The sequence below is a fragment of the Geomicrobium sp. JCM 19037 genome (assembly GCF_000698105.1).
GTDB lineage: Bacteria > Bacillota > Bacilli > Bacillales > Marinococcaceae > Geomicrobium_A.
The window spans coordinates 172,044-229,714 of record NZ_BAWZ01000001.1; the positions used below are offsets into that span (position 1 = coordinate 172,044).

At 45.1% G+C, this 57,671-nt stretch carries 50 protein-coding genes and 15 pseudogenes (2 of these 65 cut by a window edge); all 65 read right to left on the reverse strand.

From position 1 onward, the window contains the following. Nucleotides 1-380, reverse strand: the 5' portion of a protein-coding gene (locus tag JCM19037_RS00815) for a DNA translocase FtsK (protein ID WP_042396815.1). 1,912 nt of this gene lie to the left of the window's left edge; the window shows 380 of its 2,292 coding nt (coding positions 1-380); the start codon lies at nucleotides 378-380; its stop codon lies beyond the left edge, outside the window. A 136-nt stretch (nucleotides 381-516) separates the two neighbouring features. Further along, nucleotides 517-735 carry a YlzJ-like family protein gene (locus JCM19037_RS00820; protein WP_042396818.1) on the reverse strand — a complete coding sequence of 73 codons (219 nt, stop codon included), beginning with the start codon at nucleotides 733-735 and terminating at the stop codon, nucleotides 517-519. After that, nucleotides 732-1,433, reverse strand: a complete 702-nt coding sequence (locus tag JCM19037_RS00825) for a ClpP family protease (protein ID WP_042396820.1) — start codon at nucleotides 1,431-1,433, stop codon at nucleotides 732-734. The genes JCM19037_RS00820 and JCM19037_RS00825 overlap by 4 nt, the downstream gene beginning before the upstream one ends. Nucleotides 1,434-1,544: 111 nt before the next feature. Continuing rightward, nucleotides 1,545-3,209: pseudogene (locus tag JCM19037_RS00830) on the reverse strand (ribonuclease J). A 283-nt stretch (nucleotides 3,210-3,492) separates the two neighbouring features. Further along, nucleotides 3,493-4,724, reverse strand: a pseudogene (gene dapG, locus JCM19037_RS00835) (aspartate kinase). Next, the gene (gene asd, locus JCM19037_RS00840; RefSeq protein ID WP_042396823.1) at nucleotides 4,721-5,788 is read right to left on the reverse strand and encodes an aspartate-semialdehyde dehydrogenase; all 1,068 of its coding nucleotides are present in this window, start codon (nucleotides 5,786-5,788) and stop codon (nucleotides 4,721-4,723) included. Before asd ends, dapG begins: the two are co-directional and overlap by 4 nt. 151 nt (nucleotides 5,789-5,939) lie before the next feature. Next, complete coding sequence (locus JCM19037_RS00845; protein ID WP_042396825.1) at nucleotides 5,940-6,533, reverse strand: dipicolinate synthase subunit B; 594 nt, start codon at nucleotides 6,531-6,533, stop codon at nucleotides 5,940-5,942. Continuing rightward, a complete protein-coding gene (locus JCM19037_RS00850) occupies nucleotides 6,523-7,389 on the reverse strand; it encodes a dipicolinate synthase subunit DpsA (protein ID WP_042396828.1) in 867 nt (288 codons plus the stop codon). The genes JCM19037_RS00845 and JCM19037_RS00850 overlap by 11 nt, the downstream gene beginning before the upstream one ends. A 218-nt stretch (nucleotides 7,390-7,607) precedes the next feature. Beyond that, entirely contained in the window at nucleotides 7,608-7,847 is a 240-nt protein-coding gene (locus JCM19037_RS00855; RefSeq protein WP_042396830.1) for a YlmC/YmxH family sporulation protein, read from the reverse strand. Between the two features lie 50 nt (nucleotides 7,848-7,897). Then, nucleotides 7,898-9,135 (reverse strand): annotated as a pseudogene (locus JCM19037_RS00860) (M16 family metallopeptidase). Then, nucleotides 9,114-10,139 carry a polysaccharide deacetylase family protein gene (locus JCM19037_RS00865; protein WP_052363404.1) on the reverse strand — a complete coding sequence of 342 codons (1,026 nt, stop codon included), beginning with the start codon at nucleotides 10,137-10,139 and terminating at the stop codon, nucleotides 9,114-9,116. Before JCM19037_RS00865 ends, JCM19037_RS00860 begins: the two are co-directional and overlap by 22 nt. Before the next feature lie 164 nt (nucleotides 10,140-10,303). Beyond that, nucleotides 10,304-12,408, reverse strand: a pseudogene (locus tag JCM19037_RS00870) (polyribonucleotide nucleotidyltransferase). 74 nt (nucleotides 12,409-12,482) lie between these two features. Then, a complete protein-coding gene (gene rpsO / locus JCM19037_RS00875; RefSeq protein WP_042396831.1) occupies nucleotides 12,483-12,752 on the reverse strand; it encodes a 30S ribosomal protein S15 in 270 nt (89 codons plus the stop codon). Between the two features lie 135 nt (nucleotides 12,753-12,887). After that, nucleotides 12,888-13,838 carry a bifunctional riboflavin kinase/FAD synthetase gene (locus JCM19037_RS00880; protein WP_042396833.1) on the reverse strand — a complete coding sequence of 317 codons (951 nt, stop codon included), beginning with the start codon at nucleotides 13,836-13,838 and terminating at the stop codon, nucleotides 12,888-12,890. 59 nt (nucleotides 13,839-13,897) lie between these two features. After that, nucleotides 13,898-14,779, reverse strand: coding sequence for a tRNA pseudouridine(55) synthase TruB (gene truB, locus JCM19037_RS00885; protein ID WP_052363405.1), 882 nt, complete (start codon nucleotides 14,777-14,779; stop codon nucleotides 13,898-13,900). Between the two features lie 17 nt (nucleotides 14,780-14,796). Further along, nucleotides 14,797-15,141, reverse strand: coding sequence for a 30S ribosome-binding factor RbfA (rbfA, locus tag JCM19037_RS00890; protein ID WP_042396835.1), 345 nt, complete (start codon nucleotides 15,139-15,141; stop codon nucleotides 14,797-14,799). Nucleotides 15,142-15,167: 26 nt separating this feature from the next. Then, nucleotides 15,168-15,443 (reverse strand): DUF503 domain-containing protein, encoded by a 276-nt coding sequence (locus JCM19037_RS00895; RefSeq protein WP_042396837.1) that lies wholly within the window; start codon nucleotides 15,441-15,443, stop codon nucleotides 15,168-15,170. Continuing rightward, nucleotides 15,440-17,564 (reverse strand): annotated as a pseudogene (infB, locus tag JCM19037_RS00900) (translation initiation factor IF-2). Before infB ends, JCM19037_RS00895 begins: the two are co-directional and overlap by 4 nt. Nucleotides 17,565-17,582: 18 nt before the next feature. Next, nucleotides 17,583-17,888, reverse strand: a complete 306-nt coding sequence (locus tag JCM19037_RS00905) for a YlxQ family RNA-binding protein (RefSeq protein ID WP_042396840.1) — start codon at nucleotides 17,886-17,888, stop codon at nucleotides 17,583-17,585. Beyond that, nucleotides 17,885-18,157, reverse strand: coding sequence for an RNase P modulator RnpM (rnpM, locus tag JCM19037_RS00910; RefSeq protein WP_042396843.1), 273 nt, complete (start codon nucleotides 18,155-18,157; stop codon nucleotides 17,885-17,887). Before rnpM ends, JCM19037_RS00905 begins: the two co-directional genes overlap by 4 nt. Beyond that, nucleotides 18,154-19,305, reverse strand: coding sequence for a transcription termination factor NusA (nusA, locus tag JCM19037_RS00915; RefSeq protein WP_042396845.1), 1,152 nt, complete (start codon nucleotides 19,303-19,305; stop codon nucleotides 18,154-18,156). The genes rnpM and nusA overlap by 4 nt, the downstream gene beginning before the upstream one ends. A 41-nt stretch (nucleotides 19,306-19,346) precedes the next feature. After that, nucleotides 19,347-19,814 (reverse strand): ribosome maturation factor RimP, encoded by a 468-nt coding sequence (gene rimP / locus JCM19037_RS00920; protein WP_042396847.1) that lies wholly within the window; start codon nucleotides 19,812-19,814, stop codon nucleotides 19,347-19,349. Nucleotides 19,815-19,950: 136 nt separating this feature from the next. Continuing rightward, nucleotides 19,951-24,241, reverse strand: a pseudogene (locus JCM19037_RS00925) (PolC-type DNA polymerase III). A 63-nt stretch (nucleotides 24,242-24,304) separates the two neighbouring features. Then, nucleotides 24,305-25,969, reverse strand: a complete 1,665-nt coding sequence (locus tag JCM19037_RS00930) for a proline--tRNA ligase (RefSeq protein WP_042396849.1) — start codon at nucleotides 25,967-25,969, stop codon at nucleotides 24,305-24,307. A 31-nt stretch (nucleotides 25,970-26,000) separates the two neighbouring features. Further along, on the reverse strand, nucleotides 26,001-27,260 hold the full coding sequence (rseP, locus tag JCM19037_RS00935; RefSeq protein ID WP_042396851.1) for an RIP metalloprotease RseP: 1,260 nt from the start codon (nucleotides 27,258-27,260) through the stop codon (nucleotides 26,001-26,003). Nucleotides 27,261-27,280: 20 nt separating this feature from the next. Continuing rightward, nucleotides 27,281-28,420 carry a 1-deoxy-D-xylulose-5-phosphate reductoisomerase gene (gene dxr, locus JCM19037_RS00940; RefSeq protein WP_042396854.1) on the reverse strand — a complete coding sequence of 380 codons (1,140 nt, stop codon included), beginning with the start codon at nucleotides 28,418-28,420 and terminating at the stop codon, nucleotides 27,281-27,283. Between the two features lie 17 nt (nucleotides 28,421-28,437). Beyond that, nucleotides 28,438-29,234: pseudogene (locus tag JCM19037_RS00945) on the reverse strand (phosphatidate cytidylyltransferase). A gap of 12 nt (nucleotides 29,235-29,246) precedes the next feature. Further along, on the reverse strand, nucleotides 29,247-29,999 hold the full coding sequence (locus tag JCM19037_RS00950) for an isoprenyl transferase (protein ID WP_042396858.1): 753 nt from the start codon (nucleotides 29,997-29,999) through the stop codon (nucleotides 29,247-29,249). Nucleotides 30,000-30,160: 161 nt separating this feature from the next. Next, on the reverse strand, nucleotides 30,161-30,718 hold the full coding sequence (gene frr, locus JCM19037_RS00955) for a ribosome recycling factor (RefSeq protein ID WP_042396861.1): 558 nt from the start codon (nucleotides 30,716-30,718) through the stop codon (nucleotides 30,161-30,163). After that, nucleotides 30,718-31,436, reverse strand: a pseudogene (gene pyrH, locus JCM19037_RS00960) (UMP kinase). Before pyrH ends, frr begins: the two are co-directional and overlap by 1 nt. 75 nt (nucleotides 31,437-31,511) lie before the next feature. Continuing rightward, nucleotides 31,512-32,392 (reverse strand): annotated as a pseudogene (gene tsf / locus JCM19037_RS00965) (translation elongation factor Ts). An 89-nt stretch (nucleotides 32,393-32,481) separates the two neighbouring features. After that, entirely contained in the window at nucleotides 32,482-33,228 is a 747-nt protein-coding gene (rpsB, locus tag JCM19037_RS00970; protein WP_042396864.1) for a 30S ribosomal protein S2, read from the reverse strand. Between the two features lie 259 nt (nucleotides 33,229-33,487). Continuing rightward, nucleotides 33,488-33,913, reverse strand: a complete 426-nt coding sequence (locus JCM19037_RS00975) for a DUF6115 domain-containing protein (protein ID WP_042396866.1) — start codon at nucleotides 33,911-33,913, stop codon at nucleotides 33,488-33,490. Nucleotides 33,914-33,929: 16 nt separating this feature from the next. After that, complete coding sequence (locus JCM19037_RS00980) at nucleotides 33,930-35,321, reverse strand: DUF342 domain-containing protein (protein ID WP_042396870.1); 1,392 nt, start codon at nucleotides 35,319-35,321, stop codon at nucleotides 33,930-33,932. A gap of 20 nt (nucleotides 35,322-35,341) precedes the next feature. Next, a complete protein-coding gene (locus JCM19037_RS00985) occupies nucleotides 35,342-36,112 on the reverse strand; it encodes a FliA/WhiG family RNA polymerase sigma factor (protein WP_042396871.1) in 771 nt (256 codons plus the stop codon). Between the two features lie 27 nt (nucleotides 36,113-36,139). Next, nucleotides 36,140-36,640, reverse strand: a complete 501-nt coding sequence (locus tag JCM19037_RS00990; protein ID WP_042396975.1) for a chemotaxis protein CheD — start codon at nucleotides 36,638-36,640, stop codon at nucleotides 36,140-36,142. Between the two features lie 109 nt (nucleotides 36,641-36,749). Further along, on the reverse strand, nucleotides 36,750-36,884 hold the full coding sequence (locus JCM19037_RS24780) for a chemotaxis protein CheB (RefSeq protein ID WP_193744618.1): 135 nt from the start codon (nucleotides 36,882-36,884) through the stop codon (nucleotides 36,750-36,752). Next, on the reverse strand, nucleotides 36,881-37,792 hold the full coding sequence (gene cheB, locus JCM19037_RS00995) for a chemotaxis-specific protein-glutamate methyltransferase CheB (RefSeq protein WP_052363408.1): 912 nt from the start codon (nucleotides 37,790-37,792) through the stop codon (nucleotides 36,881-36,883). The genes JCM19037_RS24780 and cheB overlap by 4 nt, the downstream gene beginning before the upstream one ends. Next, on the reverse strand, nucleotides 37,773-38,258 hold the full coding sequence (locus JCM19037_RS01000) for a hypothetical protein (protein WP_042396874.1): 486 nt from the start codon (nucleotides 38,256-38,258) through the stop codon (nucleotides 37,773-37,775). The genes cheB and JCM19037_RS01000 overlap by 20 nt, the downstream gene beginning before the upstream one ends. After that, nucleotides 38,212-39,309 (reverse strand): hypothetical protein, encoded by a 1,098-nt coding sequence (locus JCM19037_RS01005; RefSeq protein ID WP_042396876.1) that lies wholly within the window; start codon nucleotides 39,307-39,309, stop codon nucleotides 38,212-38,214. The genes JCM19037_RS01000 and JCM19037_RS01005 overlap by 47 nt, the downstream gene beginning before the upstream one ends. Next, nucleotides 39,306-41,335: pseudogene (flhA, locus tag JCM19037_RS01010) on the reverse strand (flagellar biosynthesis protein FlhA). The gene JCM19037_RS01005 and the pseudogene flhA overlap by 4 nt, the downstream one beginning before the upstream one ends. 23 nt (nucleotides 41,336-41,358) lie before the next feature. Next, nucleotides 41,359-42,438 (reverse strand): annotated as a pseudogene (gene flhB / locus JCM19037_RS29790) (flagellar biosynthesis protein FlhB). Nucleotide 42,439: 1 nt separating this feature from the next. After that, a complete protein-coding gene (fliR, locus tag JCM19037_RS01025; RefSeq protein ID WP_042396881.1) occupies nucleotides 42,440-43,213 on the reverse strand; it encodes a flagellar biosynthetic protein FliR in 774 nt (257 codons plus the stop codon). A gap of 4 nt (nucleotides 43,214-43,217) precedes the next feature. Then, nucleotides 43,218-43,487 carry a flagellar biosynthesis protein FliQ gene (fliQ, locus tag JCM19037_RS01030; RefSeq protein WP_042396883.1) on the reverse strand — a complete coding sequence of 90 codons (270 nt, stop codon included), beginning with the start codon at nucleotides 43,485-43,487 and terminating at the stop codon, nucleotides 43,218-43,220. Nucleotides 43,488-43,505: 18 nt separating this feature from the next. Further along, a pseudogene (fliP, locus tag JCM19037_RS01035) lies at nucleotides 43,506-44,277 on the reverse strand (flagellar type III secretion system pore protein FliP). Further along, on the reverse strand, nucleotides 44,274-44,504 hold the full coding sequence (locus tag JCM19037_RS01040) for a flagellar biosynthetic protein FliO (RefSeq protein WP_052363409.1): 231 nt from the start codon (nucleotides 44,502-44,504) through the stop codon (nucleotides 44,274-44,276). The pseudogene fliP and the gene JCM19037_RS01040 overlap by 4 nt, the downstream one beginning before the upstream one ends. Further along, a complete protein-coding gene (locus JCM19037_RS21745; RefSeq protein WP_052363410.1) occupies nucleotides 44,489-44,797 on the reverse strand; it encodes a hypothetical protein in 309 nt (102 codons plus the stop codon). The genes JCM19037_RS01040 and JCM19037_RS21745 overlap by 16 nt, the downstream gene beginning before the upstream one ends. A gap of 29 nt (nucleotides 44,798-44,826) precedes the next feature. Then, nucleotides 44,827-45,192: a response regulator gene (locus JCM19037_RS01045; RefSeq protein ID WP_042396885.1), complete on the reverse strand. Its 366-nt coding sequence runs from the start codon at nucleotides 45,190-45,192 to the stop codon at nucleotides 44,827-44,829. Nucleotides 45,193-45,212: 20 nt separating this feature from the next. After that, nucleotides 45,213-46,427 (reverse strand): flagellar motor switch phosphatase FliY, encoded by a 1,215-nt coding sequence (fliY, locus tag JCM19037_RS01050; RefSeq protein WP_042396888.1) that lies wholly within the window; start codon nucleotides 46,425-46,427, stop codon nucleotides 45,213-45,215. Beyond that, nucleotides 46,420-47,411: pseudogene (fliM, locus tag JCM19037_RS01055) on the reverse strand (flagellar motor switch protein FliM). The gene fliY and the pseudogene fliM overlap by 8 nt, the downstream one beginning before the upstream one ends. A gap of 14 nt (nucleotides 47,412-47,425) precedes the next feature. Continuing rightward, nucleotides 47,426-47,851, reverse strand: coding sequence for a flagellar basal body-associated protein FliL (gene fliL / locus JCM19037_RS01060; protein WP_052363411.1), 426 nt, complete (start codon nucleotides 47,849-47,851; stop codon nucleotides 47,426-47,428). Continuing rightward, nucleotides 47,848-48,063: a flagellar FlbD family protein gene (locus JCM19037_RS01065; RefSeq protein ID WP_042396891.1), complete on the reverse strand. Its 216-nt coding sequence runs from the start codon at nucleotides 48,061-48,063 to the stop codon at nucleotides 47,848-47,850. Before JCM19037_RS01065 ends, fliL begins: the two co-directional genes overlap by 4 nt. 49 nt (nucleotides 48,064-48,112) lie before the next feature. Continuing rightward, nucleotides 48,113-48,928, reverse strand: coding sequence for a flagellar basal body rod protein FlgG (gene flgG, locus JCM19037_RS01070; protein WP_042396894.1), 816 nt, complete (start codon nucleotides 48,926-48,928; stop codon nucleotides 48,113-48,115). Between the two features lie 74 nt (nucleotides 48,929-49,002). Then, entirely contained in the window at nucleotides 49,003-49,392 is a 390-nt protein-coding gene (locus tag JCM19037_RS01075; protein WP_042396897.1) for a TIGR02530 family flagellar biosynthesis protein, read from the reverse strand. Nucleotides 49,393-49,578: 186 nt separating this feature from the next. Then, the gene (locus JCM19037_RS01080; protein ID WP_052363412.1) at nucleotides 49,579-49,875 is read right to left on the reverse strand and encodes a flagellar hook capping FlgD N-terminal domain-containing protein; all 297 of its coding nucleotides are present in this window, start codon (nucleotides 49,873-49,875) and stop codon (nucleotides 49,579-49,581) included. Continuing rightward, nucleotides 49,872-51,047, reverse strand: coding sequence for a flagellar hook-length control protein FliK (locus JCM19037_RS01085; RefSeq protein WP_152548882.1), 1,176 nt, complete (start codon nucleotides 51,045-51,047; stop codon nucleotides 49,872-49,874). Before JCM19037_RS01085 ends, JCM19037_RS01080 begins: the two co-directional genes overlap by 4 nt. Nucleotides 51,048-51,086: 39 nt before the next feature. After that, on the reverse strand, nucleotides 51,087-51,620 hold the full coding sequence (locus tag JCM19037_RS01090) for a magnesium transporter MgtE N-terminal domain-containing protein (protein ID WP_042396903.1): 534 nt from the start codon (nucleotides 51,618-51,620) through the stop codon (nucleotides 51,087-51,089). Between the two features lie 9 nt (nucleotides 51,621-51,629). Beyond that, nucleotides 51,630-52,070: a flagellar export protein FliJ gene (gene fliJ, locus JCM19037_RS01095; protein ID WP_042396906.1), complete on the reverse strand. Its 441-nt coding sequence runs from the start codon at nucleotides 52,068-52,070 to the stop codon at nucleotides 51,630-51,632. Between the two features lie 7 nt (nucleotides 52,071-52,077). Beyond that, nucleotides 52,078-53,384 (reverse strand): annotated as a pseudogene (fliI, locus tag JCM19037_RS01100) (flagellar protein export ATPase FliI). After that, a complete protein-coding gene (gene fliH / locus JCM19037_RS01105; RefSeq protein WP_042396909.1) occupies nucleotides 53,371-54,168 on the reverse strand; it encodes a flagellar assembly protein FliH in 798 nt (265 codons plus the stop codon). The pseudogene fliI and the gene fliH overlap by 14 nt, the downstream one beginning before the upstream one ends. Further along, nucleotides 54,161-55,173 (reverse strand): annotated as a pseudogene (gene fliG / locus JCM19037_RS01110) (flagellar motor switch protein FliG). Before fliG ends, fliH begins: the two are co-directional and overlap by 8 nt. Nucleotides 55,174-55,185: 12 nt before the next feature. Beyond that, the gene (gene fliF, locus JCM19037_RS01115; RefSeq protein WP_152548883.1) at nucleotides 55,186-56,682 is read right to left on the reverse strand and encodes a flagellar basal-body MS-ring/collar protein FliF; all 1,497 of its coding nucleotides are present in this window, start codon (nucleotides 56,680-56,682) and stop codon (nucleotides 55,186-55,188) included. A gap of 110 nt (nucleotides 56,683-56,792) precedes the next feature. Beyond that, complete coding sequence (gene fliE / locus JCM19037_RS01120; protein WP_042396981.1) at nucleotides 56,793-57,077, reverse strand: flagellar hook-basal body complex protein FliE; 285 nt, start codon at nucleotides 57,075-57,077, stop codon at nucleotides 56,793-56,795. 47 nt (nucleotides 57,078-57,124) lie between these two features. Continuing rightward, complete coding sequence (gene flgC / locus JCM19037_RS01125) at nucleotides 57,125-57,571, reverse strand: flagellar basal body rod protein FlgC (protein ID WP_042396912.1); 447 nt, start codon at nucleotides 57,569-57,571, stop codon at nucleotides 57,125-57,127. Beyond that, nucleotides 57,572-57,671, reverse strand: the 3' portion of a protein-coding gene (gene flgB / locus JCM19037_RS01130; protein ID WP_042396913.1) for a flagellar basal body rod protein FlgB. 290 nt of this gene lie beyond the right edge of the window; only the last 100 of its 390 coding nucleotides appear in the window; its start codon lies off the right edge, out of view; its stop codon occupies nucleotides 57,572-57,574. It lies immediately after the preceding gene.

Genomic DNA, 57,671 nt, shown 5'->3' on the forward strand with positions numbered 1-57,671 from the left:
CGATACAATTCCAGCGTATTCATGAGCACCGAACCATTTTGGAACGGTCCAACGCTTTGTAAGTTCTGAAATAGTTCAAGATGGCTGTATAAGAGTACTGTAAACATCGCAATGTATAAGCCTGCAAACCGTCTAGACCACATTGTCGGCAACACTCGTTTAAAAATGAGCATGAAGGCAAACATGTAAAGCAACAATGTGAGAAAGTGATACCACTCACCTGCGAAAAACCGAAACAGCTGAATAATGATAATGCCGAGCGGATCAAATTGAAAAGAAGTAAACAGTGCAATCGCAAGGAGAATTAAACCAGCCATTTCAAATTTAAGCTGGGTTGTCCACTCTTGTTGCTTTTTTTTCTTTTTCTTTTTCTTCCCCATCTACTCCTCCCCCCCTTGTTTTCCTGTATAAAAAATCCATCGATTACGTAAAGTTGGTAGCTGAACCATTATAACACACTACAACTTCACAAAAAGCGCTGAAAAAGACCGAGATTCATGAAAAAAGATGAACAACTCATTGTTGATCATCTTTGAGATCCCAAGGCATTCCTGGCTGATACTTCGGTTGTAAAAAGTCATTGGGTTCCGTGCTTAATAAACGTCCAACCACCCATTGCCCGTCACCTGATTTCTCAAGCATAACAACGCCATTATCAGTTTCTACATAGTGACAGTCAATTCCTTCTGTTTGTGGAAATACCTCGTCCATTGATAACGGTGTGTAAATAATCATTGCAAAAGTTCCCCTTGCCTTGATATTAATTCTCTTAACTTTTCTATAGCTGGACCGACCCCGCCGACTTCATCAATTAAACCGTGATCAACGGCATCTTGACCGACGACGTTCGTTCCAATGTCTCTCGTTAAATTGCCTTTATCAAACATCAATTCTTTAAACACCTCGGTTTTAATGTTGGAATGGCCGGTGACAAATTGAATGACACGCTCTTGCATCTTCTCCATGTATTCAAACGTCTGTGGCACACCAATGACAAGTCCGTTAAGGCGGATGGGGTGAATCGTCATCGTTGCTGTTTCAGCAATAAACGCGTAGTCCCCAGCGACAGCAACCGGTACACCTATGGAATGGCCACCACCTAGTACGAGCGTAACGGTCGGTTTGTTCATACTTGCGACCATTTCTGCAATTGCCAAGCCCGCTTCCACATCACCGCCAACTGTATTTAATACGAGCAGTAGTCCTTTGATTTTTGAATTCTGTTCTGCGGCGACGAGTTGAGGAATGATATGTTCATACTTGGTCGTTTTATTTTGCGGCGGCAACTGCATGTGCCCTTCAATTTGACCAATAATCGTAATGCAATGAATGTCGGATTGCTCACTCGTTGGCACACTCGTTTGCCCGAGGGATGTAATCTTTTGGACAACATCTGAACCTTTCTCTTTTTCTTGGGGTTGTTCTCCTGCCATTGTATTGCCTCCTTTTCATCTAGTATTCGAGTGTGGGACAGACTTATTCCTTCCAGGTTCTCCATATTAAAAAAACCGCGCGCTTACATCGGTTGTAAGCGCACGGTACGTTTATACTTCCATAATAATCGGCAAGATCATCGGCCTGCGTTTTGTTTTGTCGTATAAAAAGCGGCTGAGTACTTCACGCACGTTGCTTTTCAGTGACGACCATTCATTGACATTTTCACTCATGCATTCATTTAGCGTGTCGGTCACTTTCTTCTTTGCTTCTTCGAGCAGCTCTTCAGATTCTCTCACATATACAAACCCTCGAGAAATGATGTCTGGACCTGAAACGAACGCATTCGTTTTCTTGTTTAACGTGACGACAACGACTAGAATGCCATCTTTTGATAATAGGCGTCGGTCACGAAGAACGATATTTCCAACATCCCCAATACCTAAACCGTCAATGAGGACATTTCCAGCAGGAACTTTGGATGCTTTTGTCGCATTCTTCCCTTGAAGTTGCAACACGTCACCGTTATCTAGCATATGAATACGCTCTCGATGCACACCAGTCGTTAGCGCGAGTTCAGCGTGAGCAAATTGCATGCGGAACTCTCCTTGAATCGGGACAAAGTGACGCGGTTTCATGAGATTGAGCATAAACATGAGCTCTTCTTGCTACCATGCCAGATACATTCACCCTTTTATCAGAATGCACGACTTCAGCACCTAATTTGTACAAGTAATCGACGACCCGACCAATAGATTTCTCATTGCCAGGCGATGGGCTTGCGGAAATAATGACGGTATCTTTCGGTAAGATCGATAGCTGTCGGTCGCTTCCTTTAGCCATGCGGTGTAGTGCAGAAACCGGCTCCCCTTGTGTTCCTGAGCATAATACAGCAACATCTTCTCCGTTGTATTTGCTAATCTCTTCAACAGAGATGATCAGCTTTCGGAACACGTAAGTAGTTGAGTCGCTGGGAAATCTCGATGACTTTTTTCATCGAATCACCAACAATCGCGAGCTTGCGATTCGACTCGGCTGCAGAATCAATGACTTGTTGAATGCGGTACACATTCGATGCATACGTACTTACAATAACACGCCCGGGTGCATCACGGAATACATCTTTAATGCCTGCTTCTGTTTCCTTTTCTGATGGCGTCGTGCCTGGAACTTCCGCATTCGTGCTGTCAGATAGCAGACAAAGCACGCCTTTTTTCCCGTAGTCTGTCATGCGACCGACATCAGAGAATTTCCGGTCTGGGGGTGTTTGATCAATTTTGAAATCTCCTGTATACACCACATACCCTTGCGGCGTCTGAATCGCCACGCCAAGACAATCAGGAATGCTATGGTTGACACGGAAAAATTCAATTTTCATTTTTCCGGCTTTAATGTTGCCACCCGGTGATACGACTTTCAGTTTTACTTTGTTCTCGATGTTCTTCATTTTCAAGTCTCTTCGACTAAGCCCATCGTTAACTTTGATCCATATACAGGAGCTTGTAACTTACTAATCACATATGGAATGGCGCCTGTATGGTCTTCATGCCCATGAGAAAGAATGACCGCTTTTACTCGGTCGCGGTTTTGGACGAGATAGCTGATGTCTGGAATAACGACATCAATCCCTAACATATCATCCTCAGGGATCATTTGGCCGGCATCAAGAACGACCATTTCTTCATCTACTTCTACGACGTACATGTTTTTGCCTGTCTCCCGAGTCCGCCCAAGGCAAAAATACGTACTTTACTTGTTGTCTCTTGCTTAGACAATATCTGTTCCTCCCACAATTATATAAATTTTCTCTACTCGCTTTTCCGTCAAAGCGACATTTCACACCGTTACTAAGGTCATCGATCAACAACGAACGTTAACCGACGGCCCATTGGCTTGCAACCGAACGAATGAACTGGTAGTAGTATACCTTATTCTTTTGTACAAAGACAAGTATCACAAGAAGATTACCCTAATGTTCATGCATTTTTGTTGACGTGAGACGTCGAGGTGACCACTGCACAAAAATCGCCCCTCTTCACGAGGGGGCCGATTTTTAGATTAGGCGTTATGCGTCTGTTTATTCGCAAGATCGAACATTTGATGCAACGCATTAACTGCTTGATGCATATAGTTTTCTTTCACGAGTACCCAAATGGTTGTATGAGAATCTGTCGCCTGAAGTATTTCGATTTCTTCTTGAAAAAGGGCTTTTGTAATTTTGGAGACGACCCCGGGAACACCGGTCATGCCCGCCCCTACAGCGGACACCTTCGCACATTGGGGAGTTAGAATAACTGGGTAGCCAATGATCTTAATCGCGTGCTGAACGTCTTCTTGTTTATGCATCGGAACCGTGAACACAATTTCAGTGCGACCGATGTTAATAAAATCTACACTAATGCCTTGCTCAGCCAAATGCGTGAAGATCGTTGAAGCCGCTTCGTGGTCATCTTCCTTCTTCGTTACCGTCACTTGAGCAAGGTCTTTCACGTACGTGATGCCCGTCACGAGTCGCTCTTTAATGTCACTGCCAGGAAGCTGATCTCTTGACATCGTGATTAACGTACCAAACGAATCCGATTCCAAAGAGCGAATGCGCAGAGGAATTTTTGCATACATCGCGATTTCAACGGCCCGTGGGTGAATGACTTTTGCCCTTGATACGCCATGTTGCTAACTTCAGAATACGTGAGTGTCTTCAACGGTTGTGCATCATCAACAATTCTTGGATCAGCCGTCATAATGCCGTCCACATCAGTGAAAATATCTACAAATTCAGCGTTCAAGGCTGCGCCAAGTGCTGTGGCCGACGTATCACTACCCCCACGACCTAGCGTCGTCAGTTCGCCATCGGTGCTCTCCCCTTGAAACCCTGCCACAACGACGACATCGTCGTGCTTCAAACGTTCAAGTAAAGCATCGGTTTTCATTTCTGTAATTCGCGCATTCCCAAACGATCCATTCGTAACAAATTCTGCCTGCTTGCCAGTAAGTGCACTGGCTGCTACGCCTTTTCCAATCAAAAGATTGGTGAATACAACCGATGAAATGATCTCTCCGCACGATTGCAATAGATCTTGTTCTCTTTCGGGGACGTGCGCTTTGACGCCACCAATCAGGCTGAGTAACGTGTCCGTGCTATACGGATCATTTTCTCTTCCCATGGCCGAGACGACAGCAACGACTTTGTACCCTTTCTCAACCGCTTGTTGAACGTGACTCGCTGCTGCCTCTCTTCGTTCTTCGGAGTGAACAGATGTCCCTCCAAACTTTTGAACTACGATGTTCATGAGGCGTCTTCCTCTGGTACAATCAACCCTAATTGGTCTAAGCTTTCAGCGATTTGTACCGAATTGTACGCAGCACCTTTAATGAGGTTGTCAGAAACAATCCACATATGAAAGCCATTTTCTTTATCCAAGTCTTTTCGAACACGACCGACGAATACATCAGGTAGCCCTACACAATGACTGGCTAGCGGATACGTTTGTGTCGCTGGGTCGTCTTGTAATGTCACACCTGCTCCTTTTGCAAGGATTTCGTGGACGTCTTTTACGCTCATGCCGCTTTTTTCTGTTTCGATGTATACAGATTCTGAATGACCCGTTTCAACTGGCAAACGTACACACGTCGCTGCCACTTCTAACTGATCATCGTGCATGATTTTCTTAGTTTCATTGATCATTTTCATTTCTTCAAATGTATATCCGTTTTCTTGGAAAAGGTCGATTTGTGGGACAGCATTAAACGCAATTTGATAATGCTTTTTGTCTCCAGATACTGGTAAAACTTGCGGGTCAATTGATTCGCCATCAAGCAATTGTCTTGACTGTGATTGCATTTCCTGAACAGCGTCTAACCCTGCTCCTGAAACCGCTTGATACGTTGATACAATCACTTTTTTAAGACCAAATGCTTTCTTTAACGGCTCTAAAGCGACAACCATTTGAATGGTTGAACAATTTGGGTTGGCAATGATGCCTTGGTGGTTGCGCAAGTCTTCTTCGTTCACTTCAGGGACAATGAGTGGGACATTCTCATCCATGCGAAAGGCACTCGTATTGTCAATAACGATCGCTCCGCGTTTGACAGCTTCTGGCGCCAACGCTTTAGAGATCGAACCTCCTGCTGAGAACAAGGCAATCTGGATGCCTTCAAATTGCTCTGGAGCCGCTTCTTCAACCGTGTGCTCTTCCCCTTGAAACACAATTTTCTTGCCGGCGGAACGTGAAGATGATAACAGCTTTAAAGAGCGAATCGGGAAATTCTTCTCTTCTAATGTTTTTAACATTTGCTGTCCGACTGCACCTGTTGCTCCAACGATTGCTACATGATAACCTTGATGATTTGCCATTTGTGTAGTTCCTCCTCAAATATTCACTCGCCAATTCTCGGCGTTTAATACAGCAGTTTTTAATTTTTAAGAGCCGGGACAAAACCGAGTCTTATAACCTACCTTACTAACGATATAAGAGAGCGTGAGAATAATCAACTCAGATGATAGACTAATCGTTATACTTATCAATTAAGAGAGGCTGGAATTGCCGACCATCTAACGCATCTTCAATCGTTGACGGGATTGCTTCCATTCTTGCTACTAACGAGGTTGGTTTTTTAATGGGATCGTCCTGACCAAAGGGGACTAGAAATACTTGTTTCATCGTCAAAAGTGTGGCCAGGTTTTTGGCGTTTAAGCCAAGCGCATCATTCGTTGAGATGGCTGCAACGACGGGTGAGCCATTTCTTAGTGTTGCTTTGGCTGCCATAAGCACTGGCGAATCGGTAAGTGCATTCGCAAACTTCGCTAATGAGTTACCGGTCATTGGTGAGATTAACATGCAATCCAGCGGCTTCTTTGGTCCGTATGGTTCTGCCTTGACAATGCTGTTAATAACCTCATGACCTGCCGCCTTCTCGATGGCTTCGATCCAATCAGCTGCCTTACCAAATTTCGAATCGGTTGATTGTACCGTCCAACTAACGAAAGGAACGACTTCTGCACCTTTTTGGATAAGTGATTCAATAAGCGGAATGACTTCTTCTAACGTACAGTGAGAGCCTGTCAAACCGAACCCTATTCTTTTCCCTTTAAGTTTCATGCCCAAACTCCTTTTCAAATATCTTTATCGTTGCTTTTCCGAGTATTTCTCCGGCACTTTTTGGAGCCACTTTTCCCGGGATACCCGGAACATTTAAAATCGTCTGCGGAAACGCTTTTGCCACGTCTGGATCAAATGCCCCTGGCGCACTGCTAATGTCTAATACGAAACACGTCGATTTCATCTTCTGAAAAACCTCAGGCGTCAGCACACGACTTGGGACTGTATTAATACATACATCTGCTTCATAAGCGTCGTCAGTAATATTTAGAAACGAGCGCCATACGAACCCACGCTGTTTTGCTCTTGCTCCCTCTTCATCTTCATTCGTATATACAATGATATTTGCCCCTGAGCCACTGAAAAGATCAGCAATTGTCTTCCCACAACGTCCATAGCCTAAAACAAAAACGGTGGCGCCATGAATCGTATGTGCTGTGTTCTCAATCGCTAATCGCAAACAGCCTTCTGCCGTCGGTATAGAGTTGGCAATCGCAACATCTTCTCTTGACATCCAACTAATGACCTTCCGGGGGACATGTGCTTTTAAGAATGGAGTGAGCACACCTGTAATAAAGAGACACTGCTCACCTGTTCTTTTTATATGACTTCGTTCCAGTTTTAATGGGTCTCCATGAAGTGTTGGAACAGTACCGTCTGTTCCAACACCTTGGACCGGTAGAATGATCGCATTTAGCCGCTCGTACGGCAAGTTTTCGAGTGTACGTTCACAAGCCTTTACGCCCACTTCTTTTTGATTGAATCCGACCGTGTACATTCGACTCGCGTATGATGATAGTGTATTCATTAAGGAGATTGTTCGCAGGTCTCCTCCGAGCACAGCAATTTCGACCATGAGCACCTCGCCTCCTTTATTGTTGCACTATGTTAGATTATGAGCATTTCACACATCGGTGACGGGTTCGCGCTTGGTAGATAAGCCCCTTCTGAATGTTCCCGTCGTTCTTGTATGATTTGCTTTCATGCAAAACAAGAAATGACAACAAAAAACCCCGAGACCGTTCGTCTCGAGGCGACTAGTATGTGGATGTTTCTTTTGTGAGTATCCAGCCGTTATTGTACAGAGCGATTGACGATAATCATGTCCTCCCCAATCGTATGGATATGGCGCCAATGAATCTCAAGCATGTCTTCATTTTTTCGAAAAGGGCTCCAGCGGTTGGTCGGAAACAAAAATGCCTGCACTTCTCCTGTTGATGCATCGATTCTCGCATCTAATCTACCTGGAACACCGAGACGCTCCCCTTGCTCATAATCGACAATTTCTTTTGCGCTCATTTCACTTAACCTCATACGCTCTCCTCCTTCATAAAGGATATGATGAAGAACAACCATTGAGACCATTAGTTGTAAGGCAGTTTTCCGTCTGGGCTAATGAGTGCCATCGCATGCCGATCAGCATGAATATGCTCAGCAATTTCATGAACATCAGGAAGGTGTACACGTTCAATGCGGTGAGAAAGTTCTTCCAATGTTTGATGTTCTTGAAGTGCGACTTCATTTCTACCGTTACGGTTCATGCGGCTACTTGAACTTTCTAATCCAAGAAGCGTACTGCCAATTACATGCGCTTTTGCACTTTCAAGATCTTCTTCTGTAATTGAGTGGCTCTTGGCCAGCTCCTCAATCATTCGCATCGTTGTTGCGTACGTTTCTTCAAGGCGTTCTGTCGCTGTGCCCGCATAGATCGTAAGCATGCCTGTATCTTGATAAGAAGTATGATAAGAATAGACCGAATACGCCAACGCCCGCTGCTCGCGAATTTCTTGGAACAGTCGACTGCTCATACCCCCGCCGAGTAAATGGTTGTAAATGACCATCGCATATAACCGCTCGTCCGTAAGCGATACACCAGGAAGTCCGAGGCAAAGGTGGGCCTGTTCAACCGGCTTTTTCCGGACGAGGTGTTCAAAACCCATCTCTTGTTGTATGGGCGCGTCTTGTTTTGCATCACTCTCTTCAAACTGACTAAAGTCATCACAAATCTGATCAAGTAGCGATGAATCCATGTTTCCTGCAACTGAGACAACAACCCGCTCAGGTCGGTATTGATCTTTGACGAACTGACGAAGCTGGTTTCTGTCAAACGATTGAATCGATTGCTCACTACCTAGTATCGGAAGGCCAAGAGGCGTCGCTCCAAATGCAGCGCGGTCCAAATCGTCATGTACGACGTCATCGGCCGTATCTTCAACCATGCGAATTTCTTCAAGAATCACTTGGCGTTCTCGTTCAATCTCCTCATCTTTAAACGATGAATGAAAAAACATGTCACTCAAGATTCTCGCCGCTTCTTTCGCATGACGACTCATAACTTTTGCATAAAACACGTGTATTCTTTAGAAGTGAATGCGTTCACATGACCACCAATACGATCAAAAGCTGCTGCAATATGTGCGGCGCTCATCGATTCTGTTCCTTTAAACATAAGATGTTCAACAAAGTGTGAAATCCCATTTTCGCTTGGCTGTTCCGTTCTTGAGCCGGTGTGAACCCAAATACCGATGGCAACAGAATGAATATGTTCCATAGGCTCGACGACAAGTCGGACCCCATTCGCTAATTGAATGCGTTGTACCAACGCTCCCCCTCCTCCACTTCATCGGTGCGGGGCAAAGGTGCTCTTTGTTCACTCAAAACTTCAGAAATTGGAGCAATTTCTAATCCTTCAGCTCGAATGCCATCAATCATTGCTTCCATTCCTTCTTTTGTCGGTTTTGTTGGGTGCATAAGCACAGTTGCGCCTGGATGAATTTTACTCGTGACACGCTCCACCATAGCATCTGTGCTCGGGTTTTGCCAGTCAATTGTGTCTACGGTCCATAAAGCCGTATACATATCCATGTCCTTTGCAATTTCCACCACGCGATCATTGAAGCTTCCTGAAGGTGGTGTGAACCAGACGGGTTCTACATTTAGTGTAACAGAAATCATATTATTCGTTCTTTCTAATTGGTCACGAATTTCTTCATCTGATAATGTAGCCATGTCAGGATGGTTATAAGCATGATTGCCAATTTCATGACCTTCTTCTTGAATCATTCGTGCAAGTCGAGGTTGACTTTTCACCCAAGACCCGTCTAGAAAAAAAGTAGCCGTTACATCCTTTTCGTTCAGTGTGTTTATCATATCAGGAAGATGCTCATTTCCCCAAGCAACATTAATGATGAATGCGACCATTGGCTTTTGATCGTTTGCACGATAGAACGGCACTGCGCCGAGATCACTCATCATCACTTCAGGCTCGGCTTCATCAAAAACGAGCAACTCCTCAGCAAATCTTCCTTCTTCCACCATATTATTAAACGAGGCTTCTTCATTGATTAGGCGCCCATTATAACCCGGGATGCCTTTCCAAACTGGATCAACGACCGCATCAATGGGCGGTTCGTCCAGCTCCTCTTTCGCAGAAGCTATACGCGATCGTATTTGCTCGTCAGTTTCTGTCGTTTGTAACAACTCTGCTTCTTCATTCCATGTTTCAACCGTATCGTCAGGTAGATGAGGAACTTGCCAAGCAGTAAATCCGATAAGAATAATTGCGACACCGATGACGATTTGGATGAACCTCGTTCGAAACATCATCTGCTACCCACCTCCTCGTCCTAGTTTATGCAACAATTGGACGAGAAGAACAGACCATTTCAAAAGAACGGCTAAACGAACACCCGCTCGACTAAACGCTCTAACAAAAACTTCCTATGTATTTTTTAAAACAAAAAAACTTGGCGGTGGACCAAGTTTTCCTGTTACTCACTTTTTGATTCTTCTTTTGGCTCATCTTTTAGAAGGACTTTACGAGAGAGGTTGACTCTACCTTGGTTATCAATCTCTGTCACTTTCACATCGACCATGTCACCAATTTTCACAACGTCTTCAACTTTGTTAACTCGTTCTTTAGCTAATTGTGATATGTGAACGAGCCATCTTTGCCTTTGAAAAGCTCAACGAAAGCACCGAATTTCTCAACGCGCTTCACTTTTCCGTGATAGATCTCACCAACTTCAACTTCTCGAACGATATCGGAAATGATCGCTTTTGCCTGCTCATTTAGAGAAGCTTCTGTAGAAGAAATGTAAACCGTACCATCTTGTTCAATATCGATTTTCACACCGGTATCTTCAATAATTTGGTTAATCACTTTTCCACTCGGTCCAATCACATCGCGAATCTTCTCAGGTTTAATGTGCATCGTCATAATCTTAGGGGCATAAGCCGAAAGCTCAGGACGTGACGTGTCAATAACGTCGAGCATGCTATTTAAGATGTGCATCCGTGCTGTTTTTGCTTGCTGGAGTGCCTCTTGTAATACGGCTCGGTTAATCCCTGAAATCTTCATGTCCATTTGTAATGCCGTCACACCTGCTGACGTCCCTGCAACTTTAAAGTCCATGTCTCCGAGTGCATCTTCCATGCCTTGGATATCCGTGAGAACCGTGAGATCGTCGCCCTCTTTTACAAGCCCCATTGCAATGCCTGCGACTGGTGCTTTAATGGGTACACCTGCATCCATCATCGCTAACGTACTGGCACAAATACTTGCTTGAGATGTGGAACCGTTAGACTCTAACACTTCAGAAACGAGACGTATCGTATACGGGAATGACTCTTCATCTGGAATGACGCGCTCAAGCGCTCGTTCCCCTAAAGCCCCGTGTCCAATCTCTCTTCTTCCTGGCGCCCGAATCGGTCCAGTTTCACCAACACTAAATTGCGGGAAGTTGTAATGGTGCATGAATCGTTTCGATTCTTCTTGTCCAAGCCCATCAATCACTTGTACTTCTCCGAGTGCACCTAGTGTACACACGCTTAGCGCTTGTGTTTGACCTCTTGTAAACAAACCTGAGCCGTGGGTTCTTGGCAGCAATTGAACTTCGGAAGCAAGTGGACGAATTTCTTCTGGTCCTCGTCCGTCTGGTCTGATTTTTTCTTTTGTAATGAGACGACGAAACTCTTCTTTCGTGAGCATTTTTAAGATTTCTTTTACATGATCAATCGTTTCTTCATCTTCAAACTGCTCGACAATATCCGTTTCGACATCTTTAAGAGCCACTTCACGCTCGTGCTTTTCTTTAACGAGAACGGCATCTTTAAGTTTACCTTCAGATAAGGCTCGCACTTGATTCGTCAGATCTTCGTCAAGCGTTTTCAGAACAACGTCCATTTTCTCTTTGCCTACTTGAGCTACGATCTCTTCTTGAACCGCAACGATTTCTTTAATCTGATCATGGGCAAACAAAATCGCCTCGAGCATTGTTTCTTCAGAAACTTCATCTGCTCCTGCTTCAACCATGTTGATGGCCTCTTTTGTTCCTGCAACCGTTAGATCCATCTCACTTTGAACGGATTGTTCGTGAGTTGGGTTTACAACGAATTCTCCATCTACGAGACCAACTTGTACACCAGCAATTGGACCTGCAAACGGGATATCGGAAATCGATAACGCAAGTGATGAACCGATCATTGCGGCCATCTCTGATGATGCATCTGGGTCTGCACTCATGACCGTGTTAATGACTTGTACATCGTTACGAAAACCATCTGGGAACAATGGACGAATCGGTCGGTCAATCAAGCGACTCGTAAGAACGGCATGTTCAGATGGACGGCCTTCACGTTTAATAAAGCCACCTGGGATCTTTCCAGCCGCATATAATCTTTCTTCGTAGTTTACAGTAAGTGGGAAAAACGGAAGATCCTTCGGTTCTTTCGAACCTGTGGCGGCAGTAAGTACGACGCTGTCGCCATAACGAACGAGCACAGCTCCACTCGCTTGCTTCGCGAACTTTCCAACTTCAAATGTCATTTCTCTTCCACCGATCATGGTCGAGAACGTACGGGGTTCTACTGACATGCTTTTGCCCCTCCTTTACGATTTCATTTCTTTTAGGATTTGAAAAAAAGCGGGAGATCTCCCGCTTTTCTGCTTTATCGACGTAATCCTAGCTTTTTAATAATCTCACGGTAACGCGTGACATCTTTGTTACGCAAGTACGTGAGTAAGTTACGACGCTTACCAACCATTTTCAAAAGACCTCGACGAGAGTGATGATCCTTCTTATGCGTTCGCAAGTGATCGTTCAACTCATTAATCTGCTCTGTTAGGATAGCGATTTGAACTTCCGGTGAACCGGTGTCCTTATCGTGAGTTTTGTATTGCTCAACGATTTCTTGTTTGCGCTCTAGAGTTAGTGCCATCCTTTCCACCTCCTTTTTCTTTTTCTCCACATTCCTCGCAAATCGCCGGTGGAGCGAATATGCCAAGAATATGGTGATCTGCCCATGGCAGACTACTGTGCTAGAATACCTTTTTTATCGACACAATGCAAGTGTTTATCGTGAACTTGTGAAATAAGCTCTCGCTTTTTTTTCGTCTTCTTTCATTTGGGTAACGAGATCTTCTACACGGTCGAACTTTTCGTCGTCTCTCACCTTGTCAAGAAACTGCACATCCATTTGTTCACCGTACAAGTCACCGTCAAAATCCAATACGTACACTTCGACGCTCACATCTTGGCGATCTTCAAAGAATGTCGGCAAATATCCGATGTTGCAAAGGCCTCGTTTCTCCCCTTGTGCGGTTTTTACCGTCACAAAATACACACCTGTAGCCGGCACGATAAAATTGCTAGTAAGCTCCACATTTGCCGTTGGAAAGCCGAGTTCTCTTCCCCGTTGGTCGCCGCGAATGACGGTGCCACTCAATTCATACGGACGCGTTAGAAGCTCGGTTGCTTCAGCTACATTTCCTTCATCAATCACGCGACGAACACGGGTTGAGCTTACCTTCTCACCCGATTGCTCCCACTTTTCAATGACCGTCGTTGTAATGAGACCACGACTGTATTCAGGCATTGCCTGCATCGTCCCTTTTCCATACTGACCGTATGAAAAATCAAATCCTGCAGTCGCATGTACTACATGAATTGGAATAAGATAAGTATCGACAAATTGCTGCGGAGATAAACTCGACAACTGCTCATCAAACGTGACGAGAAATATATGATCAACGCCTAATGATTCCAGTACGCTTAATTTCTTTTCTATCGGTGTAATTTCGTCATATTGTTGGAGCGGCTCTTTACCGAGGACCGTCTTTGGGTGCGGATGAAAAGTGAGAACCGCACTCTCAACATTTCTCTTCGAAGCATCATCGATGACCGCTTGAATCACTTTTCGGTGACCTTGGTGCACGCCATCAAAATACCCGAGTGCAATCGAGACTGGTGGGTACGTGTGTCGTTCTTCTCCATTCAAGCTTTGTGATAAGTAATGAATACCCATGTTTCGTCACCCAACTTTCAATCACGGCTGTTCTTTTATGACAAGCATCACTTCAGGTTTTATTTTACCTGGTTTGTTTTCGTGTTGTTTATATACGGCAAGCATTTGCCTTGATGTGTAAGCACCATTCGTTTTGCATCAGGAAATAGATCTGCTTGAAATACCGCACCGTTCTTCACTTGGTTGGCAATTGGAAGTGGCACTTCAACGTGCTGAATATCTTGAAGCACATCGTCAACGCGGAGCAGCTTCTCGTCTGCATTCCCTCGTTCACTTGCCATTTCCATATCTTCAACGGTAACGCAATGCGCGTCTGTGATACCTGCACTCATTGTTCTCGTTAACTGGTGAAGGTGAGCAGGGAATCCGAGTGCTTTGCCGAGGTCGACGGCAAGTGTACGCACATAAGTGCCTTTGGAACATGTCACTGAAAATGGAACATGAACGTGACCACTACTCGTCTCTACTACCTCTCCATTACGCTTCATATCATAAATCGTCACCGTTCGCACTGGACGATCTACCGTTTCGCCCGCTCGGGCATATTCATATAATCTTTTCCCTTTTACTTTAACAGCGGAATACATCGGCGGCACTTGCTGGAGCGTACCGTTAAAATTCGCAATCGCTTGATCAATGTCCGCTTGAGACGGCACTCGTTCAATTGAAGCGTGTGCAATAACGTCTCCTTCGCGATCCTCGGTCGTCGTTGCTTCTCCTAACGCTGCCACGCCGTCATAGGCTTTCTTTTGTTCCATTAAAATCGGAACAAGCTTGGTCGCTCGTCCAACACAAATGAGCAGAACACCCGTGACACTAGGGTCAAGAGTGCCTGCATGTCCAATTTCTTTCGTCTTAAACCACCGTCTTGCTTGGACAACAAGATCAAAAGAAGTATATCCAGCAGGTTTATACAATGGCAAAATACCGCTTTGCACCATATACGTTTCCTCCTGGACTAATTGTTATCAAGATCTTTTAGTAATTCTTCAATGCGATTTCCATAAGCAATTGACTCATCCAACGAAAAATCAATTTCTGGTGTCTTTCGCAGTTGAATTCGTTTGCCAATTTCTGAACGAATAAACCCTTTTGCCTTCTTGAGTGCTTTTAGCGTTGCGTCTTTCTCTTCATCTTCACCAAGAACGGTGACATACACCGTCGCTTGTTGCAAATCTCCAGTCACATCAACGCCAGTAACGGTGACAAACTGCACGCGTGGATCTTTCACCTCACGCATAAGAATGTCACTCATCTCTTTTTTCATTTGTTCTCCAACACGCTGTGCTCTCATCTGACTCATCGTAACACCTCAGTTTACAGAGCAGCTTACAGCCACTCATATTCCATATCGTAACAATCGATCCCTTCAGACTGATCAATCAAATCAAGCACGCTTTGCAGCTCCCGCTCAATCACTTTGCGGTCGCTGCTTATGCATACAGCACTAAGAGAAGTACGTTGCCAAGCGTCTTGATGATCCATCTCTGAAATCGATAGGTTTCGTTTTCTAACTCTCGTGAGGATGCTTTGCAGCACCGCTCGCTTCTCTTTTAATGAGTGTGATGAAGGAAGGGAACACGTTACATGAAGGGCACCAATCATGTTCTTGGAACTTCAACCATAACGAACGGCTCAATAATGTCGCCTTCTTTTACATCATTAAAGTTTTCAAGTGTCACGCCACACTCATAATTCTTTGCCACTTCGCGCACGTCATCTTTGAAACGTTTCAACGCCTCAACCCGGCCATCGTAAACGACAACCCCGTCGCGAATCACCCGAACTTGACTGTCACGTGTGATTTTCCCATCGGTCACATAGCTACCGGCAATCGTACCGATCTTGGATACTTTGAAGGTTTGGCGAACTTCTACTTGTCCTAAAACCTTCTCTTCAAATTCAGGGTCAAGCATGCCTTTCATCGCCGATTCAATTTCTTCAATGGCATCATAAATGACGCGGTGTAGACGAATGTCTACTTTTTCTGATTCAGCGGTGCGCTTCGCATTCACATCTGGGCGAACGTTAAAGCCGACGATAATCCCGTTGGAAGCAGAAGCTAGAATAACATCGGATTCAGAAATCGCTCCTACACCGGTATGAATGATATTCACCTTCACACCTGCAACGTCAATCTTCTCAAGTGAGCCACGGACCGCTTCCACCGAACCTTGAACGTCTGCTTTAATGATTACATTAATTTCTTTAAGCTCACCTTCTTGAATCTGATTAAACAGATCATCAAGGCTTACTTTTGATGTTTGCTTACGTTCTGCTTCTTTCGCACGGGCTTGACGTCCTTCACCAATTTGGCGAGCTTCTTCTCGTCTTCAAACACGAGGAACTGGTCACCAGCTAGCGGCACATCGTTAAGTCCTGTAATCTCAACTGGTGTTGATGGATCCGCTTTTTTCACACGACGACCGACGTCATTTACCATTGCACGAATCTTCCGAACGTACTCCCGACAACAATCGGATCTCCGACGTTCATCGTTCCATTTTGTACGAGCAACGTCGCAACCGGACCGCGTCCACGATCAAGCTCAGCTTCAACGACTGTTCCTTGTGCCCTCTTTTCAGGGTTCGCTTTTAGTTCGCCTACTTCAGCGACGAGAAGGATCATTTCGAGAAGCTCATCAATACCTTCCCCTTTTACCGCAGACACATTCACAAAAATGGTTTCCCCGCCCCACGCTTCAGGAACGAGTTGGTACTCGGTAAGTTCTTGCATGACTCGATCTGGATTTGCGTTTTCTTTATCCATCTTGTTGACCGCAACAATAATCGGTACATCTGCGGCTTTTGCATGGTTTAGAGCCTCCACTGTTTGTGGCATAACCCCATCATCTGCTGCAACAACGAGAATGGTAATATCGGTCACTTCTGCACCCCGTGCACGCATTGTTGTAAATGCTGCGTGTCCTGGTGTATCAAGGAACGTCACTTTCTTCCCGTTTTCTTTCACTTGGTACGCACCAATATGCTGTGTAATTCCACCCGCTTCGGTGTCCGTTACTTTCGTTTTACGAATCGCATCGAGAAGGGTCGTTTTACCGTGGTCAACGTGTCCCATAATCGTGACAACTGGTGGGCGAATTTGAAGATCATCTTCTGTGTCCGCTTCTTCGTATAATTCCATATCTAGCACGTCAACGACTTCTTCTTCTTCCACTTCTACACCAAAGTCTTCACATAGCAAATGAATAGTTGTCGCATCCAACTCTTCATTCTTTGTCGCCATTACACCAAGACCCATCAGTTTCTTAATGAGCTCAGCAGGCTCTTTCTTTAGCTTATCGGCAAGTTCAGCAACGCTTAAGCTGCCTGCAAATGTAATCTTTTCCGGCGTCTTTGGTGCTTCTTTTGGCCGGTTTTTCTTGCTTTTTCCACGTTTCCCTGGCCCCCGATTTCCGCGTAGGTGCGGGGGACGTTGATTTTGCTTAGGGGCTTGACGACGATTGCGCGTGGAGTTGTCGTTACTTTGTCCGCCAGCGGCTTTCGTAGGCCTCGCCGCTTGGGTATTTGTTTTTGGTTTATTATCTTTTTGCATACTCCCATCCTTTTTCTCCGCTGATTCACTCTCTAGCTGTTTGATGGCATGATCATCAATCACGGACATATGATTGCTTACTTTTATATTCTTTTCTTTTAAAAGGTTAACAATGTCCTTGCTCGACTTATTTACAGATTTTGCGTATTCATAGACTCTCATTTTCGGCATAAGCATAACCTCCAACTTCTAATCATTGATCATGACTTGTAGTTTTTTTGCGAAACCTTCGTCTGTTATGCCAAGGACAACTCTTTCATGTTTACCGATTGCTCTGCCAAGGTGCTCTCTAGTTCCTGCTGTCTGAATCGGAACGTTGTAAGAATGACACTTCGCATGAAACATCTTGTTTGTATTGCTTGAAGCATCACTAGAGATGAGGACGAGTTTGGCGCGTTGGTCGCGGACGGTTTTCAGAACCGTTTCTTCACCACTTACCACTTTTCCTGCTCGCATTGCCAAACCAAGGAATTTGTAGAAAGCCTCCTCGGTCATCGGCTTGCCTCTTTGCTCTCGTCTATGAGGCGTTCATAATCCTCAGCGGTCAGCTTCACTTTAAGATGCCGGGACAATAAATCTTTTTCCCGCATCGTTTGGAAACTCTCAGGTGAATGAGTCACATAAGCCCCGCGTCCGTTTTTTTTACCAGACGGGTCAACGCTCACATAACCATCTGCATCCCGCACTAAACGAATGAGCTCTTTTTTAGGCTTCATTTCATTCGTAACAATGCATTTGCGAAGAGGGGTGTTCTGCTTTCTCATTCCTCTTCATGCTCCTTTGTCATTTCCCAAGAATCATCCGTCCAATCCTCACCTTCTATGGAAGCGGACTCTTCACCGGGAACTCGTGCTGTTTCTGGGTTGTAAATGCCAAGCTCTTCAGCTTCTGATTGGCTTTTAATGTCAATCTTCCAGCCGGTTAACTTTGCCGCTAATCGTGCATTTTGACCGCGCTTTCCGATCGCAAGAGATAGTTGGTAATCGGGAACGACGACGAGTGTGCTCTTTTCCTCTTCGTTCACTTGCACATCCAACACTTTTGACGGACTGAGCGCATTTCCTACATAGTCAACAGGGTTTGAAGAATACTGCACAATGTCAATCTTTTCGCCTTTTAGTTCATTGACAATCGTTTGAACCCTTTGTCCTCTAGGGCCAACACACGAACCGACTGGATCGACCTCAGGGTCCTCAGCGTGAACCGAGATCTTTGAACGATCTCCTGCTTCTCTCGCTACGGACTGAATTTCTACAGTTCCATCATAAATCTCTGGAACTTCTAATTCAAACAATCGTTTTAATAAACCTGGGTGGGTTCTTGAAATCATAATCTGTGGACCTTTTGTCGTCTTTTCCACTTTCGTGATGTATGACTTGATCCGGTCATTATGACGATACGTTTCATTTTGCATCTGTTCACTTTGTGGAAGAATGGCTTCCACTTTTCCTAGATCCACATAGATGAAACGATGATCTTGCCTTTGTACAATCCCAGTCATAATATCTTCTTCGCGATCGATAAACTCTGAATAAATAATGCTGCGTTCTGCTTCGCGCACTCGTTGAGTAACGACTTGCTTGGCAGTTTGTGCCGCAATTCTTCCAAAGTCTTTCGGTGTCACTTCAATTTCTACAACATCATCAAGCTCGAAGCGCACGCTCATCTCTTTGGCAGCTTCAACCGAAATTTCCAAGCGAGGGTCGAAAACCTCTTCCACCACTTGCTTTCTAGCAAACACTTTAATTTCACCATTGTCACGATTAATGTCAACGCGAACGTTTGGTGCTTGGCTGAAGTTTCGCTTATATGCAGAAATTAATGCGGCTTCAATCGCTTCGAGCACGATTTCCTTTTCGATGCCTTTATCTTCCTCAAGCGTCGTTAAAGCATCTAGAAAGTCGCTGTTCATGACAGTACATTCTCTCCCTTCAATATCAGGCTACGCTTCATTTATAAGACAGATAAGCGTGCCTTCGCTACTTTCGACTCAGGGACAGCAATCAAACTTTTTCTCGTTTTATCGATTACTTCCACTGTCAATTCACCTTCTTCATACTCGGTGAGTGTGCCTTGAATTTCTTTTCTACCTTCGATTGGTTCATACGTCTTCACGTACACTTTCTTACCGACGGCATTTTCGAAATCGGCAGGTTTTTTCAATGGACGTTCAGCACCCGGGGAGCTAACCTCCAAATAATAAAAACCTTCAATCGGATCTTCTTTATCTAACACTTCACTCACGCGTTCACTTACGAGGCTGCATTCATCCAGCCCCATTCCATTTGGATGATCAATGAACAACCGTAAAAACCAGTTGCTACCTTCTTTTTTATACTCGACATCGACCAATTCCATCTCGAGTTCATCAAGGATGGGTGTGGCGAGTCTTTCAACGGCTTGTGTAATCTCTTGAGACATTTCTCTACCTCCAATCGATGCCTCTTATAAAAGCACATTAAACGTACAAGAAAGAGTGGGGAAGCCCCACTCTTTCCTAAAACTTATCCGTTTGTCACCAAAAATTAGTATAAACCAAAATGGCAAACAATGCAAATTAGAACAAAGAAAGCTGATTGGAATCTGGCAACCCTTCCAACGCTCCACTTTGGTCGAGATGCTCGATGACGGTTTTTGTCGCTTTGCTACGTTGCTGCAAATCTTCTTTCGACAAAACTCTCCACCTTGCCTCGCATCCACAATGTTCTTAGCAGCATTTGACCCAACACCTTCAAGGGCACCGAATGGCGGGATCAAACCATCCTCATCCACTAGAAATTGGGTCGCTTCCGAGCGGTATAAATCAACGTCGCGGAACGCAAAGCCTCGCTCACACATTTCCAATGCGAGTTCAAGAACGGTGACGAGATTTTTTTCTTTCGGAGACGCATCAAAACCTTTTTGCTGAATATCTTCAATGCGCGCCCGGATTGCCGTTCCGCCTTTTTGCATCGTGTCCAATTCAAAGTCGCTCGCCCTTACACTAAAGTACGCCGCATAAAAAAGAATCGGATGATGCACTTTGAAGTAGGCAATTCTCACAGCCATGAGAACATAAGCTGCAGCGTGGGCCTTCGGGAACATGTATTTGATCTTCAAACAAGAATTAATGTACCACTCCGGCACATTGTGCTTTCTCATCTCTTCAATCCACTCGTCTTGTAACCCTTTCCCTTTACGCACAAACTCCGTAATCTTAAAAGCAAGGCCTGGTTCTAACCCTTTATAAATAAGGTTTACCATAATATTATCTCGTAAACCAATCACATCTTTTAATTCGCAAATCCCGTCACGAATCAGTTCTTCTGCATTACCGAGCCACACATCGCGCCGTGGGATAGACCGGAGATTTGCAGAAGCTCAGAAAAGGTTTGTGGTTTCGTTTCTTCTAACATTTGTCGCACGAAACGAGTCCCAAACTCAGGGATACCAAACGTTCCCGTTTTGCACATAATCTGATCTGACGTTACCCCTAAGATTTCTGGCCCTTCAAAGATTTTCATTACGTCAGGATCGTCAATTGGGATGTCCTTGGGATCCATGCCGCTTAAGTCTTGAAGCATGCGAATAACCGTCGGATCATCGTGGCCGAGTATATCCAATTTGAGCAAGTTATCATGAATGGAATGAAAGTCAAAGTGGGTCGTTTTCCACGTCGCATTTTTATCATCAGCTGGATATTGAACTGGGGAGAAGTCATGAATATCATAATCATCGGGGACGACGATAATCCTCCAGGGTGCTGTCCAGTTGTCCGCTTCACACCTGTACATCCGCTCACCAATCGATCAACTTCTGCCCCTCGGTAGTGCAAACCATGATCATTTTGATAGCCACGTACATAGCCATACGCTGTTTTTTCGGCAACGGTCCCAATCGTTCCCGCACGGTACACATTTTCTTCCCCAAATAAATCTCTCGTATATGCATGGCCCGTGGCTGATATTCACCTGAGAAGTTCAAGTCAATATCGGGGACTTTGTCTCCTTTGAACCCGAGAAACGTTTCAAATGGAATGTCTTGGCCGTCACGCGCATACATTTCTCCACACTGCTCACACGCTTTCTTCGGCAAGTCATAGCCCGATGCTACACTACCATCGTCGAAAAAGATGGAGTGAGTGCAACTTGGGCAGACGTAATGTGGCGGCAGCGGATTCACTTCGGTAATCTCTGACATTGTGGCAACAAATGAAGAGCCGACCGACCCTCTTGAACCAACGAGATAGCCGTCCTCTAGTGATCGTTTTACGAGCTTTTGTGAAATCAAATAGATGACCGCAAACCCGTGACCGATGATGCTATCCAATTCTTTATTCAGCCGTGCTTCCACGATTTCTGGCAAATCTTCACCATATATTTCTTTCGCTCTGCCGTACGTAATGTCGCGCATCTCATCTTCTGCGCCCTCAATGTTTGGCGTATACAAGTCGTCAGGCACGGGTTGAATGTCTTCAGCATGTTGGACGAGCGCTTTCGGTTGCTCGATGACGGCTTGTCTTGCCGCTTCTTCACCTAGAAAAGATAATGCGTCGAGCATTTCAGAAGTGGTGCGAAAGTGGGCTTTCGGTAACGTTTGATTGTTCAGTGGGTTTGCTCCACCTTGCGACCCAATGAGAATCTTGCGATATACCCGGTCTCTTGGCTCTAAATAATGCACATTACCCGTAGCAATTACAGGTTTATCAAGTTTCTTCCCTAAATCATTTAATTTGCGTAGCACATCGTACAGCTGCGCTTCTGTGCGAATGATTTCTTTTTCGATCAGATGCATATAAAGGTCAGGCGGTTGAATCTCGATATAATCATAAAACTTTGCGGCTTTTTCTGCTTCTTCCGGTGACTTCTGCATGACCGCCTCAAACACTTCCCCTTTTTCACAACCCGATCCAATGTACAACCCTTCGCGGTGTTGTTTCAATTTGGATCTAGGAATTCGAGGTGTCCGGTGGAAATAGTGGAGGTGTGATAACGAAACGAGCGTATACAAGTTTTTCAACCCGGTTTGATTTAACACATGAATGGTGCAATGTGACGGCCGGTTTTTATAAAAATCTCCTTGGCCTAAGTTATCATTTAACTGACGGTGAATCGTCATGTTTTGCTCTTCTGCGTCTTTGGATAATCGGTAAAACAAATAAGCAGTAGCCTCTGTATCATAGATGGCACGGTGGTGACTTACAAGCTCAATATCAAACATTTTACAAAGCGTGTTGAGTCGGTGGTTTCTTAAATTCGGATACAAAAAGCGGGCGAGCTCCAGCGTATCAACGACCGGATTTGTAATCTCTGGAAGGTTCACCTTTTTATTGCCTGCGTTAATAAAGCCGATATCAAAACTCGCATTATGAGCAACAAGACCGCTATCCCCAACAAAACGATGGAATTCTTCAAGCACTTGACTTACTTCAGGGGCATCCTCAAGCATTTTGTCAGTAATTCCGGTAAGTTCGGTAATTTTTGCGGTCAATGGCACGTGGGGGTTGGCAAACGATTCATACCGCTCCACAATTTCACCGTTCACGATTTTGACGGCTGCAAGTTCGATAATTGTATCGTACACCGCCGATAGTCCTGTCGTCTCCACGTCAAAAACGACAAATTCATCATCTAACAAGTGGCGGTCACTCTCGTTGTACGCAATCGGCACTCCGTCATCAACAATGTTTGCTTCCATCCCATACAACAGCTTAATGTCGTGCTTTTTCGCAGCTGCATGAGCTTCAGGAAACGCTTGAACGACACCGTGGTCAGTGATGCCAATCGCTTCATGCCCCCACTTAGCCGCTTGAGCGACAAGTTCAGAAGCACTCACTGTTGCATCCATTTGACTCATAAGCGTATGCGTATGCAGTTCGACACGCCGCTCCCCTTCTGGCGATTCGTCCATCCGCTCACTCACTTTAATCTCAAGCATATCGTTGGCGATCATGACTAAATCTCGAACGAATGTATCGTTTTGAATGCTACCTCTTGCTTTAATCCACATGCCTTTTTTTAGTTGTTGCATCATCGGAATGTCCTCTTTGTCTCTTGAGAACATCTTGACGAGCAGTGAATCACTATAGTCGGTCAGTTTCGCAGTAAGCAATAAGCGTCCGCTTCTAAGCTCCCGTGTTTCTACGTCAAACACATACCCTTCAATCGTCACACGTCGTTCTTCATCTTGAATTGATGTAAGTTGGACGGCTTCGTCCTTAATCGGATAGCCTAGCTGTAAAGGCTGGTGCTGGAGTTTTGCACCGCTCTCTTTTTCTAGCTTTTGCCTCTCCATCATTGCCTCAATGACCTTCGTTTGATCTTCTTCTTGTTTCTTTTGGATGAATCGTTCTTCTTCTTCAGAGCTCGCCTCCACATATGTGTCAAGGTTTATTCGTTCAAAGCCAACTTGTGCGATCGCCTTCTCAAGTTGCGCCTTTACTTGTCGTTCGAGAGAATTTGCTTCTGCTTCACTCAAACAACGTAACAATATGCCGCGTTCGTTCACTTTCGGAACGGAACGCTCGAGCTTTATGCGAGTATGGTCAGGGATTTGTTCTGCTTTTTGGACAATCGCCTGCCAATACGGTTCAATGTCTTCTTTCTTTAATTCCCCTGCTTCATAATGAATCGAAAAGCCAACAGCTGCAATCTCTTGAAACGCAGATTTTAGCTTTTCATTTAATAGTTGAAGCACGCTAGCGCTAACAGCTTTTTCACTTGCAAGTGAAATTGCCAATGCTTTTGTGAGCGGTTCACTTCAAGTCGGGTAATTTTGCCGTCTTGAAGTTCTTTTGCAAACGGATCATCACTCATGCCGATCTGCTCGAGTAACAGCAAAAAGCGATCTTCCCTCATCCTCTCGTCCATTGCTCCCCCTCCTCAGACAAGAACAGAGAGGACGTTGGTCAGCCCTCTCTGTTCTTTATTTGTTTAAGAAAACCAGTAGCTCATCAACGTGAACCTCATCATATCCCCTGATTTACGATCCTTTACTTCCACAATGCCTTCTCCCGCCCGTTTTCCAACGGAGATGCGGACTGGCAACCCAAAAAGATCACTATCATTGAACTTCACGCCTGCTCTTTCTTTTCGATCATCGTATAATACATCATAGTTTGCCGTTTTTAATGTTTCATAGAGCGTATCACTCAACGCCACTTGCTCTTCATTTTTTGCATTTAAGACGAGCAAATGAACATCAAACGGTGCCGCTTCTTTCGGCCAAGCAATGCCTCGCTCATCGTGATGTTGTTCTACAATTGCTGCTAACGTTCGGCTAATGCCAATGCCATAACACCCCATCGTAAGTGGTGTAGACCGTCCATTGTCATCTAACACTTCTGCTTTTAACGTCTCAGAATACTTCGTCCCTAACTTGAACACTTGTCCAATCTCAATCCCTTGTGCAAATTGGATCGTGCCCTTGCCATCTGGTGACGGGTCTCCTTCTTTAATGAGACGAATATCGGCAAATGTGTGGTCCGTCACGTCACGCTTTGCATTCACGTGCACGTAGGCTTGTCCTGTCTCGTTCGCCCCAGCGATTAAACTCTCAAATGGCTCGAGGCGATGATCAAACAGTACGCGCACATCGCTTGGCACATCTACTGGCCCTAAGTCATCATTTGATTGAACATTGAATAGCGATTGAACTTGGTCAATGGACGCTTCTACAACATCAATGCTGCCAATCGCAGCCCCTAATTTCACGTCGCTAATGTCATCGCCTTTTTGTGCGACGGCAAGTACCGGTGCGTCTTCTACAAAAAAGAGCGTTGACGTAACAACAGCAGACTGTTCCTGATTCTCCACTGTTGTCAGTGCCGTTTTCAAGAGCGGTTGCTCTTCCCCCACCCGGTCCGTTGACGGCGGATGTGTTGCGGCAATTTCAATGTTTGCTGCGAAGTTTGATCCATCTGAATAGGCGATTGTATCTTCGCCAATATCAGCGAGTGCCTGAAATTCATGTGTCTGACCTGATGAACCACTAATGGCCCCACCGTCCGCTTCAACCGCTCTAAAGTTCAAGCCAAGTCGGGAAAAGATTCGCTCATACGTCGCAAACATCCGCCAGTATTCTTCGTCAAGCTCTTCTTCTGTAATGCTAAATGAATAGCTGTCTTTCATAATAAACTCACGACCGCGAAGCAACCCAAACCGTGGGCGCCGTTCATCGCGATACTTCGTTTGAATTTGGTATAAATTCATCGGCAAGCGTTTGTAACTCGTCACACCGTCACGGACGAGCGATGTGATCACTTCCTCGTGGGTTGGACCGAGAACGAAAGGTCGCTCGTGACGGTCATGCAAGCGGACAAGCTCAGGTCCGTAATCTTGCAATCGCCCGGATTCTTCCCATAGTTCTGCAGGTTGAATGGCTGGCATCAACAGTTCTTGAGCGCCTGTATTGTCCATTTCCTCACGCACGACCGTTTGGATTTTTTGAATCATCCGCTGACCAAGCGGCAAATATGAATAAATTCCAGCTGCGTTTTGTCGAATCAATCCTGCACGAAGCATCAGCTGGTGACTAACCGCCTCAGCATCAGCAGGTACATCACGCATTGTTGGACTAAAAAATGTCTGTTGTCTCATCGCATTCAACTCACTTTTTTGTCTGTCTCATCTATAAGAAAAGACGTGTTATGTCGTTCCACGTTACCATGATTACAAGCAGCATTAAGAGGGCAAATCCCACAAAGTGAGCCATCCCTTCTTTTCCTGGGTCAATCGGCTTTCCACGAATAGCTTCAAGCCCAATAAAGACGAGGCGCCCGCCATCAAGTGCAGGGATTGGCAACAAGTTCATAATCCCGATATTCACACTGAGTATGCCTGCCCAGAAGAACAGCATCTCGTACCCCATTTGCACAACTTCTCCGGTGTAGTCGTAAATTCCAACTGGACCCGCGAGCATGTCAATGGAGAACTCACCGGTAAAGATGAGTGACAGTACATCTGCAATTAGCTCAACAACATCCCACAACTTCACGAAGCTATCTGTAATGACGAGCATAAACGATACTTCAGATTCAGGAACGACACCAATTTGTCCAAAATATTCATCGAGTGGTTCTTGATAAATGCTGTCGGGTGAAATGAGGATCGTTTCTTGAGAACTGTCAGCACGTTCAATATGGAACGATAATTCTTCGCCAGGACTCGTTTGAATCGTTTCTGACATCTCACCCCAAGACGTAATTTCTTCACCGTTAATCGATAACACTTCGTCTCCTGGAGCAAGGCCAACGTCTTCAGCAGGAGAGCCTTCCATCACTTGGTCAACGATCGGGACTGGCACGCCTTCCATGACGTTGTACGTCACGAACAATAAAATGGCAAGCACGAAATTCATTAGCGGTCCTGCAAAAATCGCTACGGCTTTTTGCCATGGCTTTTTGGAACCAAACTGTCGGTCCCACGGTGCGAGTTGATCTCTTTCTTCATCAACGATCAAGTCAGCTTGGCGATCGACTTCAAAACGGACGAGTCCTTCGTCTTCATCTCCGTAAGCTTCAATCATCATCTCATGCTCAAGGTCAATACGTTCGATTGACACGATCTTCGCATTCGGATGTTTCGCTTTATTGTTGACGATAATTTCTTTTACTTTGTCTTCATCGTTAAATGTAAGCCCAATCTCATAGCCTGGTTTGATCGTAACCGATTCGGGGTCTTCCCCTGCCATTCGAACAAACCCACCTATTGGAAAAAGGCGAATCGTATAGAGCGTTTCATTCTTTTTCTTTGAATACAACTTCGGTCCAAAGCCAATCGCAAATTCACGACAGAGGATGCCCATTTTTTTGGCAAAGTACAGATGACCCCATTCGTGAATCGCTACGATCAACCCAAAAATAATGATAACGGCTATGAGCGTTTGCACATGCTTCCCACCTTATCTGTTCATAGCGCTCTTACACGTTTTCTCGTCTCTTCATCAACAGCCAGTACATCTTCAATGGAAGGTTGCGAGATTTTGTCGTGCGTTTCAAGCGCCTTTTCTACTATGTCAGCAATGCCTAAAAACGATACTTTCTCCTGTAAGAAAAGCTCGACTGCAACTTCATTTGCTGCATTTAACACCGTTGGCATCGATCCACCTGCTTTACCCGCACCAATGGACAAGTCCAAACAACGATGTTTATTTTGATCATACGCCTCAAAATGCAGTTTGCCTACTTCCAATAAGTTTAACCTTTCTGTCCCACCGAGTTCAAGTCGATTCGGATAAGTAAGTGCATATTGAATGGCGACCTTCATGTCGGGGCTTCCGAGCTGAGCAATGACGCTCTTATCGATATACTCAACGAGGGAGTGGATAATGCTTTCACGGTGGATGACAACGTCAATCTTTTCGTAAGGTAGACCGAACAACCAATGAGCTTCAATCACTTCAAGGCCTTTGTTCATCATCGTGGCCGAATCAATCGTAACTTTTTGTCCCATTGACCAATTCGGATGTTTGAGTGCATCACTTGGTGTTGCTGTTTTTAACTGCTCGTACGACCAATCTCGAAAACTTCCTCCAGAAGCGGTAACGATAATTCGCTCAACTTCACTCAGTTTGTTCCCTTGTAAACTTTGTAAGATAGCTGAATGCTCACTATCAACCGCAATTAATTCTGCTCCGTACTTCCGACACGTTTCTGTGACGAGGTGACCTGCGGTAACGAGTGTTTCTTTATTGGCAATCCCGATTTTTTTACCTACCTTAGCGGCTGCCATCGTCGGAAGAAGTCCTCTCGCACCTACCATCGCATTCATCACAAAATCTACATCACTGTGCGCGACCGCTTCCACCAATGCTTCTTCGCCAGCGTACGCACGTGCATGACCGAGATGACCTTTTAATTTAGGCAAATCTTCAACTCGTCCAATAATGACCACTTCTGGTTCGAAGGCAGCAATTTGCTGTTTAAGCAAATCGATGTTCCGTCCGCAAGCAAGGGTGTGTACTGTAAACTGGTCCGGATGCTCTCTGATAACGTCTAGCGTTTGCGTTCCAATTGAACCCGTTGAGCCGATAACGGCAATCTTTTTCATATGTTTCTCCTCCTCAATCATACATCTAGAAAATGACAGTTAGAACATAAAGTAGCGGAAAAACGAACAAAAAGACTGTCAAATCGGTCAAGCACCCCACCATGTCCAGGCAGAATCTTTCCTGAATCTTTCACTTGGTAATAACGTTTAAAGGCAGATTCAACGAGATCCCCACATTGCGCAGCAATGCTAATCACGATGAGCGCGATGATCGTGATTAGTGGCATGTCATATGGTGGCCAAATAAAGCTAAAGATAATGCCGACCACAAGTGCCAAAACGAGCCCACCAAGGCGCCTTCAATCGTTTTATTCGGAGAAACATTCGGGGATAATTTGTTGCGACCAAACCGCTTCCCAAACAAGTATGCTCCTGTGTCTGTTGCCCAGATGGCAAGCAAAACAAAAAATATGTATTCAAGACCCATGTCCACTCTTGCTGCGTAAAAGAAATGAAATCCCATGCCGACATACAAAGCTGAGAATGCCACAAACGCTGCGATTCCAAAATGAAACCGGTTATTTGTAAAAAAGGTAACGAGCAACAAGAGAATAAATATAACAATCAAAAGCGCAAGGGTCGATTCATTTGCAAACCTTTCTAACCCAGGGCCAGTAAATAATAAGACGAGCGATGCACTCACACCAAGCAAAGCCGGTAGTGAGATCATTGGGATTTGATTCATTCTAAGCAATTCAAGTACACCAACGATCGTCATCGCGGCGACAAGTATACTAAACGCAGGGCCGCCGATAATTAATGGCACAAGCAGCACGACAAGCCCTACAATTGCTGTTAATACTCTAAGCTTCATATGAGCCTCTCCTTAAATGCTGCCGTATCGGCGCTTCCGCTTTTGATAGATATCAACGGCCTCAAAGAAATCTTGTCTTGAGAATTCTGGCCATAGGACGTCTGTAAACACAAATTCACTATACGCCATTTGCCAAAGCATAAAGTTACTCAAACGCAGTTCACCACTCGTACGAATGAACAAGTCCGGATCTGGGATTTCTGATGTAAAAAGATAGTCTTCAATGTGTTGTTCTGTAATGTCATTCGCTTGTTTTTTACCTTGTTCTACATCTTCACATAGCTTTCGTACGGCCTGGGTGATTTCTGCCCGTCCACCATAATTCAATGCAAGGTTTAGGACAATTCCCGTGTTATGCTTCGTTTCTTCAGCTGCTCGGTTCACTGCCACTTGTGTATGTTCAGGTAGCTCATTCGCTGAACCAATAATCTTCACACACACATTATTCTTTTGCAGTTTCGGCAACTCACTTGATAAAAACCGTTGCGGAAGGCGAAGGATAAAATCAACTTCGTTCTTCGGTCTGCCCCAATTTTCTGTTGAAAATGCAAACAGCGTCAAAATCTCTACGCCAACATCATCCGCTGCTTTGGCTACTTCATGAATCTTCTTCATTCCTTCACGATGACCGATGTTTCTCGGCAGCCCCTGCCTTGTGGCCCACCTGCCGTTACCATCCATGACAATCGCTACGTGCTTAGGGACCTGAGAGGTCAAATCCTCTGCTTGAGATTCATTTTGTTTCTTTAAAAATCTCTCCAACATTGTACGCACCAGCCTCGTGTTCGTAAAATACTCGGTACCCTCGTCGGCCTGTCAAAAAGCGAATAAGGAAATTATATTTTATAAAACAATCCCTCACAATACAAGATAAAACCCCCTGAAAAACGTAGAGGGTTTTATCTTGGACAGGGGATTGTCACAATTTACACTTCCATAATTTCTTCTTCTTTTGCTTCGGCTGCCTCGTCCACCGCTTTTACGAAATCATTCGTCAGCTTTTGCACATCATCTTGTGCACGACGGGATTCGTCTTCAGTAATGTCCCCATCTTTTTCTTGCTTTTTAAGTTGGTCATTTCCATCACGACGGATGTTGCGGACAGAAACTCGAGCATCTTCTGCATATTTACGCACAAGCTTGGCCAACTCTTTTCTTCGTTCTTCGGTAAGAGCTGGAATCGTAATGCGAATGACTGAACCATCATTGTTCGGAGTAAGACCAAGATCAGCTTTTTGAATCGCTTTTTCAATCTCAGCAATCGACGATTTGTCAAAAGGAGAAACAACGAGCAAACGACCTTCAGGCACACTTACTGTAGCGATTTGGTTCAGCGGTGTATCCATTCCATAATAGCTCACAAGTACTTTATCAAGAAGTGCTGGGTTCGCACGTCCTGCTCGTAATGTCGCAAGCTCACGGTGAAGCGCGTCGACCGCTTTTTGCATTCTTGTTTTTGCATCTTGCATAACTTCAGATGACATTAAGAATTCCCCCTTACGACGGTTCCGATGTCTTCACCTTGAACCGCACGTTTAATATTTCCTTCTTCAGTAATGGAAAAGACGAGCAGCGGAATGTCATTATCCATGCAAAGGGATGAGGCAGTGGAATCCATAACGCCTAATCCGTCTTTTAGCACGTCTAAATACGACAATTCTTTATACTTTACAGCATTTTCATCTTTAAACGGGTCTGCGCTATACACACCATCGACTTTGTTTTTCGCCATGAGAATCACATCGGCTTCAATCTCTGCAGCGCGAAGAGCTGCAGTTGTATCCGTAGTGAAATATGGATTACCTGTACCACCAGCGAAGATCACGACACGTTTCTTTTCAAGGTGTCGAATGGCTTTGCGACGAATGTACGGTTCAGCCACTTGTCTCATTTCAATGCTCGTTTGCACACGACTTTCCACTTCGATATCCTCAAGGCTATCTTGCAACGCCAATGCGTTCATGACGGTTGCAAGCATTCCCATGTATCTGCTGTTGCTCGGTCCATTCCTTGTGAACTTCCAGCCATACCTCTCCAGATGTTCCCAGCTCCGACAACGACAGCTACTTCTGTTCCTAACTTCACGACATCTTTAATCTGTTCTGCGATGGATTGAATCATGGCCGGCTCAATGCCGTACCCTTGTTCTCCCGCTAATGCTTCCCCGCTTAATTTCAGAATCACGCGCTCATAAGTATGCATGCTGCTCCTCCAGTTAACGAATTGCTTCACTACAATTGATTGTAAAATAGGGAACACCTTCGTGTTCCCTATCGATTATTTTTTCACTTGAGACATAACTTCGTCAGCGAAGTTGTCTTCGCGCTTCTCGATGCCTTCGCCTACTTCATAACGAACAAACGTAGAAACGGTCGCACCTTTGCTCTTCAAGAAATCTTCAACGGTTTGGTCACCGTCTTTAACGAATGGCTGGTCAATAAGAACGACTTGCTCAAAGAATTTCTTCAAACGGCCTTCAACCATTTTTTCAACAATCTTCTCTGGCTTGCCTTCGTTAAGTGCTTGTTGCTTAAGAATCTCACGCTCTTGGTCCACTTCTTCAGCAGGAACGCTGTCACGGCTTGAATACCTTGGGTTAATGGCAGCAACATGCATGGAAATATCTTTTGCAACTTGCTCTTCTGTAGTTCCTTGAACGACAGAAAGTACACCAATCTTACCACCCATGTGCAAGTACGCGCCAAACACACTGTTGTCGTCTTTTTCAGCGATTGTGAAACGACGAAGTGAAATCTTCTCACCGATTTTTGCAATTTGGTCCGTAATATACGTCTCGAGTGTTTCTCCAGAGCTCATCGTCGTTTGCAATGCAGCGTCAACGTCTGCTGGCTCATGATCAAGCAGGTGGTTCGCAATCGTATCGACGAGGTTCAAGAACCTTCGTTTTTCGCAACAAAATCTGTCTCAGCATTGATTTCAACAATAACCGCTTTGTTACCTTTTACTTCTACTTTCGTAAGACCTTCTGCTGCAACACGGTCTGCTTTCTTCGCTGCTTTAGCGATGCCCTTCTCACGAAGGTAAGCCACTGCTGCTTCCATGTCTCCATCTGTTTCTGTAAGTGCTTTTTTGCAATCCATCATACCCGCGCCTGTTTTTTCGCGGAGTTCTTTTACGAGCTTAGCTGAAATAGCCATTTCGAATCGTCCTCCTTATAATTGGTCAATCTGTTCATGAAAAAAGGGGTACAAGGGTATCACCCTTGTCACCCCTCTTCAGTCGTTTATTATTCGTCAGCTGCAGTTACAGCTGCTTCTTTTGATTCTTCGTTCGCTGCTACTTCTTCTTCGTCACCTTGGCTAGCTTCAACAATTGCGTCCGCCATCTTTGATGTGAGCAAGCGTACCGCACGAATTGCATCGTCGTTTCCAGGAATCACGTAATCAATTTCATCCGGGTCACAGTTCGTATCAACAATAGAGATAATTGGAATGTTCAATTTGTGCGCTTCTGCTACAGCAATGCGTTCCTTACGCGGGTCAACGATGTAGATCGCGTCAGGAAGACCTTTCATGTCCTTAATACCACCTAAGAACTTTTCAAGGCGATCCATTTCTTTTTGAAGTAAAATAACTTCTTTTTTAGGAAGGACTTCAAATGTCCCGTCTTCTTGCATCTTCTCAAGATCTTTTAGGCGCTTAATACGCTTTTTGATCGTTTCGAAGTTCGTAAGCGTACCACCTAACCAACGTTGGTTAATATAGTACATTCCCGCACGCTCAGCTTCTTCACGAACAGAGTCTTGTGCTTGTTTCTTCGTACCAACGAAAAGGACTTTTCCTCCGTCAGCTGCAAGATCGCGAACGTACTTGTAGCACTCGTCCACTTTCTTTACGGTCTTCTGTAGGTCGATGATGTAAATTCCGTTTCTCTCCGTAAAGATGTAACGGTCCATCTTAGGGTTCCATCGACGTGTTTGGTGTCCGAAATGAACACCTGCTTCTAACAATTGCTTCATAGAAATAACTGCCATGATTCTTTTCCTCCTTCGGTTTTTACCTCCGCTTACTTCTCTTTCAAAAACGACCGTTAAAACGGCACCGATTCTTGAATCCATAAGCGTGTGTATTAACACCATCAGTAAATATACCACAAACAATAAACAAAGGGGCAAGAGGTTGTTGTGAAAGTATTTTCTTTACGTACACAAACGTATTCAAAGACGCGACTCGGTTGCTCGCCTTCCTTATAAGCGCTTTTGTTCAAAGCGATGAAAAACGAGCCATTTCCTTTTATCCATTATGAAGACGGATCATTAAGTTCACTTCCCCGTGCCCTAAACCAAGGGTTCTCGCAATTGTTCCAGGAGATGAGCCTTCCTTGTACATTTGCAACACTTGCGCTTCTTTAGAAATGTGTAAAGGCGTATCATCATCATTCTGAATAAACTCGTCAGCGGCAGCTACTTCTTCGAGCACGTCTTTAAATGCCGCTTTTCCTTCTGGTTCAGAGTTGTCTACAATCAGCCCTTTTTGTTTTACATAGTGGATCACCCGATCATTGTCTGCTTTCATCTCGTTTGTATATTTAATGAGTAACTGTTCAACCTCGTCGGCATCTTCACCAAACCTCGCCTTTGGCTTCGTATAATACAAGTAAAGGACAAAGAGAATGGTTACGATATGAAGCAAGATGCTTAAAATCCCCCATCCGGACATACTTACACCTCCGCACTTACATTGATGTGAGAACAATCTCCCCATTATCTAGTTGAAAAACAGCGGCGTGTCTCGTTTTCGTAACACTTTTTCGGTATTTGCCAAAATGCGCCACTGTATTCATATGTGTCGCTTTCTCAACGACAATCATGACTGACTCCCCAAAAGTGTTTTGGTCTTCAATCTCTCGAATCGTGTCTGTTGCGAGATGAATTTTCGTTATCCAATCTTCCATAGTGTTGCGAATGCGAAGTCTCGTCACCCGGTCTTTCATACTTAGAAATCCTTGTGCTTTTTCTTTTTGAGCAATCACATGTTTGAGTTGCTGAAGTTTTTTGAGTTCCTCTTTGCCATGCTCAATCGTTCGCTTCGCTTCTTTTTCTTTGTTGAGCCGTTGTTCACTGACGCCGATGTACAATGCTGTTGGCGTGTTCAAGTGATTTCCAGCTTCTCGAACTCGGATGTTCTTCCCCGCTGAATTCTTGCCGCCGATAATGTTCCCTTTGCCCGTGTTGCATATGAGGGATTGTCCAGCATCCACTCGACTATGTATAATGCTTTGGGAAACAATGATGTTGTTTCCAGCAGTGACAATGCCTTGATTAATGTAGCCACATTCAATGTTGTAGCCCGCGACCACTCGTCCTTTACCTTGAGCAGCAATCCCTTGATGGATGTAGACCGACCCTTCGGCATGGATATCCGCACTCTTAACAATGCCTGTAATGCGAACGTCCCCTTTGGCCTCCACACGATACCCTGACGGCACGGAACCACGTATGACAACGTTTCCATTAAAACGAATATTTCCTGTTTGCATGGAAATATCGCCGTTCACCTCATACACAGGATACACGTGAATCCGTCTTCCTTCAATGCTCAGTTGACCGCTCACATTAGCAACAATTTCTCCGCGTTCTTGAACGACGGTCGTATTCTTCCCATTTCTTAATGTGAAATCATTCCCTAAAATACCTGGTATTCGGACTCCAGACAGCGTGGAACCACTCTCTCCTTCAGTCGGCATCACTTTTCTAGCCACAACTTCGCCTTGTTCTGCCATTGGAATGGTAAGTACGTGTTTATAGTCTCGTGTCCGTTCGTGTTCATGATCTTCTTGAGCTGTTGTGTTGTCTTCATCATTAACATAGTGTAGCCATGCAGATTCGCCTTTTTTCGGTGCCGTTCCTTTAGCAACAACAACAGGGTATGAGAGCAGTTCAGGATGTTCGCACAACTTGGTGATTGCTTCATCAAGGTGACCATGAGAGATGTTTTGGCTATGTAAAAATTCTTTCCATTCTTCCATTTGAAACTTCTGACCTTCTTTAATGATACCTCGCTTATAACAAGAGGCTTTCATATTCTCATTAGTAACCTTGATTAAAAAGCAATCCTCAAGCTTCATAGGATCCCCCCGCCATCGTATTAACGAACCGCTATTTCTTTTCGCAATGCCTTCCTTAATTTAAACAATGCTTTTGAATGAATTTGTGAAATTCTTGATGTAGACAAGCGCAATGTTTGGCCAATTTCTGTTAGCGTAAGTTCTTCAAAATAAAAGAGAGACACGACGAGCTTTTCTTTCTCGCCAAGCATACCGATACTTTCTTCAATCTCTCGATAGACGAGTTGCCTTTCGAAACGTTCATGAGGGATGTCTTGTTGCTGATCTGCAATCATCGATTGATAGGCTTCCTCTTTATCTCCGTCTGCTTTTGTTTCTTGATCAATGGACAACCAGTTAGCAAAATAGCTGTCTGCCGTTGTCTTTAACACATCATCCACGCTCATATTTAATGCTTTAGCAACGTCGTGTTCAGTCACGTGCCTTGCATACTTTTGTTCTAGCTGTTCTGTGCACTCATCAATTCGCTTCATTTTCTCTCTCGCTGATCGAGGTAACCAATCTTGCTTTCGCAAACTATCAATAATCGCACCACGAACGCGAAAAGAAGCATACGTATCAAACTTCAAGTCACGATGAATGTCAAATTTATTGAGGGCATCGTACAATCCGATTAATCCTTGGGAACGAAGCTCTTCACGCTCCATATTCCTCGGTAATGAAGCACCGATTCGGTTCACATGATATTCGACAAGCGGGAGGTACGCCTCGATAATGTCATTTGCAGATTGTGAATCTTTATGTTCGTGCCATTTGAGCCACGCCTCTTCCAATGCCGTACTCGAAGTCACACGAATTCCCTCCTTTCTTAATCAATGTTAATAGTAATTTGTTCCTAGCGTACTCGTTCGCACTTCCATTTGTTTCGTTTCTGGATTAAACATGACCGTTCGACCGTCATGACCACCGGTTTCACTCGCTATGATTGGGATAGAGAGTTTTTCCAACGCTTCAATAACTGCGATCTCATTTCTTTTTCCAATGTGCAAAATACGCGCGTCATTTCGTGACGCCGCAAACATTTGTGCACCTCCGGTAATCTTCACGCGAATCTTGTCGGCCTGCACGTGAAAATTCACAAGCATCATTCGACGCATTTTTGGAATCGCAACATCGGCATATTTCGCCACTTTATGATCGGTTATAATTCGCGCAGGCGCTTGAGGGAGCACAACGTGTGCAAGTATCGAACACGGCTTGTCATCGGCATACATGAAAACAGCTATACAAGAACCTAGACTAATGACTCGTAACGTTTGCGGTGCACAGCCGACCACTAGTTCCCCCATGCCCGCATGCACAGATGTTTGCGTGATCATCGGCATTCCTCAACTCTTTCAATTGTTGTAATTGACTAATTTTATAATGCTATTGTACCACGAAAATATTGCCGAAAATCAGATAAAAGTCTAAATAAGGAGCAAAGACCTATTCAGACTCCGTCATCTGTGCCAACTGCTCAATAATTTCTTCGAGTGACCACACTCCGTCTGCGTAACCCGCTTCAATAATCGCACCTGGCATGCCGTTAACAACCGCACTCGTTTTCGATTCAGCAATCACGGTGCATCGCCATTTTCTTTTAATGATTTGGCCCCGTCCTTACCATCTGACCCCATACCTGTCAGCACAAAAGCCATCACTTGAACATTCGTTATTTGTGAGAGTGACATAAACAGTCGATTGACCGATGGTCGGTGGTATTCCCCTGGATCTGGGGGAGCATCGCAACACATGTACAACCCGCCCCCCTTTTCTTCAATCGTCAAATGTGCGCCTGCCTTAGCAATGTATGCATAGCCTGGTTCGAGTTTTTTATCGTGTACCGCTTCTTGTACACCGATAGAACTGATCCCGTCAAGTCGATCTGCGAACGTTTTCGTAAAGGGTGCAGGCATATGCTGGACGATGACGATTGGAAAAGGAAACGTGTTCGGCAACCTCGTTAATATCGCCTGTAAAGCTCTTGGGCCTCCCGTCGATGTGCCAATGGCTACAATCGTCTTTTTAAGAGCATGTAATGGGGGCGGCGAAAGTTGCCTCGTCATTCGTTGACGAATCGCCCTCAGCTTTCTCACATCAACGTTTGATGCCTCTTGCAGCTTTGTGATCAACTGCTGCTCGAGCTCTCCCTTTTGATAATCTTTTGGATGACTAGGTTTAAGCACCACATCAATTGCCCCGTATTCCATCGCTTGTAACGTTTTCTTGGCGCCTTTATCTGTATGACTACTCACCATGATGACAGGCAAGGGGTGTGAGCGCATCACTTGAATGAGCGTTTCCAAGCCATCCATAACCGGCATTTCAATGTCAAGCGTCATCACATCGACATGGATGCGGTCGAGTAATTCTAATGCCACTTTTCCATTTCGGGCGACACCAACAACTCGGAGTCCTTTTTGGTTTTCAATAAGCTCACGAAGCCATTTCCTCATGAATGCAGAATCATCAACGATGAGGACGTTCATCTCGATCCTCCTTATGTTGAATAAGAATCGTAATACATTGATTTAACAACGATTCTTTGTCTGATAATAGACCGATATAGGTAATGGATAACTGCAGAAATGCCGCACTCGTGTTCACTAGATTTTGAATGGCTCTTGTTGACTTCGATTCGTCGCTCTCACTATTCACGATGACAAAACACGCGGCAGGCAATTCAGAACGATGTTTTTTTAACCATTCGTATAAAGTGGTGATGTCGGATGGATCGGTCCTCGAAATTAAAAATAAAACAGATGCATGGTGAGGAAGTGCCTGACTAAAGGAGATTTGAACGTGCGGCCTGCGCGTTTCGATCTCCCGCTCAAGCAGTTGCTCGAATGCTCGCGTGTCTTGCTCACATGGGCCGACCGTTGCAACACGAACGCTTTGTTGTACCTCTTCATACATTTGCATTCGGTTTCGTAATTCGTACGCTTGGTCTTTCACGATCGCAACCTCCCTTTACGAAGTAATTGGCAAACGAATAGCGATTTAACTGGAGCAAATCATCGGGAACGGCTTGGCCATTCGTTACAGCCAAAACAGGAAGCTGTGTTTTTTCCATGATGGTCAACATCTCTCCAATAGTCTTCGTTTCATCGAACTTCGTGAACAGAAGCTGATCAACGTGTAGCTTCTCAAATTGCTCACAGACGCGCAGAAGGTCTGACTCTTTCGCTGTTAGGGCTAATGCTAGCACGACTTCTGTTGTGTCATTCCGTTCACCCAACCAGTCACAAAGTTCTTCAACACGATCAGCATCTTGATAGTTTCTTCCTGCAGTGTCAACGAATAGAATATCCACGTGTTTTAGTTTATCTTTCGCGAGCCGATAGTCTTCTTTCGTATACGCCACCTCAATCGGAACATCTAAAATATTGCTGTATGTGATAAGTTGATCAACCGCAGCAATTCGATACGTATCACACGTAATGAACCCTACAGTCCGCTGCTTTTTTAATTTATACAACGCTGCAATTTTTGCTAGGGTCGTCGTCTTCCCAACGCCTGTTTGCCCTACAAAAATAGCCACAGTTGTATCATCTTTGAGAGCATTTGTGAAAGGCGGGTCCACAAGCAATGGCCTGAGCGCCTGTTCCAACAATTCCACATCTGTTTGTTCGTCTTCTCGTTTATAGTAGAGCGGATACATCTCATGTTGAATGTGCTTTAGCGTGTCACCCTCTACGCCTTGGGCTTCTAGTTGTCGAACGATTCGTTCCAACTGCTCAGGTTGATACGCTTTTGCATCCAGGTTGGGTCGTTCCACGATGGGCACGTTCGGAACGTGCTGCACAGGCTTTTGGACGAGCTCTCGTTTTTCTTCCTTTTCCTCTGTCGCTGCAATAACTTCAATGATTGTTTCTTTTTTCAAACCGAGGAAGCGCTTTTTAATGACTTGGCGATCTTGCAAGATCACGGCTTCATTCCCAAACGCTTGCTTCACCTGATTCATCGCATCGCTTACTGTTTTTCCGTAAAACCGTTTCACGTTCATGCTACATTCACCACCCCGACACTTTGGATCTCTAGATCGGATTCTAACTCGTTATATGAGAGAACGGGTACATTCGGCAAATACCGTGATAACAGTTGCTGCAAATGCATGCGTACCGCAGGCGAGCAAAGGATGACAGGAGATTGTCCCATTTGCGAAAGCTTCATTGACTCATTTTGCACAGCGTGTACGATCTGTTCTGCATCGTCAGGACCGAGCGACAAATACGTCCCGTGATCGGTCTGTTGCAGTGCATCAGCTAACTTCTTCTCAACGCCACCGCCAAGAGTTACCACATAGAGCGGTCCACCTTGTGGTGGTTTTACCGCTTGTGTAATTTGTCTTGATAAAGATTGGCGGACGTACTCTGCCATTAACTGCGGGTCTTTAAACATCGGTCCGTAATCTGCGAGTGTTTCAAAAATGACCGCCAGATTACGTATCGACACCCGCTCCTTCAATAGACTCCGTAACACTTTTTGGATATCGCCGAGCGTCAATGGATTCGGCGTCACTTCTTCAACGAGTGCAGGGTGAGTCGTTTTCAAGTGTTCAACGAGTTGCTTCGTTTCCTCTCGTGTGAGCAACTCATGTGCGTGCTTTTTCAACGTTTCTGTTAGGTGGGTGGATACGACCGACGGCGGATCAACAACAGTGTAGCCCGATAGTTCGGCAATATCTTTCACATCATCAGTAATCCAAAGTGCTGGCAACCCAAAAGCAGGTTCTGTCGTCTCAATGCCTGTGACTTGCTCGTCTTCAACCCTGGCTCATCGCCATGTAATGATCTAGCAACAACTGACCACGTTCGACTTCACTTCCCCGCACTTTAATTACATATTCATTCGGTTGAAGCTGGATGTTGTCACGAATTCGGATTACTGGCACGATCATCCCTAACTCCAACGCCAGTTGTCTTCGAATCATAACGACACGGTCAAGCAAATCTCCACCTTGTTGACTATCAGCAAGAGGATTAATCCGTAGCCAAACTCAAATTCTACCGGGTCGATGCTTAATAGTTGCGTCACATTTTCCGGTGTTGTCGTTGGTGGCTCTTCCTCTTCTTCACGAACATCTTCAACCGGCTCTTCTACAGATTTACGGTCAAGCATGTAACCACCAATACCTAAAAACAGTGCAATAGGTAACGTTAGCAAATTTGGAATTGGCGTGAAGATGCCAAGTAAAAAAATCGCACCAGCAGCCACATACAACAGTTTAGGATACGCAAGCATTTGCCTTGAAATATCTGCTCCTAGTGTGGCATCAGATGCAGCCCGTGTAACAACAATCCCTGTTGCGGTCGCAATCAAGAGAGCAGGGATTTGCGTTACGAGCCATCTCCGACCGTAAGCAGTGTATATGTACTCGCCGCTTCAGAGAAACTCATGCCCATCTGTACCATACCGATAATAAATCCGAAAATAATGTTGATGAGCACGATGACGATCCCAACGATCGCATCTCCTTTCACGAACTTACTCGCCCCGTCCATTGAACCGTAGAAATCCGCTTCTTTTTCAATTTTTTCGCGACGTTGTTTCGCTTCATGGTCGGTAATCATTCCTGCATTCAGATCAGCATCAATGCTCATCTGCTTACCCGGCATCGCATCCAAGGTGAAGCGTGCGCCGACTTCTGATACACGCTCTGCCCCTTTTACGATTACGATAAATTGAATGACAACGAGAATTAAAAAGACGACGAAACCAACGAGTGGGTTCGACCCAACCACAAAGTTACCAAACGTGTCAATGACCTCACCAGCCTCGGCACGACCGAGAATGGCTCGCGTTGTTGACACACTAATTCCTACCCGAAAAAGTGTCGCTAATAATAAAACCGTAGGGAAGATCGAAAAGTCGAGAGGCTCTTTCATATTCATTGCGACGAGAATGATCATTAAGGATAATGAAATATTGACGATAATAAGAACATCGATCATTGGTGATGGCAAAGGAATGATGAGCATCGCCACAATTAAAATTACAAATACTAGAATAAACAGATCACGAAATCGCATGTGACTTCACCTCACTCCTTTGATCATTGTACGGATTTGTTCAGCTTATAAACGTAAGCTAGCACTTCAGCGACTGCTTTAAATAAATCTTCAGGCACGTCTTCACCAAGGCTAGCTCCGTCATATAACGAGCGAGCTAGCGGACGGTTTTCAACCATGGAAATGTCATGTTTTTTTGCGACTTGACGGATGCGTAACGCATTGTAGTCAACCCCTTTTGCAATTACCTTGGGCGCTTGCATCGTTTCTCCATCATAACGAAGAGCGACCGCATAGTGGGTTGGATTCGTGATGACACGTCCGCTTTTGGCACCTCTTGCATCATGCGGTTCATCGCCATCTCTTGTGCACGTTGTTTTCGTTTTGCTTTGATGAGCGGGTCGCCTTCCATTTTTTTGAACTCATCTTTCACGTCGTGTTTGCTCATACGAATTTGTTTTTCATGGTCAAATCGCTGATACACGAGGTCAGGAATTGAAAGGATAAGCAGCAAAAGTGCAGAAGCAATTCCGATCATCACCGTTAGCTGACTCACGACCAAAAACCCGTCATTCACGTCATATAACGCAAGAAAAAGTAAGTCATCTCGGTACAACCATAAAATACCGAAAGCAACCATTCCGACGAGAATGATTTTTAAAATCGCTTTCGTTAATTCAACGAGTGCACGAGCAGAGAAAATTCTCTTTAACCTTTTAGAGGGTTGATCTTTGACAGCTTTGGTTTAATCGCTTCTGGTGCAAACAAGACGCCGACTTGCATCATACTAGCGACAACTCCTGCAAATGCAGCAACGAGCATAATCGGGGCAACGGCGATTACCATCCAACCGTCACATCGGTTAAGAAACCCATCGTGTTCTCGACCGTAAACGTCATGCCAGACGTGTTAATATACGCCTCTGTAAACAAGTCGTACATGAATTGTCCAGGAATGGAGGCGAAAGCCATTAATGATATAAAGACAACGAGCAAAATAATGGCTGTATTTACGTCATTACTTTTTGGAACTTGCCCTTTCTTCCGCGTATCTTGACGTTTTTTCGGCGTTGCTTTTTCTGTTTTTTCACCTGTAAAATACTGCAAATCCATCCGCATCGACATGTTATGCACCTCCAAAAAGCTGCATTAACATGCGCATACTGATGACAATTTCTTCAACAAGTCGTTGAAGAAGCCAAAAGAATGCCGGCAGCATGAGCATCATAATCGGTAGACCTAAAATTATCTTCAGAGGAAGACCGACAACAAACACGTTCATTTGTGGTACCGCACGCGACATCATGCCTAGAGCGACATCAACGAGAAAAAGTGCACCAACGACTGGAAATGCCATTTGAAAAGCGATAATAAACATCGTCACAAACGCTTCAACTGCTGTTTGCATGACCGCTTCACTCGTCAAGTTAATGTCGACTTCATCAATCGGAACATATGAAAAACTATAGAACATCCCGTCTAATAACAGGTGATGCCCACCCGTCACAAACAAGAACAAAACCGCAAACGCATAAAGAAACCCTCCCGTTAACGGACTTTGTGCACCAGTTTGTGGGTCAATGACGTTAGCGACGAGAAAACCGATCTTCAGGTCAATAAATGCCCCAGCCGTTTGCACAGCGTAAAACAACGTTGCTGCAATTAAACCGATTAACAAACCGACGAGCACTTCCTTGACAACGAGCAAAATAAATTGTCCATCCAACGCAACGATTGGAGAATCGATCGTAAAAATTACGATAAAAGCAAAGTAAACCGCAAAGCCAATCTTGAAATACGCAGGTACATTTCGATAAGAAAATACCGGTAAAGTTGCTAAAAATGCGAGCAGACGGACAAATACGAGCAAATAGGCGGGTATTAGGTTTATCCATTCCATCGGATCATCCTATAAAGTTATGTAAGTTTGTATACAACTGTTCAGTAAAGAATATGAGCTCATTTAACATCCACGCCCCGAATACGACAATTCCGGCTAACACACCAAGAATTTTCGGTATGAATGCAAGAGTTTGCTCTTGTATTTGTGTCGTCGCCTGAAATACCGCTACCGCCAGCCCAATGACGAGCGCAAGAACGAGCAACGGACCTGCAATGATTATTATGACCATCACACTGCGCTCGGCAAGGCTTAACACCGTTTCATGTGACATTCGAATCGTTCCTTTCTACTAGAAGCTAATCAAGAGCGACTGCACGACCAAATACCAACCATCCACAAGCACGAACAACAACACTTTAAATGGCAAGGAAATCATGACCGGTGGAAGCATCATCATCCCCATGGACATGAGTACACTAGCGATAATCATGTCAATGACGAGAAATGGAATAAAGATGAGAAAACCGATTTGAAATGCCGTTTGCAGTTCACTAATGCAAAGGCCGGAACGAGTGCCGTTAACGGAATATCATCAAGCGTTTCCGGGGCTTCCATTTCGGCATACCCCATAAATAAAGCTAAATCCTTCTCCCGCGTATGTTCAGCCATAAACGTTTTTATCGGTGTAGCCGCAAGCTCAAACGCTTCTTCTTGATCAATGTCACCTTCTAGAAATGGTGTGACGGCCTCTTCGTTAATCTCTAAAAGCACAGGACCCATAATGAAAAACGTTAAAAATAGTGCCAACCCAATTAACACTTGGTCGGTGGCATCTGTTGTGTCGCAAGTCCCATCCGAACGAAACCTAAGACAACAATAATACGTGTAAAACACGTCATTAGAATAAGGAATGCAGGTGCAAGCGTGAGCACCGTGAGCAACAATACGAGCCGGACCGTCATCGCGACATCTTGAGGATCGTCACTGAGCCAATTGCCTACATCAATACCTGGAATTGCCGTAATGACAATGCTCATTTGCAATCCCCAACGAGTCAATGGATGATCTTTTGGCACTCTTCGTTTGACCGAGCTTTCGTTCAAGCGATTGCACCGTTTCATCCTTTTTCGCTTGTTTTGCAAAACGATTTCGCATGCGACATGAAGTCAGGAGCGCTATAGGTTTGATCTGCTTTTTCTACGAGCTGTTGAATTTCGTCTTCGTCACGAATCTCATCGAGAAGTTGAATGGAATCCCCAACACCAACAATAAAGAAACGATCACCGACTCGTATCACTTGAACAGACTTTTGTTGCCCGAGTTGAATGCCCCCTAGGTTTTGCAACATGCCACTGGATTGCACATGGTGCTTTTACGCCCGAGCATTTTAAGCAATACGTACATAATGAGAAGTACGGCTGTGAGTGCGAGCCCGAGTTTAAACAACACGCTCCACATGCTTTCCTCAGCAGCTGCACTCCCGCCGACTTGAATTTGTTCTTCTTCAGGAACAACGGGGGCACTTTCCACTTCCCCCGCCCCTTCATTGTTCTGAAGTGTATCTGCTACTGATTGATCCGCAAACGCATGAGGTGCAGGGAATAACAAAAGACTACACATGGCAAAAACGATTGCGTCCATGGTTTGATCATCCTCATCCCCATGCCCCCTTACTGACCGAGCGTTTTATTTACTGCATCAATGACGCGGTCCGCTTGAAATGGTTTGACGACAAAATCTTTTGCCCCGGCTTTAATGGCGTCCACAACCATCGCTTGTTGCCCCATCGCCGAACACATAATCACTTTCGCCTCTGGGTCAAACGCACGGATTTCTTTTAATGCTTCGATGCCGTCCATTTCTGGCATCGTAATGTCCATCGTCACAAACGTCGGTTCTGTCTCTTTATACTTTTCAATTGCATCTTTTCCGTTTTCTGCTTCCCCAGCAACGACAAAATTATGCTTTTCCAAAATATCCCGAATCATCATTCTCATAAATGAAGCATCATCAACAATTAATACACGGCTTGTCATGAACTCCGCCTCTTCTCTGTTTATTTTAGGTTTTCTAAACGCTCGGCTTGGCTAACGATATCGGTCACACGCACACCGAAGTTCTCGTCAATAACGACAACTTCGCCTTTAGCGACAAGACGGTGATTGACCATAATGTCAACCGGCTCACCTGCCAGCTTATCCAGCTCGATAATCGATCCTTGAGTAAAGCTTAAAATATCCTTGATCGACCGTCTTGTGCGGCCGAGCTCGACCGTTACATCAAGGGGAATATCCATAAGCATGTTCAAGTTGCGGGACTGACTTCTCGTGAGCGGTTCTTCTTCAAAGCTCGCAAATTGCGCAGGTTGTACTTCTCTGTCACCCATTGCGAACTCTTCATGCAAACGTTCTTGCCGCTCGTGAGCTGATGGAGGTGAGGGCGGTACTGATGTTTCCTGAGCAAGTCGGGTCGGCTCCGGGTGAGAGGCATGCTCAACTGTTTTCTCTTCTACCGGCATCGCTGGCGCTTCAACTGCACCTGCGTTATCTCCAGGGTTCATGAGCAGCTCGACCATTTCTTTTGCAAACTCCACTGTCACCAGTTGCATGATGATGGAGTCGATCAACTCACCAATCTTTAAACGAAAAGAAATCTTAATGAGCGTCGCTTCATTCGGAAGCTGTTCAATGCCGTCTCCTGCCTCAACATCCAACATCGTAATGCCAGGAGGAGAAATGTCCACTCTCGTATTAAAGATCGTAGACAATGACGTTGACGAACTACCCATCATTTGATTCATCGCTTCTTGCACGGCACTAATGTGCATTTCCCCGAGCTCGCTTGACGGTTCAGTACCGTCGCCACCAAGCATCAGGTCCGCGATAATTTGTGCATCTTTCTCTTTAATGACGAGCACGTTCGTCCCTTCAAACCCTTCTTTATATTGGACGTGTACCGATACGTGGGGAGCAGGGAACTCCTCTTGCAATAAATCTGATTTGACCGCTTGCACAATTGGTGTTGTAATCGACACTTTTTGGTTTAGCAGCTGAGAAAGCGTTGTTGCCGCCGTCCCGAAAGAAATATTGCCAATTTCACCGATCGCATCTTTTTCAATTTCCGTTAGAAATTGTTGGATATCGGTCGTCGCTCGTGTTGGTGCAGGCGGATAGCCGTCGTCTGTCTTTTCAGTTCGTTCGGCTTCTGCTTCATCTTCGAGCCCTTGCAACAGCTGGTTAATCTCCTCTTGAGAGAGCGGCTCATCATTCATCGTCGACATCCTCCTTTATTTCTTCTCTCACTTGCACAGCTATTCTTTGTTTTTTTCGTCCAGGCTGTACATAATATTTAGGTTTTTCTCCGACATTTGTCACAAGTGGGTCATGAACACTTTGACCTAGTTCCAAAACATCTCCAGCTTTTAAGTACATAAGCTCTTCTACCGTGAGTGTTGACGTTCCAAGGATCGTTTGGATTAACAGGTCAGCTTTATGTACCGAGCGCTTCAAATTCCCCTCTTCTTGTTCATTGCGCTCTTTGTTCGGCGATTGCATCCAGTAGTGCGCAGACAACTTCGGCAATAGCTCCTCAAGCACGACATACGGGAGGCAGACGTTAATCATCCTGACGTCTCATTGATCGTCGTTGATAAACTAATAACGGCTACCGTTTCATTCGGACTGAGCAATTGCACAAATTGCGGGTTCACTTCTAAATCATCCATGACCGGATCTAAATCAATGACCGATTGCCATGCTTGTTGGAAACTATCTAACATATAGTGAAACGTTTGCGATAGCAACCTTTTTTCAATTTCAGTCAGGTTTTCAATTTTATTCATTCCAGCACCCGACCCGCCTAGAATACGGTCCACCATCGCATAAGCAATGTTTGGGTTTACCTCGATGAGAAACCGACCGTCAAGTGGCGAAACGTCAAAGATGTTCAATAACGTTACTGACGGGATGGAGCGAATAAACTCCTCATACGGAAGTTGGTCGACAGACGTCACATTAATTTGCACATAGGTTCGAAGCTGCGCAGAAAACGCAGTCGTTAATAACCGGGCAAAGTTTTCGTGAATGCGCGTTAACGAACGCACTTGATCTTTTGAAAATCGGACCGCCCGCTTGAAATCGTATGTATAAATGCGCTTTGCCGCATCTTCTCTTAACAGTTCTTCTGCATCCATCTCTCCGGTCGAGAGTGCGGACAAAAGCGCATCAATCTCCCCTTGTGACAATACATCTGCCATGAAACTCACCTCTTTTACTGAATCACTCGTTCCGTCGTGTACACTTCGACTACCGTCCCACTCTCAAGCAGCTCGTTAATGTCGGTTCGAAGCGTTTCTTCTAGCTCCCTTAGCCCTTCTGAACTGCGAAGCTCTTCAGCACTTTGTTCAGCGAGCCGATGAATAATCAAGTTTTTAATCTGAAAATCACGCTTCTCTACGTCCGCTCGTGTGTCCGGGTCGTCCGTCTCAATTCGAAATGACGCACGGATTATATGGTCACTGCCAAGGTTCGTTGTCAGCTGATCGGTGTCCCAAGAACGATGGATCACTTCGTCAATACTCGGTTGTTCCGAACCTTCAGCCTGTTCTTCACCAGGCATGCCTAGAAACCATATCGAAGCTGTCACGAGAGCTACACTGAGCGTAATGCCAGACATTATAAGCACAAACTTCTTCACTCGGTTTCCTCCTTCGGTTTACTTTTCACGACAATACCGAACGTCTCATACTTAGTCTCAATCTGTTCAATCACATCGTCCAATGTATTTCTTACAACAAGCTTACGATTGTTCGTTAATGTGAGCGTCGTGTCAGGTAAACTTTCCACCGTTTCAATTTGCATAAAGCTCAAGTAAAATACCGTTTCATCTAACCGGAGTAATCGAATCATATGTACGTATGCGAGCCAGGTCCACCCCGGCCCGCGCCTCCCTAATCAATTATTTCAAGTTCAAGAGCTCTTGTAACACTTCGTCGGACGTCGTAATGATTCTCGAGTTCGCTTGCAAGCCACGCTGAGCGGTAATCATCTCCACAAATTCTTCAGATAGGTCAACATTTGACATTTCCAGTGCACCGGCAACGAGATTGCCGGAGCCCCCCTCACCAGGGGTAACTGGATCACCAGGCGCTCCTGAGTTTGGTGATGGACGGTATAAGTTGCCGCCAACTTTTTCGAGACCTTCAGGGTTCGGGAAAGTGGCTAAGCCAATAGTAGCGTGTGGACCATCTGTATCACTTGGCACAACATACACACCACCATCAGAACCAATGCTAAAACTTTCTGCGTCGGTTGGAATATCTATTGCATTCCCATCTTCATCTAGCAAATAATGACCGTCTGAGTTCACAATGTATCTTTGTTCTCCATCAACCGGAGTCAAGTAAAAATTCCCCGCTCTCGTATATAACGTATTTGCATCAGTAGCACCTGTTTGAGGACCTACACGAAAATACCCATCCCCTGCGATGCCTAAATCCAACTCACGCCCCGTCGGCTGCAACGCCCCTTGGGTATGAATCGTATCGATGGAGCCAGTCTGTACACCGAGGCCAATTTGTCTCGGGTTCGTCCCACCTAAATCTCCTCCAGAACCACTCGCTCCTTGCACGGTTTGGCTGAGCATATCTTGGAATGTGTAACGCCCTTTTTTAAATCCGAATGTGTTGACGTTGGCGATGTTGTTGCCGATTACGTCGAGTTTTTGTTGGTGGTTTTGCAATCCGGTTACGCCTGAATACATACTTCTAATCATCTGTATTCCTCCTTATAGTGGGTCGTTCGCGTCAGTCAGTCGGCGAACGGACAGCTTCCTTATCGGTCCAGCTGTTATGGCTTGAGTACAATCGTACCGTCAATGTTCGTGAAGATCTTGTCGGTTGCTTCTCGTTCTGAGAGCACGGTTACGACCGTTTCATTTTGGGCACTTACGACGAGGGCAGCATCGTTTGTGAGCACGAGAGGCTGTGAAATGCCTTTCGCTTTCGCTTCATGCACTTTTTCTGTTACCCGTATCCATTGTTCTTCGGACATATGAATTTGTCGTTCTTTCATGCGCATTTCAGCATGTTTACTAAGTTTTAGCGGTTCTTTCGTTGTCGCCGCCTGTAATGCTTCTTGAAATGATCTGGTATTCGGTTGAGCGGTTTTTACACTGTTTTTCGTAGGTGGATGGCCGTTTGCACGGCAGCTAAAGGTTGATAAGGAATGTGCATTTATTCGTCATCACCTTCTGATGGTTCGCTTTTCAAAGCCACTTCGGTTAATTGTCGGCTGTCGACCCAGCGACCGGTATCGAGCTGAACTTGCAGTTCCCCTGATTCATTCTTCGTACTGCAGTGACTTCATTTTCACTATAGTGACGTTCTTCAAAGCCGTTATCATCTTCGATAATTCGGTACCAGTTCACTTGTTTACCGATAAGCCACTTAGCTGTACGAGTGAAGTATGTTCTTGTTGCTGAGTAAACTGTTGGATGTTGGCATTCATGTTCGTCAACTGCTCAAGGGAAGAAAACTGAGCCATTTGTGCGATGAATTCCCGATCGTCCATCGGGTCTAGTGGATCTTGGTTTTGCAGTTGATGAATTAAAAGTTTCAAGAAGTCATCTTTTCCAAGAATCGTATCTTCGGGTTTTGCAACCGGTACCCCGTTCACTTGATTACGCTCGCCTGCAGCGGCGGTTTGAAAGTTCACGTTCATAACGTTTTGCTCTCCTCCTCTTCTTTTTCAATGGTTTGTGCTAGCCACTCTTGGAACGAAGGGAAGTCCGTTTGTTCATCAGACAATGATTCTTCGTATTGTGCCGTTTCATCGTCTTCTCGGTCCCGCTCCGCTTGCTCATCATTAAGTTTTTGCTCAATGTCATCTACGGTGACTCGTTCGACTTGTATGTGTTGTTGGTGGAAAGCGTTTCTGAGCTGAGGCAGCTGTGTTTCAATGAGTTCTCGAGCGGTTGCCGAAGCGGTTAGTAAACGCGCTTCCATAACACCATTCGTTCGGACAAGCTCAATATGAAGCTTCCCTAGATGTTCTGGATGAAGGCGAATGGTGAGTGTCTCTTTTCCGCCAACATGTTGAAACTGTGCTCGATTGAGAACAAAATGGAGTTGCCGTTGGAACTGTAACTCTTGTCGGTGCTTTGTATCTTCTGTTCCGATATGAATTTGAAGCTGCTCCCCTGCGCCTAACGCTCTCATCGCATAATACGGCGTAAATTCAACCCGTGACGCACTGTTCATAAAACGGTCGTCCAACAAAACGGGTGCCGGTCGTTCATTTTGTTGGCTGCGTTTTTGATTGCTTGTTTCCAGTCGCTCTACACGTTCAATAACGGCTTCAATCTTCTTCACTACCGTTTCTTTGAAAACGGGTGAAGATGTTGTTTGTTGATCAATGATACGCTGAACGATCTTTTGCAAACGACCGAGTTGCTCGGTTGACGGTACGTCTTGCCTTCGTAATGTGTCGATCATAACCTGAACTTCTTGCAAAGAAGAGGCCATTTCCCTCAAAGTCGGTTCATGGACTAGAACTTGGATGAGAGATTCAATATGTGCTAACCGGAGGTCGGTTTCTTCACGCACGCGCTCCGTTTCTTGCTCGTTACGATCTTCAACAACCTCAACTTGTACTTGCTGTAGCTGTTCTCCTGGCTCGTCTTCGCGTGAGGTCAACCATTCGGCTATTCGTAATAACAATGTATCGAGTACGGTTTCTTCTTGGGTATCAGTGTCGGATATTTCTTCTTCTCGTGTCCTGTTCAGCGTTTCTAACAGCTGTGCGAATGCAGGTGCTGATGAATCGTCTTTTGTTCCTTGAGCGAAAACCGGTTTTAGCGATTCCTTTTCCGGGAATAGCTTATCTGTAAACAAACTTGAAACCCCTGTCGTAATCAGTCGGTTCACCTCCTTTCAATCGTCTTGGTCGCTTAGCATCGTCATCACTTCTGCTGCAAGCTCAGCTTCCATGTTTTGCAAGATGCCTGAGCGGGATTGATCGTTCATTTCTGTCATGTGGGTGACGATTTCCTCACCACTCAGCTCACTCATAATATCTGCTGCTCTTCGCGGATTCATGTTTTCATAGATTCTTGCAATACGCGCAAGTTCTTCGTCAACAGCATCTTCTTCTGGTGGCTGCCCTCCCTCAAACGCAGCATCAATTTCATATTGTTCAAGTTCTTCTTCAAGGGCCTCAATCGTTTGCTCAGCAGCGAGCAGTTGTTGTTCTAGCACATCTACATCTGCAGAACTTGATGACTCTTCTTCACGAATGAGCAATCCTTCCTCAGAATCAGCCGTGAACGTCTCCAATGGATTGAAATCCAATACATAAAATACAACAGCCAAGATCGTTGCGAGCACAATACCAGGGATAAGTATGACAAACAGCAGAAACTGTTTGCCGCTCCACGAGGAGTGCTTGTCTTTTGATTTTTTCTTCATAGCCTCCCCCTACTCTGCTCGAATGTATTGCATGACCGCCGTTTCATCCAATTGCAGTTGCTCAAGACGGTTTTGTTCTTCTCGCTCACGTTCCTTGTTTTTTCCCTTCATTTTTTCAAGCTTTTTCAGTTCGGTGTTTGCTGCTTGCCACTCTTGTTTCATTTTGACCATATGTTGCCGGGATACATCGGCTTCATGTTGCCAAATGAGAATTTGTTTCTCCAATCGTTTGGACATTAGCTCTGCTTCTTGTAGCGCGGCAATGGTCGTTCCCGCCACCACATTTTGGTCGACTTTTTGTTTAGTTGTCTCTTTTTGTTTGAGCCAGTGGTACAGTTCATAACCGACCGTTTCGAATTTTTTGACCGCTTCGTTATATTTCACCTGGCAATCGTTCGCTTCATTCTCTTTTACTTGCAACAACTTCTCTAACCTAAACCGAAAGGTCACGACCCGGTCACTCCTTTATGGCAATGTCATTCATCCACGCGCGCGTTTGGTCTAAAGAAACATGCTCTCCTGTTGACTGTTGCAAAAACCGTTGTATTTCTGGTTGAAGCTCTACCGCCAAGTCAATCGATCTAGCGTGTCCTTTTTTGTACGCCCCTACACTAATTAAGTCTTCCGTATCACGATAGGCACTCATTCGTTCACGAATGGTTTGCGCTGCCTGTTGGTGGTCTTTTTCTGTAATATCATTCATTAATCGGCTCACGCTTTTTAATACATCAATCGCTGGGTAGTGGCCTCGGTTTGCAATACTACGGTCCAAGATAAAATGACCATCTAAAATCCCCCGCACGGCATCTGTGATCGGTTCATTCAGGTCATCCCCATCAACAAGGACGGTATAAAAAGCAGTGATTGCGCCGTTTACACTCGTGCCTGATCGCTCTAACAGCTGAGGCAGCATCGCGAATACTGAAGGTGTGTATCCTTTTGTTGTCGGAGGTTCCCCTGCAGCAAGTCCAACTTCTCGCTGCGCCATCGCAAAACGTGTGACCGAATCCATCATTAAGTTCACATGTTTCCCTTGGTCTCTGAAATATTCAGCGATAGCCGTAGCCGTCTGTGCGCCTTTAATTCTGACGAGCGCTGGCTGGTCCGAAGTTGCGGCGACGACAATCGAGCGCTTCATCCCCTCTTCGCCCAATTCTTTCTCAATAAAATCTCGAACTTCTCTTCCTCGTTCACCAATTAAAGCAATCACATTCACATCGGCTGCTGAAGACTTCGTAATCATTGAAAGAAGTGTACTCTTTCCGACTCCACTTCCTGCAAAAATGCCGACTCGTTGACCTACCCCAACAGTAAGCAAACCATCAATCACTTTAATGCCTAACGGCATCGTTTCTGTAATTCTTGGACGAGTTAGTGGGTTGGGTGACGGTTGTTCTACTGCAACCTTTTTCAAGCCTCGAGGCAGCCGCTCACCGTTCAGTGGCTGACCAAGCCGTCAACGACTTTGCCAATCAGGTCATTTCCAACAGCCACTTCAAGTGGTTTTCTCCGATTTTTCACGAGACTACCCGTTTGAATACGGTTCGTTTTGGAAAGAGGCATGAGCAAAAGATTCGTTTCTTTAAAACCAACGACTTCTGCTAATACAACCGAGCCGTCATTTTGATTAATTTCACAAATCTCTCCAACTGCAGCTCGAGGGCCTCTAGCTTCAATCGTTAAACCGACAACTCGGGTTACGTTGCCGTACCATTGGTATTGGTTGACAGTGGCGAGTTCTTCTATGAGATTAATAGCTTTCATGGTGCTCACGCTCACGAACGAGTCGGTGTTCTAATTCTGTGTGCAATCCATCCAATTGTGTGTGAACGCTCGCATCCAAATGCCCGTAAGACGTTTTGATTAAGCAACCATCTTCTTCTAGAGTAGGGTCTGCAAAAAAACGAACACGTTCCGCCATCGTAAGCAATGCTTCATACTCACCGCGACGTTGCACGGTGTCGGCAAAATGATTTGGATGGATGTAAATGAGCACTTCTTCTTCGTCTTTTACTTGCTCGATCGCTTGTTTCAAAAACTGGTCATAGCCTTCTGGTACGCTCACTTCTTGACCAACAATCTGTTTGGCAAACGCCATCGCTAGTTGTAAGATTGATTCTTCCGCTTGTTCTACGTACCGGTCATAATCTTCCTTCGCCGCCTGTACGACGTGCTTTGCCCGGTCAATTTCCTGCAAATACGTATCATGTCCTTCTTGTTGACCTTTTTCATATCCCTTTTGCCAACCCGCTTCTCGTTGTTCTTCGTACAGACGTTTCGCTTCAGCTTCATGAAGCTTTTTCTCTTCAACGAGTGACGCTTCTAAACGGGCCGCTTCTTGCTTGGCAGATTCAATAATCGTGGCCGCTTTTTCTTGAGCGGCTCGAACGATGTTCACACCAGTGTCTTGCATGGCTTCGACTTGCTCATCTGACGATTCTTTACTCGAAGGTTCAGTCTCTCTTTCAATCGGTTGCAAGACGAGAGAAAATGGGCGCTCATTCGTTGAGCTTTTGTTTTGTCGATTCCGTTTTATGAGGTTAGACAATCACATCATCTCCCCACCTCTAGCAATCACAATTTCTCCAGCTTCTTCGAGACGGCGCACAGCGTTGACAATTCTCGTTTGCGCGTCTTCTACTTCTTTCAAACGAACCGGTCCCATATACTCCATTTCTTCCTTGAACGTTTCTGCCATCCGCGTACTCATGTTGCTAAATAGAATATTTCTAACTTCCTCGCTTGCAATTTTAAGTGACAATTGCAAGTCTTCATTGTCTACATCGCGAATGATGCGTTGAATCGACCTAGCGTCAAGCGTGACAATGTCTTCAAACACAAACATCCGCTTTTTAATCTCTTCTGCCAGATCAGGATCTTGAATCTCTAATGAATCAAGAATCGTTCGCTCGGTGCTTCGATCGACGCTGTTAAGCACGTCAACAACCGCTTCTATTCCTCCAGCTTCCGTATAATCATGAGTGAACGTCGATGACAATTTCTGTTCGAGAACCGCCTCCACCTCACTAATAATTTCCGGAGACGTCCGGTCCATCGTTGCAATTCTTTTTGCAACATCCGACTGCATTTCAGAAGAGAGCTCCGAAAGTATTTGACCACTTTGGTGGGGGTCTAAGTAAGAAAGGACGAGTGCGATCGTTTGTGGATGCTCATTTTGAATGAAATTAAGAATTTGAACCGGCTCTGATTTGCGCGCAAAATCAAACGGGCGCACTTGCAACGTCGATGTGAGCTTCGTAATGATGGCCATCGCCTCATCGGTTCCTAGCGCCTTCTCTAGCACATCTTTGGCATAACCGATGCCGCCTTGCGTCATGTATTCTTGAGCGACCGCGAGTTGATGAAATTCGTGAATCAACTGATCTCGGTCTTCATTGTCTACTTTTCGAACGTTCGCAATCTCTAGTGTGAGCTGTTCGATTTCTTCTTGCTGTAAATGTTTATATACATTTGCAGATACGTCGGGTCCAAGAGAAATTAATAGCGCTGCTGCTTTTTGTTTGCCAGAGTACTTCTGTCGCGTTCGATTCATCTGTGAACCCCCTTAGTCATCAGATAGCCAAGTGCGCAGTAGTTTTGAAAATTCTTCTGGACGCTCTCTTGCCAGCTGTTCCAATTTCCTCCGACGCTCAGCACCTGGTGTAATGTCTTCAGTCGGGATTTCTTCGACTGTTTCGGTAAACGTCTCTTCTTCAAACTCTTCGAATTCGTCATTGTTTCTTCTTAACAACAGCCAGCCTGCTACGATGAGGACGAGTAGCCCTAAGCCCCCTGCAACGTAAACCCATGCAGGAATTGCAAATTGAGCGGTTTCCTCAACATCTGCTTTTCCAAATAAAGGCTGTGCGGTCACGACAATTCGGTCACCAACATCCCCTTCCATATCTTCGAGCGATGGAGAAGCGATGCTTGTTGAAACAACGGTCTCGAGCATATCCTCAATTTCGCCAATCGCTGTTGGTGGTAGGGATGTTAAATCGGTTGGGTCCGGCGGTTCCACAACGACTTGGACACCTAAATCTCTAACCGTGTATGGACTTTCTTGGATTTGTCGATGAATCCGATTCACATCATTGTTAATTCGCTCTTCAATTCGCTCGTAATCGCCATCCCCTGCAGCCCCTACAGCTGGGTAGTTGGCAATGTCATCGTCGCCTGTTCCGACGACACCTTCCTCAGGAACTCCGCCGCCTTCATAGTATTCAGACACACGCTCTACACTGATTGCAATTCCTTCCGTCGTATCTTCATCCACAGGTTCGACGAGCTCTTCCTCACGGTACTCTTGTGTGAAATCAACATCAGCGGTTACCGAAACGACGACCTTATCTTGACCCATCATCATCCCTAACATCTGCTGAAGCCGTTGTTGTATGTCTTGTTCTATGTTTCGTCGGATTTCTCGCTGTTGGTCGTAAACGTGAAGGGTACTGTCGCTCATCTCACTTTGGTCATATGTATAATTGTTAAAGAGTTGGTCAGTGATGACGATATTATCGGTAGGCAAATTCGGTATACTTTTAGATACGAGATTAAAAAGTGCTGATACGTTATGTGGATCGAGCGAATAACCACCTGCAAGCGTAAGTACGATGGACGCTTGTGCCTCACCAGGATCATCACTAAGCCAAATTGTCTCTTCTGGAAGCTGTATCATGACCGTTGCGGACTGAACCCCATCGATCGTCTGAATCAACCCTTCCAATTCCGTTTGCATTGCCGCTTTTTCCATGACCGAAAATTCGTTATCCGTCATGCCAAACCCAAGAGAATCACGAAAATCTTCGTAGTTAATGGCGCCTGTGCTCGGAATTCCCTCAGCAGCTAGCTCAACTTTCACATCATCAACGACGTCTCTTGGTACATAAATCGCTGTTCCATTTTCATTAATCGTATTGGCAATCCCACGGCTATCAAGCGTCTCTTTAATTTGTCCTGTTTCCTCAACGGACAAATTGCTGTAGAGCGGTGCATAGTTTGTGCGCAATGTGAAAAATAGCAACATTACGATTAGTAATAGAACGACAATGACCGAACCGATAAAGAAGCCTTTTTGCTTCTTTGTTTTGGACGTCCAACGTAATGGTCTGCGCCTTCATTTGTTCAATCTTCTCATTCATGGTTCGTCCCGCCTACTTCCGCTTAGAGATGCTACACTTGCATTCTCATGATCGTTTCATAAGCCTCGATGGCTTTGTTACGCACTTCAATCGTAGTTTGCATCGCAATACCGGCTTTCTCTGAAGCGATGATTACATCATGAAGGTTATCTACTTCACCTGAAACGAGTTTTTCGGTCATTTGCCGTGATTCGATCTGTTGGTCGTTCACGTTCTCAATTGCACCTTTTAGCAACTCATGAAACGCGCCATGCGCATCAGCCGGTGTGTGCGTGCGACTACTAGAAGCAACGTTTCCACTGTAACCTACAGGCATAAACGGTTGAATTGTGTTGCCACCCTCCATTACTTAACCCCCTCTAGTTATGTACGTCCAATTTCCAACGCTTTCATCATCATGCCTTTGTGAGCATCAAATACGGTAACATTCGCTTCATATGAACGCGTTGCCCCCATAATATCGACCATCTCTTTTAATGGGTCCACATTCGGAAGAAAAAGCATACCTTCTTCGTTCGCATCAGGATGGCCTGGTGCATACATTTGTTCAAACGGGGTTTCATCTTCTACAATTCCCGTAACCTGAACCCCATTTGCACGATTCTCTGCAGCTCGCAAATGTGACGCAAACGACGACTGCGCACCGCTGCCCATCGTGACCATCTTACGACGATAAGGCTGCCATTCCCCATCCACCATTTGCCCACGCGTCGTTTCCGCATTGGCCATATTGCCAGCAGCCACATCCATACGAAGCCGTTGAGCGGTTAGTGCGGAAGCGGTATGATTCATACCTGCAAACATACTCATCTAGTTCCCTCCTCGAATCGCAGTTTTTAAGGAGCTGAATTGTCCGTTTAATCGTTCGGCAACGGCATTGTAATAAATTTGATTGTTTGCCATCATCGCC

What these genes read in the sequence shown, in the direction of transcription:
- JCM19037_RS01040 (WP_052363409.1), bottom strand. Translation starts at nt 44,504, where the DNA reads ATGTTGCAAAACCTAGGGGGCATTCAACTCGGGCAACAAAAGTCTGTT.
- fliE (WP_042396981.1), bottom strand. Translation starts at nt 57,077, where the DNA reads ATGCCTGTAGGTTACAGTGGAAACGTTGCTTCTAGTAGTCGCACGCAC.
- JCM19037_RS00880 (WP_042396833.1), bottom strand. Translation starts at nt 13,838, where the DNA reads ATGGGTATTCATTACTTATCACAAAGCTTGAATGGAGAAGAACGACAC.
- JCM19037_RS00855 (WP_042396830.1), bottom strand. Translation starts at nt 7,847, where the DNA reads ATGAGGTTAAGTGAAATGAGCGCAAAAGAAATTGTCGATTATGAGCAA.
- rnpM (WP_042396843.1), bottom strand. Translation starts at nt 18,157, where the DNA reads ATGAGAAAGCAGAACACCCCTCTTCGCAAATGCATTGTTACGAATGAA.
- JCM19037_RS00975 (WP_042396866.1), bottom strand. Translation starts at nt 33,913, where the DNA reads ATGTCCGGATGGGGGATTTTAAGCATCTTGCTTCATATCGTAACCATT.
- JCM19037_RS00930 (WP_042396849.1), bottom strand. Translation starts at nt 25,969, where the DNA reads ATGAGACAACAGACATTTTTTAGTCCAACAATGCGTGATGTACCTGCT.
- rimP (WP_042396847.1), bottom strand. Translation starts at nt 19,814, where the DNA reads ATGTCTCAAGAGATTACACAAGCCGTTGAAAGACTCGCCACACCCATC.
- JCM19037_RS00950 (WP_042396858.1), bottom strand. Translation starts at nt 29,999, where the DNA reads ATGTTGGAGAGATTTTTAAAGAAACAAAATGAATCTCAAGCAGAGGAT.
- JCM19037_RS01045 (WP_042396885.1), bottom strand. Translation starts at nt 45,192, where the DNA reads ATGACAAGCCGTGTATTAATTGTTGATGATGCTTCATTTATGAGAATG.
- JCM19037_RS01090 (WP_042396903.1), bottom strand. Translation starts at nt 51,620, where the DNA reads ATGAAGAAAAAATCAAAAGACAAGCACTCCTCGTGGAGCGGCAAACAG.
- JCM19037_RS00845 (WP_042396825.1), bottom strand. Translation starts at nt 6,533, where the DNA reads ATGAAACTTAAAGGGAAAAGAATAGGGTTCGGTTTGACAGGCTCTCAC.
- JCM19037_RS00825 (WP_042396820.1), bottom strand. Translation starts at nt 1,433, where the DNA reads ATGGCAGGAGAACAACCCCAAGAAAAAGAGAAAGGTTCAGATGTTGTC.
- JCM19037_RS01080 (WP_052363412.1), bottom strand. Translation starts at nt 49,875, where the DNA reads ATGAACGTGAACTTTCAAACCGCCGCTGCAGGCGAGCGTAATCAAGTG.
- JCM19037_RS01065 (WP_042396891.1), bottom strand. Translation starts at nt 48,063, where the DNA reads ATGATTCGATTACTCCGGTTAGATGAAACGGTATTTTACTTGAGCTTT.
- nusA (WP_042396845.1), bottom strand. Translation starts at nt 19,305, where the DNA reads ATGAACAGCGACTTTCTAGATGCTTTAACGACGCTTGAGGAAGATAAA.
- fliY (WP_042396888.1), bottom strand. Translation starts at nt 46,427, where the DNA reads ATGAATGATGAGCCGCTCTCTCAAGAGGAGATTAACCAGCTGTTGCAA.
- cheB (WP_052363408.1), bottom strand. Translation starts at nt 37,792, where the DNA reads ATGAACGTCCTCATCGTTGATGATTCTGCATTCATGAGGAAATGGCTT.
- JCM19037_RS00980 (WP_042396870.1), bottom strand. Translation starts at nt 35,321, where the DNA reads ATGAAGCTTGAGGATTGCTTTTTAATCAAGGTTACTAATGAGAATATG.
- flgG (WP_042396894.1), bottom strand. Translation starts at nt 48,928, where the DNA reads ATGATTAGAAGTATGTATTCAGGCGTAACCGGATTGCAAAACCACCAA.
- rbfA (WP_042396835.1), bottom strand. Translation starts at nt 15,141, where the DNA reads ATGAGTCAGATGAGAGCACAGCGTGTTGGAGAACAAATGAAAAAAGAG.
- frr (WP_042396861.1), bottom strand. Translation starts at nt 30,718, where the DNA reads ATGTCATCTGAAGTTATGCAAGATGCAAAAACAAGAATGCAAAAAGCG.
- dxr (WP_042396854.1), bottom strand. Translation starts at nt 28,420, where the DNA reads ATGAAAAAGATTGCCGTTATCGGCTCAACGGGTTCAATTGGAACGCAA.
- fliR (WP_042396881.1), bottom strand. Translation starts at nt 43,213, where the DNA reads ATGGAATGGATAAACCTAATACCCGCCTATTTGCTCGTATTTGTCCGT.
- JCM19037_RS00820 (WP_042396818.1), bottom strand. Translation starts at nt 735, where the DNA reads ATGATTATTTACACACCGTTATCAATGGACGAGGTATTTCCACAAACA.
- JCM19037_RS00905 (WP_042396840.1), bottom strand. Translation starts at nt 17,888, where the DNA reads ATGACCGAGGAGGCTTTCTACAAATTCCTTGGTTTGGCAATGCGAGCA.
- rpsO (WP_042396831.1), bottom strand. Translation starts at nt 12,752, where the DNA reads ATGGCACTAACTCTAGAGCGCAAACAAGAAATCGTTGAGCAATACAAA.
- JCM19037_RS00990 (WP_042396975.1), bottom strand. Translation starts at nt 36,640, where the DNA reads ATGATCACGCAAACATCTGTGCATGCGGGCATGGGGGAACTAGTGGTC.
- JCM19037_RS00895 (WP_042396837.1), bottom strand. Translation starts at nt 15,443, where the DNA reads ATGATTGGTGCCCTTCATGTAACGTGTTCCCTTCCTTCATCACACTCA.
- rpsB (WP_042396864.1), bottom strand. Translation starts at nt 33,228, where the DNA reads ATGGCAGTTATTTCTATGAAGCAATTGTTAGAAGCAGGTGTTCATTTC.
- JCM19037_RS00865 (WP_052363404.1), bottom strand. Translation starts at nt 10,139, where the DNA reads ATGATGTTTCGAACGAGGTTCATCCAAATCGTCATCGGTGTCGCAATT.
- JCM19037_RS00850 (WP_042396828.1), bottom strand. Translation starts at nt 7,389, where the DNA reads ATGGTCGAAATTGCTGTGCTCGGAGGAGACCTGCGAACAATCTCCTTA.
- fliQ (WP_042396883.1), bottom strand. Translation starts at nt 43,487, where the DNA reads ATGTCACATGAAACGGTGTTAAGCCTTGCCGAGCGCAGTGTGATGGTC.
- JCM19037_RS01005 (WP_042396876.1), bottom strand. Translation starts at nt 39,309, where the DNA reads ATGAACGTGAAACGGTTTTACGGAAAAACAGTAAGCGATGCGATGAAT.
- JCM19037_RS21745 (WP_052363410.1), bottom strand. Translation starts at nt 44,797, where the DNA reads ATGGACGCAATCGTTTTTGCCATGTGTAGTCTTTTGTTATTCCCTGCA.
- asd (WP_042396823.1), bottom strand. Translation starts at nt 5,788, where the DNA reads ATGGCAAATCATCAAGGTTATCATGTAGCAATCGTTGGAGCAACAGGT.
- flgC (WP_042396912.1), bottom strand. Translation starts at nt 57,571, where the DNA reads ATGAGTATGTTTGCAGGTATGAATCATACCGCTTCCGCACTAACCGCT.
- truB (WP_052363405.1), bottom strand. Translation starts at nt 14,779, where the DNA reads ATGGTGCAAAGCGGTATTTTGCCATTGTATAAACCTGCTGGATATACT.